This is a genomic window from Uniformispora flossi, from assembly GCF_049534875.1.
Lineage (GTDB): Bacteria > Actinomycetota > Actinomycetes > Streptomycetales > Streptomycetaceae > Yinghuangia > Yinghuangia aomiensis.
This window is the reverse complement of the sequence record NZ_JBMULZ010000004.1, coordinates 4,857-61,135: the sequence shown is the minus strand read 5'-3', so window position 1 is coordinate 61,135 and position 56,279 is coordinate 4,857. Positions and strand designations below refer to the sequence as shown.

The window sequence follows — 56,279 nt, the reverse complement described above, 5'->3', positions numbered from 1 at the left end:
TGAGCATCCCGCCCGCGGTGGTCGACCTCCCCTGGGTGCCCAAGCGCACCGGCTGACCCCGCGGGGCCACCTACCCGCCCCGCGCCGGTGGCGTTTCCCACATGGCGCGCCGACCGGTCAACGGGGGCGCCCGGGCGGAGTAGGGTGGCCGATGGAAGTATCTCGATCACGAGATATCGCTGACGCCGGGAACCCTCACCCGTCACAAAGCAGGAGATCGCCACGATGACCCGCACGCCCGTCAACGTCACCGTCACCGGTGCGGCCGGCCAGATCGGCTACGCACTCCTCTTCCGCATCGCGTCGGGGCACCTGCTCGGCCCGGACGTGCCGGTCAAGCTGCGTCTCCTGGAGATCCCGCAGGCGGTCAAGGCGGCCGAGGGCACCGCGATGGAGCTGGACGACTGCGCGTTCCCGCTGCTCAAGGGCATCGACATCTTCGACAACCCGACCGACGGCTTCGCGGGCACCAACGTCGCGCTGCTGGTCGGCGCCCGTCCGCGCACCGCGGGCATGGAGCGCGGCGACCTGCTGGCCGCCAACGGCGGCATCTTCAAGCCGCAGGGCGAGGCGATCAACGCCGGTGCCGCGGACGACATCAAGGTGCTCGTGGTCGGCAACCCGGCCAACACCAACGCGCTGATCGCCCAGCAGCACGCGCCGGACGTCCCGGCCGAGCGCTTCACCGCGATGACCCGCCTCGACCACAACCGCGCGGTCTCCCAGCTCGCGCAGAAGACCGGCGCGGCCGTCACCGACATCGCCAAGCTGACCATCTGGGGCAACCACTCGGCGACCCAGTACCCGGACATCTTCCACGCGGAGATCGCCGGCAAGAACGCCGCCGAGACGGTGAACGACGAGGCGTGGCTCGCCGACACGTTCATCCCGACCGTCGCCAAGCGCGGTGCGGCGATCATCGAGGCGCGCGGCGCGTCCTCGGCGGCGTCGGCGGCGAACGCGGCCCTCGACCACGTGCACACCTGGGTCAACGGCACCGCCGCGGGCGACTGGACCTCGATGGGCGTCGTCTCCGACGGCTCCTACGGCGTGCCCGAGGGCCTCATCTCGTCCTTCCCGGTCGTCTGCAAGGACGGCAAGTGGGAGATCGTCCAGGGCCTGGACATCAACGAGTTCTCCCGCAAGCGCATCGACGCGTCGGTCGCCGAACTGGCCGAAGAACGCGACGCGGTGAGCGAGCTGGGCCTGATCTGACCCGGTGCCGCCGGTGACCCGGTCCCGGGCCACCGCACACGCGCCGGTGGGCGCCGTCCCCGCGAAGGGGGCGGCGCCCACCGGCGTTTCCGCGGCCTCCCGACCGCAGGGTCAGCCGTTGCCGGGGCGTTCCAGCAGCCGGCTCAGCACGACCGTGCTGTGCGTCTCGCGCACCACCGACTCCAGCCGGATGCGCTCCAGCACCGTCTCCAGATGCCGCACGTCGGCTGCCAGCAGCCGCACCACCGCGTCGGCTTTGCCGGTCACCGTCTCCGCCCGGACCACTTCCGGATGCCGCTCCAGGCACTTGAGCAGCGCCGCGGGGGTGGTGCGCGGCTCGCAGTACACCTCGACGAGGGCCTCGGTGGTCCAGCCGAGCGCGTGCGGATCGATGCGCGCCGTAAAGCCCTTGATCACCCCGGTGCCGCGCAGCCGGTCCACCCGCCGCTTCACGGCAGGCGCGGACAGCCCGACGCCCGTGCCGATCTCGGCATAGCTGGCACGGGCATCCCGGATCAGGTGCGCGACGATCTGCTCGTCGAGGTCGTCCAGGGGCACGGGACCCATGGTGCGCCTCCGCGCCGCCGGGCGGGGCGGAATCACCGGTTTCCCACCCGGACGTGCGACACCGCGGAACCCGCCGCCCCGCCCGGCGGATCCGGCTTACCGACGGCCGCCGCGGCCGGGTCAGCGCACGAGCACCGACCGCAGCTGCTCCAGCGCCCAGTCCAGGTCGTCCTTCGCGATGACCAGCGGCGGCGCGATCCGGATCGTCTGCCCGTGCGTGTCCTTCACCAGCACGCCCTTGTCCATCAGCGCCTTCGACACCGCGCGCGCCGTGCCGAACTCGGGGTCGATGTCCACACCCGCCCACAGGCCGCGCCCGCGCACCGCCGTGACCGGACCACCGACCAGCGCGTTCAGCTCCCGGTGCAGGTGCTCGCCGAGGTCCGCGGACCGCTGCTGGAACTCGCCGGTGCGCAGCATCGCGAGGACTTCCAGGCCGACCGCGCACGCCAGCGGGTTCCCGCCGAACGTCGAGCCGTGCTCGCCCGGCTTGAACACGCCGAGCACCTCGCGCGAGGACACCACCGCGGACACCGGCAGCACGCCGCCGCCGAGTGCCTTGCCGAGGATGTACATGTCCGGCACCACGCCCTCGTGCTCGCACGCGAACATCCGCCCGGTGCGGCCGAGTCCGGACTGGATCTCGTCCGCGACGAACAGCACGTTCCGCTCGGTGCACAGACGCCGCACCTCGGGCAGATAGCCGGGCGGCGGGACCAGCACGCCGGCCTCGCCCTGGATCGGCTCCAGCATGACGGCGACGATCTCCGGATCGGCTTCCAGCACGTTCCGCAGCGTCTCGATGTCGCCGTAGGGCAGCACCTCGAACCCGGGGGTGTAGGGCCCGAAGTGGCGGCGCGCCTCCTCGTCGGTGGAGAAGCTGACGATGGTGGTCGTGCGGCCGTGGAAGTTGTCGGTGCCGACCACGATCTTGGCGCGCCCGTCCGGCACGCCCTTGACCTCGTAGCCCCACTTGCGGGCCGTCTTGACCGCGGTCTCGACGGCTTCGGCGCCGGTGTTCATGGTGAGCACCATGTCCATGCCGCACAGCTCGGCGAGCTGGTGGCAGAACGGCGCGAACCGGTCGTTGTGGAACGCCCGGCTGGTGAGCGTGACCCGGTCGAGCTGGCGCTTGGCGGCTTCGATCAGCCGCGGGTTCCGGTGGCCGAAATTGAGCGCCGAGTACCCGGCCAGCAGGTCGAGGTAGCGGCGGCCTTCGACGTCCGTCATCCACGCGCCTTCGGCATGCGCGATCACGACGGGAAGGGGGTGGTAGTTGTGCGCGCTGTAGGTGTCGGCGAGCGCGATCAGTTCCTCATCGTGCTTGATCATGACGTCCTTCGATTACCGAGAACAATTCAGGAAATTCTGGACTGTCAACGATTGTCGCGCAGTTCCAACACGCAGCTGCGGACGCCCGCGCCCGGGCAGACCAGCCCGGACACGTCGAGCCCGACGGTGCGGAAGCCGTGCCGGGCGAGCAACCCGGCGAGGCCCGGCGCGCGGTCGGTCAGCACCACGGTGCGGCCGTCGCACACCGCGTCCAGGCCGCCGGCCAGCGCGTCCGCCTCGCCGACCGCGAGGCGTTCCGGGAACAGCCGGGCCAAGCGCTCGCGCGCGGCCGCGGAGAACGCGCCGGGAAAGTAGGCCACGGTGCGGTCGGTCAGCACCGTCAGGGCGCCGCCCAAGCGGGTGAACCGCGGATCCGTCAGCTCCAGCGGCACCACCGGCAGCCCGAGGAACTGCCCGGCCTCGGAGTGCGCCCGCAGTTCGGTGTGCGGGCCCGCGGCGGCCAGCACGTGCCGCCCGGCGGGCAGCAGGTCGCTCGCGCCCTCGTGCGCGAACACCGGTTCCAGCCGGGTGCGGAACCCGCGCTCGGCGAACCAGCGCAGGTACGCGGGCGCTTCGGGCTGCCGCGCGGTGCGCCGGTAGCGCGCGCCCAGCACCCGGCCGTCGACGACCGTCGCGGCGTGCCCGGCCAGCACCATGCCCGGCATGCCGCTGCGCGGCGTCACCAGGCTCACCCGGTGGCCCAGCCCGAGCAGCGTTTCGCGGACCGCCTCCCACTGCTCCAGCGGCGCGGACGCCGGGTGGGCCGGCAGATGGGTCGGCGGGCACATGACGTAGTGCCGCGGCGTGGCCCAGCGGCCGGCCGCGTCGCGGCGGCGCGGCCGGGGCAGCCGGACCCGGCCGCGCGGCGCGCGCGACCGTTCGGGCAGGACCGGCCGCGCCGCCGCGGGTGCGCCCGCGGGCGGCGGGAAGCTCAGACGCACGCGATCTCCCCTTCTCGCGTTCTCCCGGGTGGCCGTGGTCGCGGCGAGTGCCCCCGGCGTGCTCCTCGGCACGCGGTGTCACCCTTGTCACTGTCGATGCCCGGCCCGCGACATTCCGTATCGGCCGAGGAAAGCCTAGGCGGCGGCGCGCGACCGGGTAAATGCGCGATCGTTGCGCGCCGCCGCGCCTTCGTTGCACCCCCGGGGAACGCGACGGCGCATCGTTGCGGCGCCGCCACACGCCCCCGTGCGCCCCGGGACCGGGCGGCTCGCGGAGCCTGCGAGAATGGCCGCATGGTCTCGACGCGTCCCCGTGTGCTGTCCGGCATCCAGCCCACCGCAGGCTCGTTCCATCTGGGCAACTACCTGGGCGCGGTGCGCCAGTACGTTGCGCTCCAGGATGCCAACGACGCGTTCTACATGGTCGTCGACCTGCACGCGATCACCGTGCCGCAGGACCCCGCCGAGCTGCGCGCCAACACCCGTATCTCCGCCGCCCAGCTGCTCGCCGCGGGCCTCGACCCGGACCGGTGCGCACTGTTCGTGCAGAGCCATGTGCCCGAGCACGCGCAGCTCGCCTGGGTGATGAACTGCCTCACCGGGTTCGGCGAGGCGTCGCGCATGACGCAGTTCAAGGACAAGTCCGCGAAGCAGGGTTCGGACTCGGCCAGCGTGGGGCTGTTCACGTACCCGATCCTCCAGGTCGCGGACATCCTCGTGTACCAGGCGAACGCGGTGCCGGTCGGCGAGGACCAGCGCCAGCACGTCGAGCTGACCCGCGACCTCGCGCAGCGCTTCAACTCGCGGTTCGGCGACACGTTCACGGTTCCCGAGGCGTACATCGTCAAGGAGACCGCGAAGATCTACGACCTGCAGGACCCGACGGTCAAGATGAGCAAGTCGGCGTCGTCGCCCAAGGGCATCGTCAACCTCCTCGACCCGCCGAACCAGACCGCGAAGAAGATCAAGAGCGCGGTCACCGACACCGGCACCGAGGTGCGGTTCGACGAGAAGGAGAAGCCGGGCGTCAGCAACCTGCTGGCGATCCACTCGGCGATCTCCGGCACGCCGATCGCCGAGCTGGAAGAGCGTTTCGCCGGCCGGATGTACGGCGACTTCAAGAAGGAGGTGGCCGAGGTCCTCGTCGACTTCGTCACCCCGTTCCAGCAGCGGTTCCACGAGTTCCACGACGACCCGGCGGAGCTGGACCGGACGCTCGCGAAGGGCGCCGCGAAGGCCCGCGAGGTGGCGTCGGTGACGCTGGCCACGGCGTACGACAAGGTCGGTTTCCTGCCGCCGCTCGCCGGGGCCTGAGAGCAGAGGCGGCGGAAGCACGGCACATGCGCACGATCGGCGTCTCCATCGCGATCCCGGAGCCCTGGGGCAGCGCGCTCCAGGACCTCCGGGCGGGTTTCGGCGACCCGCTGGCGCGGGCGATCCCGACGCACGTGACGCTGCTGCCGCCGACCGAGATCGCCGACGACGCGATGCCCGAGGTCGAGGCGCACCTGACCCGCGTCGCGGACGCGGAGCGGACGTTCCGGATGATGCTGCGCGGCACGGGCACCTTCCGGCCGACGTCGCCGGTGGTGTTCGTGCAGGTCGCGCTCGGCATCACGGACTGCGAGCGGTTGGAGCAGGAGGTGCGGTCGGGGCCGTTGCTGCGGGGGCTGAGTTTCCCGTACCACCCGCACGTGACCGTCGCGCACCACTTGCCGGACGACGTGCTGGACCGCGCCTTCGCCGAGCTGGCGGGCTACGAGGCGGCCTTCGACGTGCGCGGGTTCAGCCTGTACGAGCACGGCGCCGACGGGGTGTGGCGGCCGGTCCGGGCGTTCCCGTTCGGCGGCTGACCCGGCCCGTCTCCCGCCTGCATGCCCGGTGCTCCGGCCCCGGCGGTGCGCCGGGGCGCGTGTGGGTGTGCGGGTTTCAGGGCACACGAGGTGCGTGGCGATCAAGGAGAAGCTGAGTTCCCTGCCGGTCATCGGGCGGACCATGGAGTCCTATGCCCGCTATACCGACCGCGACGGCAACTTCGCGTCCGCCGCGGTCACCTTCTACGGCTTCCTGTCGCTGTTCCCGCTCATCGCCCTGGCCGCCGCGGTGGTCGCCGCGGCCCTGAGCCCGGGGCGGGTGACCGAGCTGCAGAACAAGATCTCCGACCAGATCCCCGGGATCGCCGACAAGATCGACCTCAACGCGCTGGTGAACAACGCCGGCGCGGTCGGCGCGATCGGTGCGGTACTGCTGCTGGTCTCGGGGCTGGGCTGGGTCGAGGCGCTGCGGCCGGCGATCCGCAAGATGTGGTTCGAGGACGAGCCGAAGCCCGAGGGCGTCAAGGCGACGGTGACCACCAAGCTCAAGGACATCGGAACGCTCGTCGGCCTCGGCCTGGCGATGGCGGTGTCGGTGGGCGCGTCCGCTTTCGCGACCAGCGTCATCGGCCGGATCTCCGACTCGATCGGCCTGAGCGACCAGCCGGTGGGGCGGGTGCTGCTGCAGATCGCGGCGTTCGCCGTCGCGGTCTTCGCGAGCCTGCTGCTGTTCCTCTACCTGCTGGTCGGGATGCCGCGGCTGTCGATGCCGCGCCGCACCGCGCTCCTGGGGGCGCTGATCGGCGCGATCGGCTTCGAAGTCCTCAAGGTGCTGGTCGCGGCCTATATCTCCGGGGTCGCGAGCAAGAGCATGTACGGCGCCTTCGGTGTGCCCGTCGCGCTCCTGCTGTGGATCTACTTCGTGACCCGCCTACTGCTGTTCTGTGCGGCGTGGACGGCGACCGCGAAGCACGGGCAGGACTCCGACGATCCGGCCGACGCCGACCGTCAGGCCGACCCCGCGGACGCGGACGACCCGAAGGAATGGCGCGCCGACTCGCAGGCGGCCCGCCGCGCGCCTCAGGCGGACGGGCCGGGCGACTGATCCGCCGGCCCGGGGCGGCCGGCCCGGCGGCCGCCGCCCCGGAGCGCGATCACGGCAGGATCTCGTCCTCGAACGTGATCTCGGTGCGTCCCCAGCCGCGCTTGCGGACGACGAACATCGTCACGCCGCCGACGAGCAGGACCGCGGGGATGCCGACGCCCGCCCACAGCGCCCAGTCCACGCTGCTGCCCGAGCCGTCCGCCGCCGCCGGGGCGGCCGCGGCCTGTGCGGTCTTCTTGCTCTCCGAGGCGCTGGGGGAACCGGACGAGCCGCCGACCGGGTCGACGAGGCTGCCGACCGGCTTGACCCCGGCGGCGTTGCCGAAGCCCCAGTCGAGCAGCTGCTTGGTCTGCTCGTACGTCTTCCCCTTGCCGGCCACGTGCATGATGCTGACCAGCAGCGTCCGGCCGTCGTGCGTCGCCGCGCCCACGAAGGTGTTCTGCGCGTTGGTGGTGTAGCCGTTCTTGACGCCGATCATCCCGGGATAGCTGCCGAGCATCGTGTTGGTGTTCTGTATCCCGAACGTGGTGTTGTCCTTGCCCGGGAACTGCGAGTCCTTGGTCGACGCGTAACTGCGGAAGTCCGCGTTCTTCATGCCTTCGCGGGCGAACAGCGCGAGGTCGTAGGCGGACGACACCTGTCCGGGCATGTCGTAGCCGTCCGGCGACATCACGTGGGTGTCGTTGGCCTGGAGCGACTTGGCCCGCTCGTTCATCTGCGCGACCGTGGTCTCGACGCCGCCGTTCATCGCGCACAGCACGTGCACGGCATCGTTGCCGGACTGCAGGAAGACCCCGTTCCACAGGTCGTGCACGGAGTAGGCGAGGTTCTCCTTCACGCCGACCTTGCTGCTGCCGTCGCCCATGGCCTCCAGCTCCTGGGGGGCGACGGTGTGCACCGTGTTCTTGTCGAGCTTGGGCAGCACGGTGTCCGCGAACAGCATCTTGAGCGTGCTCGCCGGGGCGAGCTGCCAGTGCACGTTCTTCGCGGCCAGGATCTGACCGCTCGTCATATCGGCGACCAGCCACGAATACGCCTCTATGGCCGGAGGCGGGGCGCCGCCCGGCGGCAGGTCGACCTGGACTCCGGGCTGCGCCAGACGGTTTCCGCCCAAACCGGACATATTGCCGGGAGGCTCGGGTTCGGCCGAGGTTGTCGGTGACGGAGGGTTCTTGTGCGGCGTGGGTGCCGCGGAGGCGACAGGTGTTCCCCCGAGGAAGCACGCGGCGGCCACCGCGCCTATGGCGGCCCGCTGCGCCACCGGTCCAGACCTGTATGACATGAAGATGAGCGTAATGGCGCGACCCGGCTGCGGAAGTGTCCGATACGCGCCGCATACTTGTTCAGGACGCGACTGTGACCGAACGGACCAACCCGCGTCCCGAAAGCCCCCGAACGAACAGGTGCACCTCATGCGGATCGGCCGCGCCACCTCCGCCTTCCTCCTCCTGTTCGGCATCTGGACCTGGATCCTCTGGCCGAACTTCCTGCGGAACATCTGGGCCGACGACCGCTCCTGGAACGACGGCCCCACCGCGTTCTTCCTCGTCCACCTCGCCCTGACCGTGGTGTCCTTCGCCGCGGGCAACGCCATCGGCTGGATCGGGATCAAGGGCGTGCGCGCCAACCGCGCCAACCGCGCCAACCGCGCCGACGGCACCGCCGCTCCGGCGCCGGCCGACGGGCCCGCGCCGTCCGACGCCGCCGCCGAGGCCCGTGCCGGGGCGCGTGGCTGAGGCCGCCGCGGACACCGCGGCCGCCGGCTGCCCCGTCGACGGGCCGGGGCTGTTCACCCGCGAGTTCGTCGCCGACCCCTACCCGGCCTACGCCCACCTCCGCGCGCACGCACCCGTCCACCGCACCACCCTGCCCAGCGGCGTCGAAGCCTGGCTGGTCACCCGCTACGCCGACGCCCGGCAGGCACTCGCCGACACCCGGCTCAGCAAGAACCCGCGTCACTCGGAACAGGCGTGGAAGCAGGGCAAGGTCGGCGTGCCCGGCGAGCAGCGGTCCGGCATCGGCGCGCACCTGCTCAACCTGGACCCGCCCGACCACACGCGGCTGCGGCGGCTGGTCTCCAAGGCCTTCACACCGCGCCGGGCCGAGGACTTCCGGCCCCGCGTCCAGGAACTCACCGACCGGCTCATCGACGGCTTCGCGGCCGACGGTGAAGCCGACCTCATCCACGACTTCGCGTTCCCGCTGCCCATCTACGCGGTCTGCGACCTCCTCGGCGTCCCGGCCGCCGACCAGGACGACTTCCGCACCTGGGCCGGGATGATGATCCGGCACGGCTCGGGTCCGCGCGGGGGAGTGGCGCGCGCCGTCCGGCACATGCGCGGCTACCTCAAGGACCTCATCCACCGCAAGCGCGGCGACCTCGGCGACGACCTCATCTCCGGGCTCATCCGGGCGAGCGACCACGGCGAGCACCTCACCGAGGACGAAGCCGCGGCAATGGCCTTCATCCTGCTGTTCGCCGGGTTCGAGACCACCGTCAACCTCATCGGCAACGGCCTCCGGACGCTGCTCACCCACCCCGACGCCCGCGCCCGCCTCACCGCCGACCCGGACACCCGCATCGGCCCGGCCGTCGAGGAACTGCTCCGCTACGACGGGCCCGTCGAACTCGCCACCTGGCGCTTCACCACCGTCGACACCCCCATCGGCGGAGTGGTCGTCCCCGCGGGCGAACCTGTCCTCGTGGTGCTGGCATCCGCCGACCGGGACGGCCGCCGCTTCCCGGACGCCGACACGCTCGACCTGGAACGCGCCGACAACCAGCACCTCGCGTTCGGCCACGGGATCCACTACTGCATCGGGGCGCCGCTCGCCCGGCTCGAAGGCCAGATCGCGATCACCACGCTGCTGCGCCGCCTGCCCGATCTGGAACTCGCCGAGCCCCCCGGCGAACTGCGCTGGCGCGGCGGCCTCATCATGCGCGGCCTGCAACGCCTCCCGGTCCGGTTCACCCCGGAACCGGGGTCCGAACGGTCCGCACCGGAACCGGCCGGAGTCCGGCCGGCGGCCCCGTGACGGGGCCGCCGGACCGTCGGCTGGGCCGCCGGCTCCCCGAGAACCGGCGTGCCCACCGCCCTCCCCGCATCCGCACTTCCCCGGTACGGATACCCCGGCGCCTCCCCCTGCGCCGTCGGGAACTTGTCTACCCCGCCGCATGCAAGGCACACAACACTTTGCCGGGATAATTGGTCAGCAGGGGTGATTTGCCTTGACGATGAAGGGAATTCGCTTGTACGACGAAATTTTGCGCCGCAACCCGGGTGAGCCGGAATTCCACCAGGCCGTGCACGAGGTCCTCGACTCCCTGGGGCCGATCCTCGCCGCACGCCCGGAGTTCGCCGACGCGCGCGTCGTCGAACGCCTCGTGGAACCGGAAAGGCAGATCATCTTCCGAGTCCCGTGGACGGACGACTCCGGCGCCATCCGGGTGAACCGCGGCTTCCGCATCGAATTCAACAGCGCGCTCGGCCCGTACAAGGGCGGGCTGCGCTTCCACCCGTCGGTGAATCTCGGCATCGTCAAGTTCCTGGGCTTCGAACAGATCTTCAAGAACGCCCTCACCGGTCTGGGCATCGGCGGCGGCAAGGGCGGCAGCGACTTCGACCCGCACGGCCGTTCGGACGCCGAAGTCATGCGCTTCTGCCAGTCGTTCATGACGGAGCTGTACCGGCACCTGGGCGAGCACACCGACGTCCCGGCCGGCGACATCGGCGTCGGCGGCCGCGAGATCGGCTACCTGTTCGGTCAGTACCGGCGGATCACCAACCGCTGGGAAGCCGGCGTCCTCACCGGCAAGGGCCCGGGCTGGGGCGGCTCCGCGGCCCGTCCGGAGGCCACCGGCTACGGCAACGTGCTGTTCACCCAGGCCATGCTGGAGCAGCGCGGCGAAGGGCTGGAAGGCCAGCAGGTCGTGGTCTCCGGTTCCGGCAACGTCGCGATCTACTCCATCGAGAAGGCCCAGGCGCTTGGCGCGCACGTGCTCACCGCGTCCGACTCGTCCGGCTACATCGTCGACGAGAAGGGGATCGACCTCGCGCTGCTCAAGCAGATCAAGGAGGTCGAGCGCGGCCGCATCGCCGAGTACGCGACCCGCCGCGGCGGGTCCGCGCGCTTCGTGTCCGGCGGCAGTGTGTGGGACGTTCCCGCGGATGTCGCGCTTCCGTCCGCGACGCAGAACGAACTCGACGAAGCCGCCGCACGCGTCCTGATCCGGAATGGTGTCAAGGCGGTCTCCGAGGGCGCCAACATGCCCACCACGCCCGAGGCCACCCACCTGCTGCACGAGGCCAAGGTGGCGTTCGGCCCCGGCAAGGCCGCCAACGCCGGCGGGGTGGCGACCAGCGCGCTGGAGATGCGGCAGAACGCCGGCCGCGAGACCTGGCCGTTCGCCACCGTGGAGGCCGAACTCGCGGGCATCATGCGGGACATCCACGACACGTGCTGGCAGACGGCGGAGCGTTACGGCCACCCGGGCGACTATGTCGTGGGGGCCAACATCGCCGGCTTCGAGCGCGTCGCGGACGCCATGCTGGAACAGGGCATCATCTGACGCCCGAGCAGTTCCACGGCAGTACGAAGAATCACCCCTTCGGACAAGCAGACGGGCTCCGCGGGCAATCGCCCGCGGAGCCCGTCCGTGTGTGGGCCCGGAACAGCCGCCCTACCGCTTCAAGACCGCGGCAAACGTATCCGCGAGCACCTGATATCCCGTCGGATTCGCATGGATATCGTGCTTGAGGCACATGAACGTCCATTGGCAAATGCGTGCCACGTTCAACGGCACCTCGCCGACGCCCGGCAACGGAACCGTCGGCGTGAACGACCGTGTGGAGAAAGCGGTCGCGACATCCGCCACCGCGAAGTCGTGCCAACGCAAGCCGAAGCTGATGATGCCGTTCAGCAACTCCTGGACGAATTCCGAAAGTTGCGCGAGCTGTTGGCCTTGCGAGCCGGTCAGCCATGCGGCGAGGAACGGGTCGTAGTACGTCATCCCCGCGTACTGCACCTTCGGCCCGCCCGCGGTGCGCAGGCGCGGCAGGATCTTCGCGAGGTTGTCCCCGACCGTGTGCAGGCCGGCCGACGCGCACGTCATGTCGATGCCCGTCGCCGACGCGCAGCGCGCCACGTCATTGGCGCCGATGTCCAGGGTGAGGTACCGGACTTGGCCACGGTGTGCGCGCAGGAACCGCTCCGCGGCGGCGAGTTGCGTCCCTTCCGGGTAGGCGCACGCGCCGCCGCCGTTCAGCAGCGTCGTGGTGGTCGCTCCGCTGCAGCCCAGTTTGACGTGCTGCAGGCTCGGGTCCTTGGCCTTCAGCGCGGTGAACAGGCGGTCGGTGTAGCCCTGGTCGGTGTCGCCCATCCCCGGCATGTAGCCCTTGGCGAGCGAGTCGCCCAACGACACGTAGTAGGTGGTCTTCGGCGTCGCCGCGGACGCCGAAGCGACGGCGCCGCCCGCGGCGAGCAGGACGGCGCTGAGGAGTGCGGCGAGGAGTGCTCCTGGTCGGATGCGTCTGGTGCGCAATGTGATCCCTCCCGCGAGGGACCGCCGTGCGGCGGTCGCGTGGCGCCCATCTTGGGCGCCGGGACCGGATCCGCAACAGAATGCCGGGGCAAAAGGTTGTCCGGACTTGACCGGGAGGGCTCTGAACGCGGCCGAACCGGCGCGGAGTTGCCTCCGGACGTGGCCTAGTGCTGGGCGGCGTGGTTGTCGAACGGCGCGACGACCGAGCGCAGCAGGTCGGCGAGCGCGGTGCGCTGCTGCCGGTCGAGGCCGGCGAGGATGTCCCGTTCGTGCTCCAGCAGCTCGGCCATCGCGGCGTCCACCCGGTCGCGGCCGTCGTCGGTCAGCCGGACGAGCACACCGCGCCGGTCGCCCGGGTCCGGCTGCCGCAACACCAGGCCCTTGGCGGCCAGGCGGTCGATACGGTTGGTCATGGTGCCGGAGGTGACCAGGGTCTGGGTGAGCAGCTGGCCCGGGGAGAGCTGGTACGGCGCGCCGGTGCGGCGCAGCGCCGACAGCACGTCGAACTCCCACGGCTCGAGGTCGCGTGCGGCGAAGGCGAGGCGGCGGGCGCGGTCGAGGTGGCGGGCCAGCCGGGTGACGCGGCTGAGCACCTCCAGCGGCTCGACATCGAGGTCGGGGCGCTCGCGCTGCCACGCTTCGATAAGTCGGTCGACCTCGTCCTTCATGGTCGCCATTCTAGCGAGTGTTTCGACGCCGAGCCTCTTGATGTCAAGACAAACATGCACGATCGCGATAGTATCTTGATGTCGAGATACATTGTGATCCACGGGAGGCCGCCATGTGGGACCCGCAGCAGTACCTCGCCTTCGCCGACGAACGAGCCCGCCCGTTCCACGACCTACTCGCCCGGATTCCGACCGCCGACCCGCGCCGGGTCGCCGACCTCGGCTGCGGTCCGGGCAACCTGACCGCCGAACTGGCCGCGCACTGGCCGGACGCGCACATCACCGGACTCGACAACTCGCCCGAGATGATCGCCGCCGCGGACCCGCTCGCCCTCCCCGGCCGCCTGGACTTCACCCTCGCCGACCTCACCGACTGGCTGCCCGGCGAACCGTTCGACATCATCGTCACGAACGCCGCCCTGCACTGGCTGCCCGACCACCTCTCCCGACTGCCCACCTGGACCGACGCGCTCACGCCCGGCGGCGCCTTCGCCGTCCAGGTGCCCGGCAACTTCACCGACACACCGCACGTCCTCCTCGGCGAACTCGCCGCCTCCGCACGCTGGAAGGACCGGCTCGACGGCGTGCCCCTGCTGCGCCCGCCCGTGCCCGACGCCGACACCTACCTCGACGCGCTCGCCCGGCCGGGCTTCCGCGTCGACGCGTGGGAAACGGTCTACCGGCACGTCCTGCCCGGCGACAACCCGGTCTTCGCATGGACCAAGGGCACCGCCCTCCGTCCGGTCCTGGCCGCGCTGGACGCCGCCGATCAGGCGGAATTCCTCACCGAGTACGCGGCCTTGGTCGCCGCCGCCTACCCCGCGCGGCCCTACGGCACGGTCCTCACGTTCCGCCGGATCTTCGCGGTCGCGGTCCGCGAGGGGGCCTGACCGGTGTTCGATGCCATCGACCACGTGCAGCTCGCCATCCCGCGCGGCGGCGAAGACACCGCCCGCGCCTTCTACGCCGGGGTCCTGGGCATGGCGGAAATCCCGAAGCCGGCCGCGCTCGCGGTCCGCGGCGGATGCTGGTTCGCCGCCGGGCCCGTCCAGATCCACGTCGGCGTCGAAGAGGACTTCCGGCCCGCGCGGAAAGCCCACCCGGCACTGCTCGTCGCGGACATCGACGCGCTGGCCGCCCGGCTCGCGGAGACCGGCGCCCCCGTGCGCTGGAGCGACGAAGTCCCCGGCGTCCGGCGCTTCCACACCGAGGACGGACACGGCAACCGCCTGGAAATGGTCGCCGGCCGGTAGACCCGCTTCCGCCGCCCCGCAGGCCCCTGCCCCGGGCCAATTCGCTGGCCCGAGGCAGGGACGCGCCGGGAGGATGAACGAATGGACCGCATCCACAACGCCGCCGCTTCGCTGCGCGGCCTCGCCCTCGGAGACTCCTTCGGACAACGCTGGTTCTTCCGCCGCGGCAGCGAACGCGACGAGCAACTCCACAACCGCGTCACACCCGACGAAAGCCCCTGGTACTGGACCGACGACACCGCCATGGCGCTCTCCGTCGTCCGCATCCTCCACCTGCACGGGCACGTCGACCAGGACGCCCTGGCCGACCGCTTCGCGGCGGCCTACACCGCCGACCCGAACCGCGGCTACGGCCCCTCCATGCACGGCGTCCTGCGGGCCATCCACGAAGGCGCCGACTGGCGCGAGGTGACCGCCGCGCAATTCGAGGGGATGGGATCGTGGGGCAACGGCTCCGCGATGCGCGTCGCGCCGCTGGGGGCGTGGTTCGCCGACGACCTCGACCTCGTCGCCGACCAGGCCGAACGCAGCGCCGAAGCGAGCCACGCGCACCCGGAAGCCGCCGCCGGAGCGATCGCCGTCGCCGTGGCGGCGGCCCTCGCCACCACCGGCCGCGACGCACCCGCGCCGGCCCCGGGGGAGTTCCTGACCGCGGTCGCCGACCGCACGCCGTACAGCGAAGTACGCGGCGGTCTGCGCAAAGCGGCCGACCTGCCCGAGGGCAGCTCCGTCCGGCTCGCGGTCACGGCGCTCGGCAGCGGGCAGCGGATCTCCTGCCCGGACACCGTGCCTTTCGCCCTGTGGACCGCGGCCTGGCACCAGGACGACCTGGTCGACGCGCTCTGGACCACCGCCTCCGGGCAGGGCGACATCGACACGACCTGCGCGATCACCGGCGGTGTCGTGGCGTGCCGCACCGGGCTCGGCGCGGTCCCGGACGCCTGGCTCGCGGCGACCGAAGCGCTGCCCGACTGGGTCGACACCGGCAGCCGCGGGCGCGGCACGCACGCCTTGTAGGAAAGCACCGGCAGCCAGGACAGCCAGGGCCGCAAGAACGGCTGAAGACGGCTGAAGACGGGGGAAGGCCCGGGCAGGCGGGTGCCTGCTCGGGCCTACTCGGGTCGGTCGTGCTTGCGCCGGGTCACCAGCCGCGGGTTCTGCTCGAGCCCCGACAGGCCGTTCCACGCCAGGTTCACCAGATGCGCCGCGACCTCCGACTTCGCCGGAGAACGCACGTCCAGCCACCACTGCCCGGTCAGCGCCACCATGCCCACCAGCATCTGCGCGTACATCGGCGCCAGATGCGGATCGTAGCCGCGCGACGCGAACTCCAGTCCCAGGATGTGCTCGACCTGCGACGCGATGTCGCTGATGAGCGACGCGAAAGTGCCCGTCGACTGGGCCACCGGCGAATCCCGCACCAGAATCTGGAATCCGTCGGTCGAATGCTCGATGTAGTCCAGCAGCCCGAAGGCCGCCTGTTCGAGCAACTCCCGGGGGTGCCCGCCGGTCAGCGCACTCGTCACCCCGTCGAGGAGGATCCGCATCTCCCGGTCGACCACGACCGCGTACAGACCCTCCTTGCCGCCGAAATGCTCGTACACCACCGGCTTGGACACACCCGCCTTGGCGGCGATCTCCTCCACACTCGTCGCGTCGAACCCGCGCTCGGCGAAAAGCGTCCGACCGATGTCGATCAGCTGCTCGCGCCGTTCCTTGCCGGTCATGCGGACCCGACCGCCGCCCCGCGGCGAACCGCCGCGTCTGCTGCTCTCGGTCATCGCTCCATCATGCCGCGCGCTTGGCATCGATCCGCGCACGGTCCGGCCAACGCACGTCCCGGACCCAGCCGAGCTTCTCCATCCAGCGGATGATCCGCGCGCTGGAGTCCAGTTGGCCGCGCAGCACGCCGTGCCGGGCTGCGGTCTGGTCCGCGTGGTGCAGGTTGTGCCAGGACTCGCCCATCGACGGGATCGCCAGCCACCAGACGTTCCCCGACTTGTCCCGGGAACGGAACGGCTGCTTGCCGACCGCGTGACAGATCGAGTTGATCGACCACGTCACGTGGTGCAGCAGGCCGACCCGCACCAGGCCCGCCCAGAAGAACGCGCTCAGCGCGCCCTGCCACGACCAGCTGATCAGCCCGCCCAGCGCGGCCGGGGCCAGCAGCGACACCGCGACCCAGAACGGGAACTGCCGCGAAATGCGCACCAGGTCGCGGTCCTTCAGCAGGTCGGGCGCGTACTTGTGCTGATCGGTCTGCTCGATGTCGAACAGCCAGCCCATGTGCGACCACCACAGGCCCTTGGCCAGCGAGCGCACGCCGGGGCCGTACTTCCACGGCGAATGCGGGTCGCCGTCCTGGTCGGAGAACTTGTGGTGCTTGCGGTGGTCGGCGACCCAGCGGACCAGCGGTCCCTGCACGGCCATGTTCCCGGCGATCCCGAGCGCGACCCGCACGCCGCGGTTGGCCTTGAACGAGCCGTGCGTGAAGTAGCGGTGGAAGCCGATGGTGATTCCGTGGCCGGTGATCGCGTACATCACCACGACCAGCGCGACGTCGAGCCACGAGAGGCCCCACCCCCACGCGAACGGGACCGCCGCGATGAGTGCGGCAAACGGAATACCGATGAACAGGGCCAGCGCGAACTGCTCGGCCCAGTTCTTGCGCTCTCCGCCCAGAGTTCCCCTTATGGGGGCCGGCGTCGGGGTCTCGGATTCGAGCACAGCGGTGCCGGACGGTGGTGTCATGGGACTCCCTCGCACGTCGGAGACGGGGGCATAGCAGGGTCTGGGGCAGGGCCTGCAAGGCAGGTCAGGGCATACGGACGCGTAACTTACGGGTCCGTAAGTTGTGGTCAGTATGGCACCCGAAGCGCGGTAACTGAGAAGACCTTCCGTCAAAGGGTTTATTGCGCGCCATTAATGCGCGCAGCTCAGAACGGCCGCCAAATGGGTGAATCAAACATGAGTTCGAGACGGCGGCGGGGTGCCCGGACGAGGCTCGTGCCCATGAAAGCCAAGACCGACGACCAGGCCCGGGCCCGTGCGCTGCGGCTCCAGGGCAAGACCTACGACGACATCGCGCGGGAGCTCGGGGTGTCCAAAAGCTCGGTGTCCCTGTGGGTCCGCGACCTGCCGCGACCCCGGAAGTCGCCCGCGGATCTGACCCGGCACATGGACATGATGCGCGGGGTGCGGAACGGGAACCTCGAACGGACGTACGCCAGGAACCGAAAGAGGTCTCGGGGCGAGATCGATCCGTTCACGGATCGGGATCTGCTGATCGCAGGAGTCGCCTTGTACTGGGCCGAGGGTTCCAAGAGCAAGCCGTGGCGAGCGAACAAGCGCGTCATCTTCACGAACAGCGATCCGAACATGGTCCGGGTCTACTTGGCGTGGCTGCGACTCGTGGGCGTGGCGCCAGAGGACTGCGGCTTCCGTGTCAGCATCCACATGTCCGCCGACGTCACGGAAGCCGAGCGGTTCTGGGCCCAACTTGTCGGGGTGCCCGTGGAGACGCTCTACCCGCCGACCTTGAAGCGGCACACGCCGAAGACCAATCGTCAGAACACCGGGGACGGCTATCGCGGCTGTCTGGTCGTGACGGTGAGGCGAAGCTCGGAACTATATGAGCGCATCGAAGGGTGGTGGGCTGGCATAGTAGACGGCGTCGGAGCGCAGCTCCCGGCGATCCCACCAGGATCGGTTGGGTGAAATGTCCGATATATTCCGCCGTAGTGTAATTGGCAGCACGCGAGGTTTTGGTCCTTTAGGTTCAGGTTCGAGTCCTGGCGGCGGAGCTCTCACGTTCGAATAGTCCCGCATGGGTCGGTTCATCCCCTCTGGGCATCCCGGGTGGCGGGGCCTCCGGGGCGCACCGGTATCCTCGTACGTGTCCGGTTCTTCGCGGCGTGTTCGGGCTGCCGTCGACACGTCGTCACCGGGCGGTCCCCCGCAAGCAGAGCCGAGGAGCCACCCGCGTGAGCCCCGTCCGCCCCGCTGCCGTCGTCGTCCTCGCCGCGGGTGAGGGCACCCGCATGAAGTCCGCGACCACGCCCAAAGTCCTGCACACCCTGGCCGGGCGTTCGCTCGTCGGGCACGTCGTGGAAGCCGCGAGACGCCTCGATCCGGAGCAACTGGTGGTGGTCGTCGGCCACGCCCGGGAGCAGGTCGCCGCACACCTCGCCGAGGTGGACGCCGAGGCGCGCACCGTCGTCCAGGAGCAGCAGAACGGCACGGGCCATGCGGTCCGGGTCGCGCTGGACGCCCTGGCCGCGGAGAACCGCGAGCCGTCCGGCACCGTCGTCGTGGTTTGCGGCGACACCCCGCTGCTCACCACCGAGACCCTCGCGTTGCTGATCGACACGCACCAGGCCGAAGGCAACGCGGTCACCGTGCTGTCGGCGCACGTCCCGGATCCGACCGGATATGGCCGGATCGTGCGGGAAGGCGAAGGCGTGGTCGCCGGGATCGTCGAGCACAAGGACGCGTCCGAGGCTCAGCGCGCGATCGCGGAGATCAACTCGGGCGTCTATGCCTTCGACGGAAAGCTGCTGCGTGCCGCGCTGTCCGGACTGACCACGGACAACAGCCAGGGCGAGGAGTACCTCACCGACACGCTGACCGTGCTGCGCGGCGGCGGGCACCGGGTCGGCGCGGTTGCCGCGGTCGACCACCGGGAAATCCTGGGGATCAACGACCGGGTGCAACTCGCCGAGGCGCGGCGGCTGTTCAACCAGCGGGTGCTGGAAGGCTGGATGCGCGCCGGGGTCACCGTGATGGATCCGGCGTCGACGTGGATCGATGTCGACGTGGTGCTGGAAGCCGACGCGCTGATCCTGCCGAATACCCAGCTTTACGGCCGCACGCGGATCGCGTCGGGTGCCGAGGTCGGCCCCAACTGCACGCTGCGTGACACCGAAGTACATGAAGGTGCGCAGGTGTCCAATGCGACGACGGACGGTGCGGTCGTCGGGCCGGAGGCGACGGTGGGTCCGTACACCTACCTGCGTCCGGGCACTGTGCTGGCCGCGAAGGCGAAGGCCGGCGGCTTCGTCGAGATGAAGAACGCGCAGGTCGGCGAGGGGTCGAAGGTCCCGCACCTGTCGTACGTCGGTGATGCGACGATCGGTGAGGGCGCCAACATCGGTGCCGCTACGATTTTCGTGAATTACGACGGAGTCGCCAAGCACCACACCGTGGTGGGCGACCATGTACGTGTGGGAAGCGATTCGATGCTGGTGGCGCCGGTCACGATCGGTGACGGCGCCTACACCGCGGCCGGATCGACCATCACCGAGGACGTCCCACCCGGAGCGATGGCGGTGGCGCGAGGCCGCCAGCGCAACGTCGAGGGCTGGGTGGCGCGCCGGCGCGCGGGTTCGCCCGCGGCCGAGGCTGCGGAGGCGGCACTTGCCGCCCGGGCAGGCACGGCGCAGCAGGATGCGGCCGGGGGCGTGCAGGAGACGGCAGGGCCGACCGCCGGCCAGGTCGAGGCGAGCAACAAGGAGACGGATCAGTGACCGGGATCAAGCTGGCCCCCGAGCGCAAGCTCATGCTGTTCAGCGGCAGGGCCCACCCCGAGCTGGCGAAGGAAGTGGCGGAGAAGCTCGGTGCGTCCCTGGTTCCGACCAAGGCTTTCGACTTCGCCAACGGCGAGATCTACGTTCGGTTCGAAGAGTCGGTCCGTGGTTCCGATGCGTTCGTGATCCAGAGCCACACGGCTCCGATCAACACGTGGATCATGGAGCAGCTGATCATGGTCGACGCGCTGAAGCGGGCTTCCGCCAAGCGCATCACGGTGATCATCCCGTTCTACGGTTACGCGCGGCAGGACAAGAAGCACCGCGGGCGTGAGCCGATCTCGGCGCGCCTGATGGCGGACCTGTTCAAGACCGCGGGTGCCGACCGCCTCATGTGCGTGGACCTGCACACGTCGCAGATCCAGGGCTTCTTCGACGGCCCGGTGGACCACCTGTTCGCGCTGCCGCTGCTGGCCGACCACGTGGGCAAGCGCGTGGACCGCGAGCGCCTGACCGTCGTGTCCCCGGACGCGGGCCGGGTGCGGGTGGCCGACCAGTGGACCGACCGCCTCGGTGCGCCGCTGGCGATCATCCACAAGCGCCGCGACCCGAACATCGCGAACGAGGTCTCGGTGCACGAGGTCGTCGGCGACGTCTCGGGCCGCACCTGTGTGCTGGTGGACGACATGATCGACACCGGCGGCACGATCTGTGCGGCGGCCGAGGCGCTGTTCGCGAACGGTGCTGCGGACGTCATCGTCGCGGCGACGCACGCGGTGCTTTCGGGCCCGGCGGTGGACCGTCTGAAGAACTCGCGTATCAGCGAGGTCATCGTGACGAACTCGCTGCCGATTCCGCAGGAGCGCCAGTTCGACAAGCTGACCACCTTGTCGATCGCGCCGATGGTCGCCCGCGCGATCACCGAGGTGTTCGAGGACGGTTCGGTGACGAGCCTGTTCGAGGGCCACAGCTGATCCCATCCGGGTGATGCCCGGTCCGAACCGCCCTGCGGGGCCGGGTGGTTCGGGCCTTGGAGCCAGGTGCAGAGGACGCCGTCCGGTCGGGGGACCGGGCGGCGTCCGGCTGTTCGGGGGTACCCGATTTCAGGCTTGCCGGAGGTTGCGGGTAGGCTTACGGGGTTGCCCGGCGAGGGATGCGAGATCTGCTCCGTGATCGACGCGGTAGCTGACGGCTTGCATGCTCCTCTTCGGTGCACAGGGGACCCGGTGCCACTCGGGCACCACGAGGTCCGATCCGGCTCGTCCGCTCCGTGCGTCGTTCCGGCCGGACTTCATCCGTGGGGATCCCGCCCCGCTCATTCGCCACCGCGTCGCTTTTCGAGGAGTACCCGTCGTGTCCGAGGTCCGTATCGCCGCCGAGTCGCGTTCCGAATTCGGCAAGGGCGCCGCGCGCCGCGCGCGTCGCGAGGGCAAGGTTCCGGCCGTCCTTTACGGTCACGGCACCGCTCCGCTGCACCTGTCGCTGCCGGGCCATGAGCTGATGCTCGCGCTGAAGACGCCGAACGTCCTGCTGTCGCTCGACATCGCGGGCACCAAGGAGCTGGCGCTTCCGAAGGATGTGCAGCGCCACCCGATCAAGCGCCACCTCGAGCACGTCGACCTGATCCTCGTGAAGCGCGGCGAGAAGGTCACCGTCGAGGTCCCGGTCGTCGCGACCGGCACCGTCGCGCCGGGCGGCCTGCTCGAGACCGTTCTGGTCGCCCTCCCGATCGAGGCCGAGGCGACCCACCTGCCGGAGTCCGTCGAGGTCTCCGTCGAGGGCCTCGAGGCCGGTTCGTCGATTCACGCCCAGGACATCGCGCTGCCCGCCGGTGCGACCCTCGCGGTCGACGGCGACACCGTCGTCCTGCACGTGATGGTCCCGGCCGCCGCCGAGGCCGAGGCCTCCGAGGAAGAGGCCGAGGCCGAGGTCGTCGAGGTCTCCGCCGAAGCCTGATCCGGCTCCGCGTCACTCATCGCATAACAACGGGGACGACACCATCATGTCGACGTCGCAGGCCCACGCCGCCGCGGACAACGGTCCGTGGCTGGTCGTGGGCCTCGGCAATCCCGGGCCCGAGTACGCCGGCAACCGGCACAACATCGGGTTCCTGGTCGCCGACCTGCTCGCCGAGCGGATCGGCGGCAAGTTCAAGACGCACAAGTCGCGGGCGCAGGTCGTGGAAGGCCGGCTCGCCGGGCACCGGGTGGTGCTGGCGAAGCCGATGTCGTTCATGAACCTGTCCGGCGGACCGGTGACGGCGCTGCGGGACTTCTACAAGGTGCCGCTGGAGCGGATCGTCGTGGTGCACGACGAACTCGACATCGACTTCGCGGTGCTGCGGCTCAAGCGGGGCGGCGGCGACAACGGGCACAACGGCCTGAAGTCGATCACCAAGTCGCTGGGGCCGGACTACTTCCGGGTGCGGTTCGGTATCGGCCGGCCGCCGGGGCGGATGGACGTCGCGGCGTTCGTGCTGAAGGACTTCTCGTCGACCGAGCGCAAGGGCCTGGACGTCGAGGTGGACCGGGCGGCGGACGCCGTCGAGTCGCTGGTCTCGGACGGGCTCGAGCGGGCGCAGTCGTTCTACAACTCGTGACGGCTGCCGGCGCGTGGCGCGCCGGTGTGCCGGCTTCCGGATCCCCGGGTTCCGCTTGCTGCGGACCGGGGATTCGTCGTTTCCGAGGCCTGTTCGGTGGGTGCCGTGGGGTATGCGGGGCAGCCGGGGCTACCAGGTGCCGTCTTCGCGGATCCGCGCGGGCGCGGTGCCGAGGATGAGCGTGGTGAGTGCGGCGTCCAGGCTGTCGCCGAGGAACCACTCGCCGGTGTGGTCGATGGCGAATACCCGGCCGGCCGGATCGATGGCCAAGTAGCCGCCGCCGTCGTCCTCTTCGCCGAGTGGGCACAGGTTGGTGCCGATGCTGCGGCCGACGTCGGCGAGGGTGCGGGTGAGGTGCAGGCAGGCCGTGGGGTCGATGCGGAAGGGGCGGCGGGCCACGTTGGCGCCGCGTCCTTCGACGGCGACGCGGATGCCGCCGAACTCCGACCACGCGTCGAGGGCGGCCGGGAAGACGGTGTGGCGGTAGCCGTCGGGCGACTCGTGGTCGGCGACCTGCTTGGCCCAGGCTTCCGCCTGGCTCAGCCGTTTGCGGCCGACGGTCCAGCCGGCCCGGCCCAGTTCGTAGACGACCTCGGTGGGGAAACGCGACACGTGCTCAGCCTTCCGTCGCGACGACGCCCAGATGTTCGAAGAGCGCGGCGCACGAACGGCACGGCGGTTGGTAGCCGCCGTGCGCGGGGTCTCCCTCTTCGCGGATGCGGCGCACGGTGACGCGGGCGCCCTTCAGCGCGCGGCGTGCGTCGGCGAGAGCGAAGGGCTTCTTGGCGGCGCGGCCCTTGCGCACCGCCTCGGTTTCGAAAAGGTGCTCGGACAACAGCGCGACTTCGGGGCAGCGGCCGGTCCAGCGTTCGCGCTGCTCGGAGGGCAATTCGGTGAGCAGGTCGCGGATGACCGGATGGGCGACGGGGACGAGGTCGCCTTTGTGCCCGGCTCGGGTGCGCACCTTCTTGCCGACGAACAGGGCGGCGGCGACGGCCGGGAGGATGCTGTCGCGCGGTACCCGCACGGGCAGGGGTTCGGGGTGCTTCGTGGTGTCCGGCACGGCCCGGCGCGTCGTCGGGTTGGGCGGGGGCACGATGCACTTCCCTCTCTGTCCGGCGGTGGTCGATGGCAGGGTGCCGTGCACCCTGATGACACAGGGTGCCAAATGGCGGCCCGAAAGCGGGCACCAGGGTAACCCTTCGTGATCACCGCCACATGCCGGGCCGGGAGTTGGGCGCGATCGCGGCCCGGTGTCCGGTCCGCTTTTTTGTGCGGTTGGGCAGTGGTGGCCGCATATCGGCGCTAGCGTCGTGCTGGCGGTCCGCGCCGCCGCGTTGCCGTCCGGGGTGGGGGGTCCATGCCGGGTACGGCCGCGGTGCGGGGGCGCCGTCGTGCCGCGGGTGCCGCGGGTGGGGATGCCGCAGGTCATGGGGGCATGCGGCTGGGGGAGCCGAGGAGTTGACGCTTCGTCATGTCGTCGTCGGTGGGGTTGGCTGTGGTGGGGGCCGGATACTGGGGGCCCAACCTGATACGCAACGCGCAGGCCACGCCCGGTCTGCGGGTGGAATTCCTGTGCGACCTGGACGAGGAGCGTGCCCGGGCGGTGCTGGGCGAGTACAGCACCGTGCGGGTGACGCCGTCCTTTGAAGAGGTGCTGAACGATCCCGCGGTGCAGGCGGTCGCGATTGCGACCCCGGCCGCGACGCACTTCGAACTCGTGCGCGCCGCTTTGGAATCCGGCAAGCACGTGCTCGTGGAGAAGCCGATCACGGCCGCACGGTCGGACGCGGTGAAGCTGGTCGAGCTGGCCGAGAGCAGCGGTCTGACGCTGATGTGCGACCACACCTTCTGCTACATGCCGGTGGTGCGGCGAATCCGCGACATGATCCACGAAGGCGAGCTGGGGGACATCCAGTTCATCGACTCGGTGCGGATCAACCTGGGGCTCGTGCAGCCCGATGTGGACGTGCTGTGGGACCTCGCGCCGCACGACCTCTCGATCCTGGACTTCATCCTGCCGCCCGGCGTGCACCCGATCTCGGTGTCGGCCCACGGCGCGGACCCGATCGGCACCGGACGGGCCTGCGTGGCCTACCTGACGCTGCGCCTGAACACCGGCGCGATCGCGCACGTGCACGTGAACTGGCTGTCACCGACGAAGGTGCGCACCGCGATCATCGGCGGCTCGCGGCGGACGCTGGTGTGGGACGACATGAACCCGGCGGCACGTCTGCACATCCACGACAAGGGCATCGACTTCGCGCAGGACGCTGCGTTGGGGCGGGAAGCCCGGCACGCGAAGCTCGTGTCGTACCGCACCGGCGACGTGGTGTCGCCCGCGCTGCCGCAGACCGAGGCGCTGCGCGGGGTGATGGGGGAGTTCGCGGCGGCGATCGCCGAGTCGCGGCCCGCGATGACCGACGGGCGGGCCGGGCTGCGGGTGCTGGAGATGTTGGAGGCGGCGTCGCGGAGTCTGGAGACCGGCGGCGTGGCCGTGCCGGTCGGTCCGGGCGTCCCGGCGGCGCGCACGGTTTCCGGGCGACCCGGGCGACCCGGGCGAGAGGACTGACACGGCATGGCGGACACGGCGGTATCGGCGGCAACCCGGGACGCGGCGATCGCGTTGGCCGGGACGAAGTGCGTGGTCACCGGCGGCGCGGGCACGATCGGGTCGACCATCGTCGACCAGCTCCTCGACGCCGGGGCCCGCGAGGTCGTGGTGCTGGACGACCTGACCCGTGGGCGCCGGGAGAACCTGGCCGGCGCGCTCGACCCGGCGCGCGAGGGCCGGTGCCGGCTCGTCGAGGGCGACATCCGCGACCGGGCGCTGCTGGCGGAGCTGATGCCGGGCACCGACGTGGTGTTCCACTTGGCGGCGATCCGCATCACGCAGTGCGTGGAGGACCCGCGGCTGGCGTTGGAGGTGCTGGTGGACGGCACGTTCGACGTGCTGGAAGCGGCGCAGCGGGCGGGGGTGCGGAAGGTCGTGGCGTCGTCGTCGGCGTCGGTGTACGGGCTGGCGGAGGAGTTCCCGACCGGGGAGACGCACCACCCGTACGACAACGACACGATCTACGGCGCGGCCAAGCTGTTCAACGAGGGCCTGCTGCGCAGCTTCAAGGCGATGTACGGGCTGGACTATGTCGCGCTGCGCTACTTCAACGTGTACGGCCCGCGGATGGACATCCACGGCCTCTACACCGAGGTGCTGATCCGGTGGATGGACCGGATCGCGTCCGGCGAAGCGCCGCTGATCTTCGGCGACGGGCTGCAGACGATGGACTTCGTGTTCACCGAGGACATCGCGCGCGCGAACCTGCTGGCCGCGGCGGCGCCGGTCTCCGGCGAGGTCTACAACGTCGCCTGCGGGGTGGAGACGTCGCTGAAGGAGCTGGCCGAGCGGCTGCTGCGGGCGATGGACTCGGATCTGGGCGTCGAGCACGGGCCGGAGCGCGCGGTGAACGGGGTGACGCGGCGGCTCGCGGACACCGGGAAGGCCGAGCGGGAGCTGGGGTTCCGCGCCGAGGTGGGGCTCGACGAGGGGCTGCGCCGCCTGGTGGCGTGGTGGGCCGGCAGCAAGTGAGGTGACGTCCGGGCGGCCGGGGGCGTGGTGCTCCCGGCGGCCCGGTGGTCCGGCCCGCGGGCCCGGCGTGCCGCGTGGGCGACATGGTGGGGGAACTGCACAAACACAGTGGGGGGTTTGGTGAGCGAGCGTATTCCGGTCATGCGGCCGTGGTTCGGTCCCGAGGAGGCGGAGGCCGCGGCCGAGGCGGTCCGGTCGGGGTGGGTGGCGCAGGGGCCGCGGGTGGCCGCGTTCGAGGCGGCGTTCGCGGAACGCCTCGGGGTGGCGGACGCGGTGGCGGTGTCGTCGTGCACAACGGCGCTGCACCTGGCGCTGATCGGAGCCGGGGTGGGCCCGGGCGACGACGTCGTGGTGCCGTCGCTGTCGTTCATCGCGACGGCGAACGCGGTGCGGTACGTGGGGGCGCGCCCGGTGTTCGCCGACGTGGCGGAGGAATCCGGGAACCTGACGCCGGACACGGTCGAGGCGGTGCGGACGCCCGCGACGCGTGCCGTGATCCTGGTCGACCAGGGCGGTATCCCGGCGGACTTGGCGGCGATGCGGGCGTTGTGCGATCCGCTGGGGATCGTGGTCGTCGAGGACGCGGCGTGTGCGGCGGGTTCGGTGCTGCGCGGTCGTCCGGTGGGCGCGGGCGCGGCGTTCGCGACGTTCTCGTTCCATCCGCGGAAGCTGCTGACCACCGGCGAGGGCGGCATGGTGACCGTCGACCGGCCGGAAGTCGGCGCGCGGCTGCGGAGGTTGCGCGAGCACGGGATGAGTGTGAGCGCGGCGGACCGGGATGCGGCGGACCGCGGGGGTGCGGCGCCGGTGCTGGAGACGTACGACGAACTCGGCTTCAACTATCGGATGACGGACGTGCAGGCGGCGATCGGCCTCGTGCAGCTCGGGCGCCTGGACGCGATGGTCTTGCGGCGGCGGGAGCTGGCCGCGCGGTACCGCAAGCTGCTGGCCGGGGTGCCGGGGCTGCGGCTGGTCGACGACCCGGAGTTCGGCGAGTCCAACTATCAGGCGTGCTGGGTGCTGCTCGACGCCGGATTCCCGCTGGGACGCGACGAGTTGCTGGCCCGGTTGGCCGGGGCGGGCATCTCCGCGCGGCGGGGGATCATGGCGGCGCATTTGGAGCCCGCGTATGCGGACACACCCCATGTGCCGCTTCCGGCGACCGAGCGGATCACCCGGGATTCGCTGATCCTGCCGCTGTTCCACGAGATGACGGAGGCCCAGCAGGACCGGGTGGCCGCCGAGCTGGCCGCGGCTGCCGCGGGTGCGGGTGCGGGTGTCGGAGCGGATGTCGTGGCGGCGGAGGTGCGGGCGTGATTCCCCTGGTGGATCTTCTGGCCGGGCATGCCGAGGTGGCGGCCGAGGTCGAGGCGGGTTTCGCCCGGGTGCTGGACACCGGGGCGTTCGTCAAGGGGCCGGATGTCGCAGCGTTCGAGCGGGAGTTCGCGGAGTTCAGCGGCACGGCGCACTGCGTCGGCGTGGCCAACGGCACCGATGCGCTCGAACTGGCGTTGCGCGCCGACGGGCTGCCCGCGGGCGCGGGCGTGGTGATGCCCGCGAACACCTTCGTGGCGTCCGCCGAAGCGGTCGTCCGGGCAGGCGGCGTACCGGTGTTCGCCGATGCCGACGACGAGTTCCTGCTGCTGGACCCGGCGGCGGTGACCGTGTCGGAGAACGTGTGGGCGCTGCTTCCCGTGCACTTGAACGGGCAACTGGCGCCGATGGAACACCTGCTGGACGTGGCGTCCGCCGCCGGGGTGCGGGTGTTCGAGGACGCCGCGCAGTGCCAGGGCGCGACGCGGCACGGCCGCGGCGCGGGTACGTGGGGCCGGGCGGCCGGGACGAGCTTCTACCCGGGCAAGAATCTCGGCGCCTACGGCGACGGCGGCGCGGTACTCACATCCGATGCGGAACTCGACCGGATCGTGCGCGAGTTGGGTGACCACGGATCATCCCGCAAGTACGTGCACGACCGGCTCGGCTTCAACTCGCGCCTGGACACCCTGCAGGCCGTCGTCCTGCGCGCCAAGCTGCGGCGGCTGGCCGACTGGAACGCCCGGAGGCGCGCCGCGGCGGCCCGCTACGACGCGCTGCTCGCCGACGTGGACGGCGTGCGGCTGCCGCGCACCATGCCGGGCAACGAGCATGTCTGGCACCTGTACGCGGTGCGCGTGGCCTGCCGCGACGAGGTGCTGGCGGAACTGAACGCGGCCGGCATCGGCGCGGGCGTGCACTACCCGGTTCCCGTGCACCTGCAGCCTGCCTTCCGGGAACTCGGCTACGCGCCGGGTGACTTCCCGGTGGCGGAGCGCGCCGCGGCGGAGATCCTCACGCTGCCGCTGTTCCCGCAGATCACCGAGGAGCAGCAGGCCCAGGTCGCGGACACGCTGGCGAAGGCGCTGCGGAACCAGGGTGCCGTATGACGGACGGTCGACATCGGGCGCTCGGGGGTCTTCCGCCGGGCGCCCGGATCCGGTCCCTGGGCCATGCCGGGTACGAGATCGAGCACGCGGGCGTGCGGCTGCTGATCGACCCGTGGTTCCATCCGGCTTTTCTGGCCTCGTGGTTCCCGTTTCCGGACAACCGGCCGCTGCTCGCCTCGGTGGCGTCCGGCTCGTACGACCTGCTGTATCTGTCGCACGAGCACGAGGACCATTTCGACGCGCGCACCCTCGGCATGCTCGATCGGGACGCCACCACGGTGGTGGTGCCGCGCTTCCGGTCGAAGTCGCTTGTGCGGCGGGTCACCGAGCTCGGCTTCCGCAACGTGGTCGCGTTGGGGCACCGCGAGAGCTACGAGGCCGCCGACGGGTTCGTGCTCACCATGCTGCTCGACACCAGCCACAAGGAGGACAGCGGGCTGGTCGTCGACCTCGGCGGCTTCCGCTTCCTCGACCTCAACGACTGCAACACGCCGATGTCCGAACTGCCCACCGACGTGGACGTGTTGTCGGCGCAGTACTCGGGCGCGATGTGGTACCCGAACTGCTACGCCTACCCGGACGAGGTGCAGCGGAAGAAGACCGCGGAGATCCGCGGCGACCTGTTCGACACGCTGGTGCGGAAGGTACGGCTGACGGGCGCGGCGGCGTATCTGCCGGCCGCCGGCCCGCCGTGCTTCCTCGACCCGGACCTGGAGCGGTTCAACGACCGCTCGGCGACGATTTTCCCGGTGTGGGACGACCTCGCCGACGACTTCGCGGCGGCGTGCCCGGACGTGGCGGCGGTCCTGCTGGAGCCGGGGGACGCCCTGACCGCGGACGGGGTCGCGGAGTCGGCCGACCCGGCGCGCGGGACGTGGCGGGAGTCCCCGCGGGCGTATCTCGCGGCGTATCGGGAGCGGCGGGCGGAGGAGTGGGGGGCGTACCACGGCGAGGCGTTCGAGGCGGTGTCCGCGGAGGAGCTGGACGCCTACTTCGGCAGGCTGACGTCGTGGAACAAGCGCTTCCTGGCCGACTACCAGCGCGACGTCCGGCTGGTCGCCGACGGCCAAACCTGGTCGGTACGCCTGGCCCAGGTCGGCGGCGCGCTCGAAGAGGACCCGGTGGACGCGGGCTACACGATCCACGTCCCGTCCCGGGTGCTCCGGGCGATCGTGGACGGACGCATCGGCTGGGAGGAGGCCCTGCTGTCGCTGCGCCTCGGCCTGCACCGCGACCCGGACGTCTTCGACCTGACGCTGATGAGCCTGCTCCGGTACGGCAACCACCCGGCCCAGACCATGCAGATGGTCCGCGAACGCGCCGAGGCGGCCTCCGGCGAGTCGATCGAGCGCTGCGGCTACAGCTTCCAGCGCTTCTGCCCGCACGCGGGCGAGGACCTGGCCTTGGCCGACATCGACGGCGAGGTCCTGGAGTGCCCGCGGCACCACTGGAAGTGGGACCTGCGGACGGGGGAGTGCGTGTCGGGAGGAACGGTGCCGCTGCGGGTGGACGCGGCCGAGCACCACTAGAGCCGGGCAAACCTAGAGCCGGGCTCTGGATGCTGCAGATTATGCTGCATTTGCCGTGCTGCACTCTATGCATCATGATGGCGATATGGAGACGAAGGTTCGCAAGAGTGTCCCGCTTACCTCGGCCGATCGCGATCACCTCGAGCGCCTTCGCGCACCTGACAGTGCGGAGCGGGAGGCTTTGAGCCAGGTGGCGGGGGTAGTGCTCGACAGTGATGCTTCGGAGGCGGAATTGCTGCATGCGCTGGTCCTCGCCGGGAGGGCGGCCGTGACCGAGCAAGTGATGCTCACCGGCTATGCGGCGCTGGCGGCAGCGGAAGATGGCGACGACCGTGCCGTGCGCCGTGCCATGCGCGCGCGTGCGGCGGCCCTGGGGGACTGATCGTTGGGAACGGCCATCGTCCCCGTGCGGGGGCGTGTGTACATGGCGGACATCGGTAGCGGCCGCAAGCCCTGGTTGATCGTTTCGAACAACATCCGCAACCGGGCGCTCGGAGATTGCCTCGCAGTGCGTGTGACGACGTCGGTCAAGCCGGAATTGCCTAGCATTGTCCAGCTTGACCGGCAGGATCCGTTGGTCGGGCGCGTTCTCTGTGACGACATCGCGCTGCTCTACCGCGAGGATCTGGAGGCAGACCGTGGGGCGCTGACGCTTGGGACGATGGTGAAGGTGGCCGCCGGACTGCGGGCTGCGTTGGCCATCTGACCCTCGCTGTCACGTCCGCTCCTTCAGCAGCGCCAGAACGTCCGCCAGCCGCAGCCCCAGCGTGGTCTTCACCGACCGGATGACCGTGGCCGCTGGGACCGGGTCCGCGCCTTCCAGGGCTACCTCGTGGACCCGCAGGATCCCGTCTCCGGTGAGGACCTCCACCCAGCCCGCGCCCGTGCGGTCCACGGCGACCACGCGGCCCGGGATGCGGCCGGTGTAGTGCACGGCGTCGGGGGCGGGTTCGGCGCGGTGGACGACCACGGTGTCGAGGCCGAGGTGGGTGAAGGCGCCGGGGTAGGGCGGGGTGAGGGCGCGGATCAGGCGGTCGGTGGCGGCCGTCGGGGCGGCCCAGTCGATCTCGCCGTCTTCCGGGAGGCGGGTGCAGCCGTAGGTGGCCGCGTCGTGGTCCTGCGGGTCGCCTTCGTCGCCGGAGAGGCGGCGGGACACCGCGTCGGCCAGGACGGCGCGTTGGCGGGCGTTGAGGCGGTCGTAGAGGTCCGTGACGGTGTCACGGGGGCCGATCGGGACGGGCTCCTGGTAGAGGATTCCGCCCGCGTCCAGGCCCGGGGCCATGCTGTGCACGGTGATCGCGGTTTCCGGATCGCCGTTGACGATGGCCCAGTTGACGTTGGCCCGGCCGCGGCCGCGGGGCAGCGGGGCGTAGTGCACGTTGACGAACGGGCAGCGGGCGAGGAGGCGGTCCGGGAGGATCCGGTCGTAGGACGAGACCACGACGGCGTCGGGTGCGAGGCGGTCGACCAGGGACTCGATGTCGGCGATGCGGATGCCGGGCTCGACGGGGATGCCGAGCTTGGCGGCGAGCCGGGTGGTGTCGTCCTCGCCCGGGCGGACCAGTGCGGCGACGGTGAAGCGGGTGCGGAGGGACTCCAGCGCGTCCGCGGTGGTCGGGCCGATGCCGACGAGGACGATGCGGGCCTCAGCATTCATCGACGTACTCCCTGTCCTCGTCGGTCAGCGTCGCCGGGTCGGCCAGCAGGATCTGGGCGACCTTCAGCCCGCCGGCCTGCAGCCGCACGATCGGTTCGGGGCCGACCGCGGACGGCAGGATCGCCATATGCCCGGCGGCAGGCGCGTCTAGGGGCCAGAACGGCACGCGGGACGCGCCGAGCGCTTCGCGGTCGATGTCGCCCCACACCTGCACGACGGTCGCACCCGGCCAGCGCGCCGCGATCCGCCGGGCTTCCGGTGCGCCGAGGACCGGGCGGTCGCCGGGCCGCAGCGCGACCAGCACGACGTCGACGTCCTGGGGCGTGTTGACCAGCTCCAGCGACGCGGCGACGTGCACGGACGCACCCGCGCGGACCAGCCCGTCGACGATCTCCGGTTCGAACGGGTTGTCGCACAGGACCACGCAGTTCGCGCCGTAGGCGGCGATCCCGCAGTCCGACAGCAGCCGCAGCACCATCCCCCGGTGGTGCTCGAACACGCCGATCATCGGGTGGTGTTCGTTGGTGCCGGCGTAGGCGATGCCGTGCTCGCGCAGCGCCGCGAGGTCGACGTCGTCGCGGCCCAGGCCGATCTCCCAGGCCTCGAACATCAGCGGCACGACCGCGCCCGGTTTGAGGAGCTTGGCGAAACCGGCGTCGATCGGCCGCAGGTGGCCGCTGTTGGTGACGACGTCGGCGGCGGCGATGTGCCGTACCGGGTCCAGCACGGAGACGACCTCGATCGGGCCCCGGGCATCCGCGAACCCGGCCACGGCACCGGTGAGTTCGGCGACGTCGGTGACGGATCCGTAGCGGGTGCTCTTCGTGTACGCGATGACGCGCGCGCCCGCCAGCGACGCCAGCACCGGAGTGACGGCGTAGGCGCCGGTCGCCGCTTCGGTGAGGACGGTTTTGCCGGTGAGGTCGAGGCCGAGGTCGGCGGCCGCCCGCACCGCCAGCCGGGCGAGGCGTTCGGGGGCGAACCCCGGGCGGGTCACAGGACTTCCACGTTGGCGGCGGGCGCCAGCGCGCGCCGGCAGTCCAGCACGTAGGCGGCATGCTCGCGCACCAGGTCGAGATCCAGGTCGTCGTGGTCCACCAGCACCACCACCGCGTCCGCCGCCTGCACGGCCTCGGCGGTGAGGTCGACCCGGGTCAGCCGGGTGTCGACCCGCTGGCCGACGTCGACGTGCGGGTCGACGGCGCTGACCTCCGCGCCCAGGTCGAGCAGCAGTTGCGCGATGCGGGTGGACGGCGACTCGCGGGCGTCGCCGGTGTTCTTCTTGTACGCCAGCCCGAGCAGCAGCACGCGCGAGCCGTTGACCGACCGGCGCCGCGCGTTGAACGACGCGGTCAGGCGGCGTATCACGTAGTCCGGCATGTGGTTGTTGACGTCGTTGGCCAACTCGACGAACCGGAAGCTCTGCCCGAGCGTGCGCTGCACCCGCCAGGACAGGTACGACGGGTCGATCGGCAGGCAGTGCCCGCCGACGCCCGGCCCCGGGGTGAAGCGCATGAAGCCGAACGGCTTGGTCGAGCACGCGTCGATGGCCTGCCATACGTCGATGCCCAAGTCGTGGGCGAACATGGCGACTTCGTTGACCAGCGCGATGTTGACGTGCCGGAAGGTGTTCTCGATGAGCTTGACCAGCTCGGCTTCCTTGGGCGACCCGACCCGGACGGTGCGGTCGACGAGCGAGCCGTAGAAGGTGTCGACGACCTCCAGCGAGCGGGCGTCGATGCCGGAGACCACCTTGGGCGTGTTGACGAGGTTCCACGTCGGGTTGCCGGGGTCGATGCGCTCGGGGCTGTAGCCGAGGTGGAAGTCGCGTCCCGCGACCAGCCCGGAGCCTTCCTCCAGGAGCGGGGCGACGAGTTCCTCGGTGGTGCCCGGATAGGTCGTGGACTCCAGCACGACGGCCGCGCCGGGGCGCAGGAACCGGGCCAGGGTGCGCGCGCAGTCCTCGATGTACGACAGGTCCGGCACGCCCTCGCGCAGCGGCGTCGGGACGGTGATGACCGCGATGTCGAAGCCGCTGAGTTCGCGCGGTTCGGCGGTGGCTTTGTAGCGGCCCGCGTCGATGATCGCGCGGACGTCGGCGGACGGAATGTCCTCGACGTACGACTCACCCGCGGACAGCTGTTTGATCCGGCCCGTGTCGACGTCGTAGCCGACCACGTCGTGGCCGACTTGGGCGGCGCGCACCGCCAACGGCAGCCCGACATAGCCCTGACCCGCGATGGCCACGCGCATGACCCGTTCCCTCCCCAAGAACCAGCCGTGCGGCGGGGAACCGGCGCGCCCACCCGCGCGAACTCCGTTCCCCCACCCGGCGGCCACCCCCGGCCGCGCTTGCCAGGCTATGCGACGGCCGGGGGCCCCGCCGGGGTTTCGGGGAGTTGCGGGGGCGGGTCAGACGTTCGAGGGGGCGTCCGTCCCGGCGCCCCGGCGGCGCAGGGCGACAAGGTCGTGGCGGGCCTCGGGCAGGGTCCGTTCCTCGGCGCCTTCGACGACGAAGCCGGCGTCCGCGATCATCGCCAAGTCGGCGGCGCCGGGCTGGCCTTCGCTGGTCAGGTAGTCGCCCAGGAAGATCGAGTTCGCCAGGTGCAGGGCGAGGGGCTGGAGCGCCCGCAGGTGGATCTCGCGGCCGCCCGCGAGGCGGACCTCGACGTCGGGGAACACGAAGCGGAACAGCGCGAGGATGCGCAGGCAGCGGTGCGGGGTGAGTTCCCAGCGGCCTTGCATCGGAGTGCCTTCGAAGGGGATCAGGAAGTTGACCGGCACCGAGTCGGGGTCGACCTCGCGCAGCGCGAACGCGATGTCGACGACGTCGTCGTCGCTTTCGCCCATGCCGAAGATCGCGCCGGAACACGGCGACAGGCCCGCGGACTTCGCGTCGCCGACGGTGCGCACGCGGTCGTCGAAGGTGTGCGTCGAGCAGATGTCGCGGTAGTTCTCGGCGCTCGTGTTCAGGTTGTGGTTGTACGCGTCCGCACCGGCCTCGCGCAGCCGCTCGGCCTGCCCGGGCTTGAGCAGCCCGAGGCACACGCACACCTCGACGTCCGGCGCGGCGTCCTTGATCGCCCCGACGGTGCCGGCGACCCGCTCGATGTCCCGGTCGCCGGGCCCGCGCCCGCTGGCGACCAGGCACACCCGCTTGGCCCCGGCCTGGATCGCCCGCCCGGCGGCCTGCGCGGCCTCGTCCTCGGAGATCCACGAGTACTTGAGGATCTCCGACGCGGACCCGAGCCGCTGCGAACAGTACGAGCAGTCCTCCGGGCACATCCCGCTCTTCATGTTCACCAGGTGGTTGAGCTTCACCCGCCGCCCGAAGAACTCCCGCCGCACCCGCCCCGCGGCCGCCACCACGTCGAGCACGTCGTCGTCCCCGGTCGCGAGCAGCGCAAGAGCCTCCTCCCGCCCCGGCGCCTCACGCCGCAGCGCCTTGGCGGTCAGCGTCTCCAACAGCTTGTCCACGGCAAGTTCGGTCATGAGGACCATCCTTGGCAGCCCGGGGGAGGGCCCTCAAGCACCGGGGGGACAGTGTCGGGGCGGGATTCTTGTGGGCGTTGGAGGTGGGGACGCCTGAACGAGTGATTTGGCGTCGATCCGTCCGAAGGCGGTGACGGACACGGAACGATGACCGCGGGAGGTGGGCACGTTGGCAATTGCGCCGCGGGAACCATATGCCGATGTCGATCCGGAGCGGGCATTGAAGTACGCCGTTCAGCGGGTCGTCTGCGATCGGGCCGAGGTGATCGAAGGAGTACTCCACACGGCGTCCCGGTCGTGGGGGCACGAGTCGGTCACGGCGAGGCCCGGAGGCAGCTCGGGCGCCGCGTGGATGAACTCGGGTGCCGAATGGGGTCGGGCAACGTGGATCTGCCCGGGACGTGCAACTGGTATGTCCCCGACCTCGTGGTGGCTCCGGCCCGCTTCTTCGACGAAGACGCCGTCTGCCTTGTGCCTGCTCAGACCCTGCTCGTCGTCGAGGTGACTTCGCCCATGACCGCCGACACCGATCGCGCGGCCAAACGGGCCCGCTACGGCGAATACGGAGCGCCGCTGTTCCTGCTCGTCGACCGGGAAGACCGAGTCTGCACGTTGCTGTGGGGCCCGACGAACCAGGGCTATTCGTCGGTGGAGGGCGCGTCGGTGGAGGGCGCGTATCCGTTCGGTACCCCCGTCCCTCTTCCGGACCCGTTCGCCCTCGACTTGGACACGAGCCGCTTCTGAACGCGCGACGGCCGCCCCGGGGAAGGATCCCGGGGCGGCCGTCGCGGATGGTGCGGGGTGGGTCAGCCCTGCCAGACGAGGGACTGGATCTCGCTGTAGGCGTGGAGGCCGTAGGAGCCGCCGTCGCGGCCGACGCCGGACTTCTTGAAGCCGCCGAAGGGGGCTTCCATGTTGCGGCCGACGGTGTTGATGCTGACGCCGCCGGAGCGGATGCGGCGGGCGACCCGGAAGGCGCGCTCGACGTCGCCGGAGAAGACGTAGCTGATCAGGCCGTAGTCCGAGTCGTTGGCGATCTTGATGCCCTCTTCCTCGTCGTCGAACGGGATGACCGTGACGACGGGGCCGAAGAACTCCTCGCGGGCGATCGACATCTGGTTCGTCGCCTCGCTGAACAGCGTCGGGGCGACGAAGAAGCCCTTCTCCAGGTCCGGGCGGTCGCCGCCGGTGACGACGTGCGCCCCCTCGGCCTTGCCGGATGCGATGAGCTTCTCGACGTGCGCGCGCTGGTGAGCGGAGATGACCGGGCCGACCACGACGCCCTCGTCGGCCGGGTTGCCGACCTTGAGCGCCTTGGCGTACTGCTCCAGGGCCGCGACCAGCTGCTGGTAGACGCCGCGCTGCACGATGACGCGGGTCGGGGCGGTGCAGATCTGGCCGGAGTAGAAGCTCCACACGGTGCCGATGCCGGCCACCGCGGCGGCGATGTCCGCGTCGTCGAAGACCACGCAGGCGCCCTTGCCGCCCAGTTCCATGAGCTGCCGCTTCATGCCGCGGCCCGCGACCTCGGCGATCTTCTGGCCGACCGCGGTCGAGCCGGTGAAGCTGACCATGTCGACGAACGGCGAGTCGACGGTCGCCTCGCCGACGTCCACGCCCGAGCCGGTCACGACGTTGACGACGCCCTTGGGCAGGCCGGCCTCTTCGAGGGCCTCGACCATGCGGTAGATCGCCAGCGGGTCCTGGGTGGCGGGCTTGACCACGCAGGTGTTGCCCATCGCCAGCGCCGGGGCGATCTTGCCCGCGGAGTTCGCCAGCGGGTTGTTGTACGACGTGATGCAGGTGACGACGCCGACCGGCTGGCGGACCACCAGCGAGCCGAAGACGCCCGCCTTGCTGAGCGCGGTGGCCGGGGTGACCTGCGGGACCAGCGCGTTCTCGACGGGCTCCAGGGCGCCCTTCGCGTAGCGCTTGAAGCGCGCGTACGCGGTGCCGACCTGCATCATCGTCGCGGTCTGCAGGGTCGCGCCGGACTCGGCGGCGGCCAGCGCGGGCAGGTCGCCGCCCTTGAACAGCAGGTCGGCGGCGCGGTCGAGGATCGCGGCGCGCTGCTCGGGGGTGGTGCGGGACCACGAGTCGAACGCCTCGGAGGCGGCCTGGGCCGCGGCGTACGCCTGCTCGACGGACGCGTCCGGAGCCAGGCCGACGACCTCTTCGGTGGCCGGGTTGATCACTTCGTAGTGGCCGCGGTCGGGCTCGACCCATTCGCCGCCGATGAAGAGCTTCTGCGCCTCGCCGCTCATATGCTGCGTCGTCTCCCTCGCCCTGTAACGCCTGGTGGACCGGTGGGTACGGCCCGTGCGACCCGTTGTCACGCACGGTAATCCGACGGCTCGTCAGATTTCCTCGGCTCTCATTTGATCCCCTACGCCTTCCGTTGCCAAGAGGCAAGGCCCCAACCGGGGAGCGGCAATCGTCACACCGACCGCGAGGGGGAGCCGCGCTGGGGCGGCGACGCCGGACGGGGCGGGCCGCGGCGGGGAGGCCGGGATGCGGCCAGGCGAGGGCCGCGGCGGGGGGCGGGTGAGGCGAGGCGAGGGCCAGGGCGCACTCACGGGTTGGTCGGCTGCCGTGCCGGCCGGGCCGCGGCGGACGCGTGCCGAGCCGCGGCGAGGCCGGGGCGGAGCGAGGCCGGGGCCAGGGCCGCGGGCGAGGTCAGGGCTGGACCGGTCACGTGCGCCCTTCGGCCCCGCCGCTCCGGCCTCCCTCCGCAGTCGGCCACCCCAGCCCCGCCGTCGGTTCGTTGTCCGGGCGCCCGCTCCCCGCCCCGCCGTCGGTTCCTTGCCCGGCCGCGCGTTCTCCGCCCTGCCGTCGGTCCCCCGTCCGCCACCCGCCGCTGTCCCGGCCGCCGCCCCGCGTCCGCGGTCGCGCCCGCGTAGTCTGGAAGTCACCCCGGCCCCACTTCAGGTCCGGGGCGTTCCGCGTTGCCCGCGCGCCGCCCGTCCGGAGGATCCGCGCAACTCATGAGCCTCACCGGTCTCCTTGATGCCCTCGTCACCGATCCCGCCCTCGCGGAGGCCGTCGCGGCCGCGCGGAGCGGCGGGCGCCCCCACCTCGACCTGGTCGGACCCCCCGCGCTGCGTCCGTTCGTGATCGCCGCGCTGGCCGCCCGCGCCGAGCGTCCCGTGCTGGCCGTCACCGCGACCGGCCGGGAGAGCGAAGACCTGGTCAGCGCGCTCGGCTCGCTGCTGCCGCCCGACTCGGTCGTGGAATTCCCCGCGTGGGAGACACTCCCGCACGAGCGCCTCAGCCCCCGCTCCGACACCGTCGGCCGCCGCCTCGCCGTGCTGCGCCGCCTTGCCCACCCGGGCGCCCCGGACACCGTCGGGGGGCCGCTCAAGGTCGTCGTCGCGCCGGTCCGCAGCGTCCTGCAGCCGCAGGTGCGCGGCCTGGGCGACCTGGTCCCGGTCAGCCTCGCGGCCGGCGACTCCGCCGATCTGGACGACATCGTCGAACGTCTCGCGGCGGCCGCCTACGCGCGCGTCGACCTGGTCGAAAAGCGCGGCGAATTCGCGGTGCGCGGCGGCATCCTCGACGTCTTCCCGCCGACCGAGGAGCACCCGCTCCGCGTCGAGTTCTGGGGCGACCAGGTCGAGGAGATCCGCTACTTCAAGGTCGCCGACCAGCGCTCCCTGGAGATCGCCTCGGACGGCCTGTGGGCGCCCCCGTGCCGCGAGCTGCTGCTCACCCCCGAGGTCCGCGGCCGCGCCGCCGCGCTGCTGGAAGACCACCCCAGCCTGGGCGACATGCTCGGCAGGATCAGCGAGGGCATCGCCGTCGAGGGCATGGAGTCCCTCGCCCCGGCGCTCGTCGACGACATGGAGCTGCTGCTCGACGTGCTGCCCGCCGGCAGCCACGTCGTGGTGTGCGACCCGGAGCGCGTGCGCACCCGGGCGGCCGACCTGGTGGCGACCAGCCAGGAATTCCTGGACGCGTCGTGGGCGGCCGCGGCCGGCGGCGGCGAGAGCCCGATCGACCTGGGCGCCGCGTCCCTGCGCAGCCTCGCGGACGTGCGCGAGCACGCCGCGGAGATCGGCGTGCCGTGGTGGACGGCCAGCCCGTTCGGCGCGGACACCGACCTGGACATCCGCCTGGAGGCCGACACCGCCGCCCTCGGCGCGCACGCCGTCGAGTCGTACCGCGGCGACTCGGCGCGGGTGCTCGCCGACGTGAAGGGCCGCCTGGCCGACGACTGGCGTGTCGTCTTCGTCACCGAGGGTCACGGCCCCGCCCAGCGCTACGTCGAACTGCTCTCCGGAGAAGGCGTCACCGCGCGGCTGGAGCCCGACCTGGCCGGCGCCCCCGGCCCCGGCCTGGTGCACGTCACCACCGGCCGCATCGAGAACGGCTTCGTCTCGGAGAGCCTCAAGCTCCTCGTGCTCACCGAGACCGACGTGTCCGGGCAGCGCAGCTCGACGAAGGACATGCGCAAGCTGCCGTCCCGGCGCCGCAACGTCGTGGACCCGCTGCAGCTCAAGGCGGGCGACTTCGTGGTGCACGAGCAGCACGGCGTCGGCCGGTACGTCGAAATGGTGCAGCGCACCGTCGGCGGCGCGCAGCGCGAGTACCTGGTGCTGGAGTACGCGCCCGCCAAGCGCGGCCAGCCCGGCGACCGCCTGTTCGTCCCCACCGACCAGCTCGAACAGGTCACCAAGTACGTCGGCGGCGAAGCGCCTTCGCTGCACCGCCTGGGCGGCGCGGACTGGCAGAAGACCAAGTCGCGCGCGAAGAAGGCGGTCAAGCAGATCGCCGGCGAGCTGATCCAGCTGTACTCGGCGCGGATGGCCGCGCCCGGCCACGCGTTCGGCCCGGACACGCCGTGGCAGCGCGAGCTGGAGGACGCGTTCCCGTACGCGGAGACGCCCGACCAGCTGTCCTCCATCGAGGAGGTCAAGGCCGACATGGAGAAGACGGTCCCGATGGACCGCCTGATCTGCGGCGACGTCGGCTACGGCAAGACCGAGATCGCGGTGCGCGCCGCGTTCAAGGCGGTGCAGGACGGCAAGCAGGTCGCCGTGCTCGTGCCGACCACGCTCCTCGTCCAGCAGCACTTCTCGACGTTCGCCGAGCGGTACGCGCAATTCCCGGTCAACATCCGGGCGTTGTCGCGCTTCCAGACCGACGGCGAAGCGAAGGCGACCCTCGAAGGGCTCGCCGAGGGCAGTGTCGACCTGGTCATCGGCACGCACCGGCTGTTCTCCAACGAGACCCGGTTCAAGGACCTCGGCCTGGTCATCGTCGACGAGGAGCAGCGGTTCGGCGTCGAGCACAAGGAGCAGCTGAAGAAGCTGCGGGCCAACGTCGACGTGCTGACCATGTCCGCGACGCCGATCCCGCGCACGCTGGAGATGGCGGTCACCGGCATCCGCGAGATGTCGACGATCACCACGCCGCCGGAGGAGCGGCATCCGGTGCTGACGTTCGTCGGCCCGTACGACGACAAGCAGATCGCCGCCGCGGTCCGCCGCGAACTCCTGCGCGAAGGCCAGGTGTTCTACATCCACAACCGGGTCGAGTCGATCGACAAGGCGGCCGCGAAGATCCGCGAGATGGTGCCCGAGGCGCGGGTGGCGACGGCGCACGGGCAGATGAACGAGAACGCCCTCGAACAGGTCGTCGTGGACTTCTGGGAGAAGGAGTTCGACGTCCTGGTGTGCACGACGATCGTCGAGTCGGGCATCGATATTTCGAATGCCAACACGCTGATCGTGGAGCGGGCGGACAACTTCGGCCTGTCGCAGCTGCACCAGCTGCGCGGGCGGGTGGGGCGCGGGCGCGAGCGGGCGTACGCCTACTTCCTGTATCCGCCGGAGAAGCCGCTCACCGAGACCGCGCACGAGCGGCTGGCGACCATCGCCCAGCACACCGAGATGGGCGCGGGCATGTTCGTGGCGATGAAGGACCTGGAGATCCGCGGCGCGGGCAACTTGCTCGGCGGCGAGCAGTCGGGGCACATCGCGGGCGTCGGGTTCGACCTGTACGTGCGGCTCGTCGGCGAGGCGGTCGCCGAGTACAAGGGCGACCAGGCCGAGGAAGTGCCCGAGGTCAAGGTCGAACTGCCGGTCGACGCGCACATTCCGCACGACTACGTGCCGGGGGAGCGGCTGCGGCTGGAGGCGTACAAGCGGATCGCCGCGATCACGTGCGAGGACGACGTGGCCGCGGTGCGCGAGGAGCTGACCGACCGCTACGGGCCGCTGCCGGTGCCGGTGGAGAACCTGCTGGAGGTCGCGAAGTTCCGGGCGCACGTGCGGAAGGCCGGGCTGTCCGACGTGACGCTGCAGGGCAACTTCGTGCGCTTCGGCCCGGTCGACCTGCGCGAGTCGCAGCAACTGCGGCTGCAGCGGCTGTTCCCCAAGACGCTGGTCAAGTCGGCGGTGCACCAGATCCTGGTGCCGAAGCCGATGACCGCGCGGATCGGCGGGCAGCCGCTGCGCGACACCGCGCTGCTCGACTGGGCGCGGGACTTGGTGGACGCGGTGATCCTGGAGCCGATCGGGGCGAAGTAGACCGCCGGATCGGCAGGGTACGGCGACGGGTGGGACACCGGCTCCGGTGTCGCACCCGTCGCCGTCCTGGCCCACCCGTGCCAAAAACTTGACGAAGTTGCGGATCTTCTTGCGTGCCCGGTCGTATCTTTGATCGTTGGTCATGGGTCATACGCAAAGCACGAAGCCGCCGTACCAGCGCCATCGAACCCCAGGAGTTCGTGTGAGTCGCACGTCGCGTTCCGTTCCCGCCGTCGCCCTCCTCGCCGTCCTCGCCGGACTCGCGCTGACCGGCTGCTCGGACACCAAGTCCGGTGCCGCCGCGGTGGTCAACGGCGACCGGATCGAGATCTCCACGCTGAACAACCGTGTCAAGGAAGCCGTCGACGCCCGCGAGAGCGTCGGCGCGCGACCCGAGCCCGGCGTGCAGGAGACCCACGACCAGCTGTCCCAACTCGTCGAGCAGCAGGTCACCGACGAGGCGGCCAAGCGCGCGAAGATCACCGTGACGGCGACCGAGATCGACGATGCGAAGCGCCAATGGGAGCAGGGCAACGGCATCTCGCTGGCGACCGCGAAGGCCCAAGACGGCGTCCCCGCGGACCGCGTCGACGCGTGGGTGCGCACCCAGCTGCAGCAGATCAAGCTGCTCCAGGCCGCGGGCGTGCCGCTGAACTCGCAGGCGGTGCCGGCCGCGCTCGCCCGGATCCTCAACGACACCGCGAAGTCGATGACGATCACGATCAACCCGCGCTACGGCAGCGCGTGGACGTTCGGCGACATCGCTCCGACGGTGTACCCGTGGCTGAAGCCGGACCAGTTGACGACGGCGTAGCGGCACCACGGCGGACTGCCCACACTCCGGAACCCGCGCGCGCATTTCCGGCCTGACCTGGCAGGATGAGCGCGCCGCACGGACATCCGACCGGTTGCCCGGCGGCTGCGCGCCGCGTGCGGGGGGTCGCACGCGGACCGGGGGCTGGGGAGGACTGCGCTCGTGTCCGGGATACCGGGTTTCCGTTCTGCTGCCGTGCTGTCGGCCGTGCTCCTGCTTGCCGGGTGCGGGGCCGGGATAGGCGACGTCGTGGACGGCGCCGCCGCGGCGAAGCCGACGCCGTCGGGCTCCGCCGCACCGACGCCGACGCCGTCCGACGACGGCGGTCCGGCCCGGCGGTATCTGACGTCCGATCAGCTCGACGAGGCCCTCGTCGGTGAGGACGCCTTCCCGGCAGGCTGGCAGACCCTGCCCGCGACCGACACGGCGACGATGCCCGGCAAAGGGCCCATCGTGATCGACAAGCCCGAGTGCGCGAAGGCGAGCGAGCTGCTCAACCTTGGCAACGCCGGCATTCCTCCGATGGGGACCGCCGCCATCGTGGCGATGTCCCCGCGCGACCGGGCCCTGTCGGGGGTGACCGTCGCGGCGTTCGGCGCGGCGGACGCGGGGCGGCTGATCGACCGGGTGCGCGAGGTGCTGCCGCGTTGCGCGACGTTCTCGTCCACGCAGGACGGCAAGAAGTTCACGCAGGAGACGACGTCCGTGCCCCCGGTGCGGCTGGGCGACGAGGCGTACGCGATGGCGGTCGTCACCCGGCCGCCCGCGGGGTCGGCGACGTCCGGGTGGGCGCACACCGCCGCCGTCGTGCGGGTCGGCGACGTGCTGATCGAGGCCACGTACGTCAACCTCGACGGCCCGAGCCCCGAAATGCCCGACGAGGACCTCCTCCGCCGCCAGGTCGACCGGGTCAAGGCGGCGCTGGCGGGCAGGCCGCTGCCGCCGGGCTGACGGCTCGGGGCCGGTGCCCCGCGGGCCGGCCGCCGGACCGGGGCGACGCCGGGACGGTAGGCCCGGCCGCCCGATCCGGGCGACGCCGGGACGATATGCCCGGCGGCGTGCCCGCCGATCCGCGTACGGTGATGCCGTGAGTGATCTCAGCCCCACTGCCGCTTTGCCCCGTCTGATCCTGCTGACCGGCACGCACCGGGTGGCCCCCGGGCTGCTGTCCTGGCCCGCGTGGCAGGTGCTGCGCGAGGCGGACCAGGTGTTGACCGGGGAGGCGGGGCATCCACAGCTTCCCTACCTGCGCGAGGCCGGGGTCGACGTGACCGTCGTCGGGGAGGTGCCGGTCGGGGGCCTCGTCCGGCGCCTGCTCGCCGACGCGCGGTCCGGGCGGGTGCTGTGGCTGTCCGCGTCGGACGGCGACCCGGAGCTGGGTGCGGCCCTCGCGCAGGCGTCGGCGGCCGATCCGGAGGCGTTCCCGGTGATCGAGGTGGTGCCCGGTTCGTGGGACCTGCCGGGCGCGCGGGTGCTGGACCTGGTCGCGGTGATGGACCGGCTGCGGTCGCCGGGCGGCTGCCCGTGGGACGCGAAGCAGACCCACGAGTCGCTGGTGCGCTACCTCGTCGAGGAGGCGTACGAGCTGGTCGACGCGATCGACTCGGGCGACCGCGCGCACCTGCGCGAGGAACTCGGCGACGTGCTGCTGCAAGTGGTGTTCCACGCCCGGGTCGCCGAGGAGGACGCGGACGACCCGTTCGGCATCGACGACGTCGCGGCGGGCATCGTCGAGAAGCTGATGCACCGCCACCCGCACGTGTTCGGCGACGTCGTCGCGGAGAGCGCGGAGCACGTCGAACGCAACTGGGAAGAGATCAAGTCGGCGGAGAAGAGCGAGCGCGAGTCGGTCGTCGACGGTATCCCGCTCGGCCAGCCCGCGCTGTCCCTCGCCGCCAAGCTGATCTCCCGCACCCGCCGCGGCAATCTCGACGTCCCGGTCCCCGGCACGATCGCCGCCCCGGACACCGTCGACGCCTCCGCCGTCGGCGACCTGCTCCTCACCGTCACCGACCTGGCCGCCGCCCACGGCATCGACCCGGAGACGGCCCTCCGAGCCGCCGCCCTCCGCCACCGCGACCGGATCCGCGCAGCGGAAAGCACGCCGCGGGAGGGCTGACGGGCGCTAGATGTCCTGGTCGATCAGGTAGGCCGTTTCGTCGAACAGCTGCATGACGATCACGACCAGGATCTGGGCGACGACGGTGTACTCCAGCACGAGGCCGGGTGCGACGTAGGCCTTGCGGTAACTGTCGTCGGGGCCGATGGGGCCGGTCGCGGCCTTGTTGAACGGATCGCGCGCGAGCACCCGCACCCCGCGATCCAGCATGGCCCGGCGCTCGGCGGGCAGGCTGTCACGGACCTCGGCTGCGGTCTCGGTGAACTCGACACGGTAGAGCTGGTCGGACACGTGCCCTCCCCACTGGCGGCTGTACTCGCACCAGCCTAGCCCGGGGCGTCGGCAACGCCCCGGGCCTTGGCCCGTCACCCCACGTGCACGCCCTCGTGCACGTTCTCCACCCGTTTCGGCAGTGCCAGGATCAGGACGAACACCAGGCCCAGGCCGCCCGCGACGCCGTACAGGTTGCGTTGGAAGGACCGCGCGAAGTCGGTGGCGCCCGCGGTGATGCCGGCGTTGTTGACCGCGGTGCGGACCTGGTCCTGCATCGGCTGCGGCAGGGACTTCAGCTTGCTGTCGTCGCAGGACGCCGGCACGACGGCCGGGTCCTGCTCGCTGGAGCGGTCGTGGACGCAGGCGCGGAAAGCTTTTACCAGGACGTCCTGGTCGCGGCCGACGATGCCGACCGCGGCGAGGTCGCGGCGCAGGTCAGGGACCGCCTTGGCCGCCGCCGGGCCGGACTGCGCCGTCATCAGGCCGAAGAACACCACACCGACCACCGCGATGCCGATCGCGTTGCCGAGCTGGTTCACCGCGTTGAGCACACCGGATGCCGAACCCGCGTCCTTCGGCGCCACACCCGACAGCACCGTGTCGGCCAGCGGCGGCAGCAGCAGGCCCATGCCGAGCCCCATCACCACCAGCGGAATCAGCATCTCCCACGCCGAGATCCCGATCCCGAAGTGGTCGACGGCCCACGCGTAGGCAACCAGCCCGCCGGCCAGTACGAGCGCGCCCAGACTCAGCACGTTGCGCCCGAGCCGCGGCACCAGGAACTGGATCGACAGGCCCGCCGCGACCGACACCCCGAGCGAGAACGGCACCCCCGCGAGGCCCGCGTGCAGCGGCGACCATCCCAAGCCCAGCTGCTGGTACAGCGACCAGGTGAGGAAGAACGCCGCCATGCAGCCCTGGAACAGCAGCAGCACGACCATGCCCACCGAGAACGACCGGGCCCGGAACAGGCCCAGCTCGACCAGCGGCGACCCGTCCCGGCGGGTCTTGCGGTGCTCGTACCCGACGAAGACCGCGAAGACCGGCAGCGAGCCGATCATCAAGGCGAACGTCCACCACGGCCAGCCGAGTTCACGCCCCTGCACGAGCGGATAGACGAGCATCAGCAGCCCGGACGTGACGAGCCCGACCCCCACGAGGTCGAGCTTCAACGCGTGCGGCGCCTTCGACTCGCGGACGAACATCAGCGTGGCGACGATCCCCAGGATGCCGACGGGGATGTTGACCAGGAAGATCGGTCGCCAGCCCCAGCCGAACACGTCGCCCTGGATGAGGAGTCCGCCGACGATCGGGCCGCTGATCGCGGCCATCCCGGCGACCGCCCCGTACATCCCGAAGACCTTGCCGCGCTCCGACGGCGGGAAGGACACATGTGCGATGGCCAGGATCTGCGGCACCATGATCGCCGCCATCAGCCCCTGGAACGCGCGTGCCCCGATGAGCATCCCGGGCCCCGTCGCCACCCCGCACAGCAGCGAGGCGAAGGTGAAGCCCGCCATGCCGATGACGAACAATCTGCGGCGGCCGAAGATGTCGCCGAGCCGGCCGCCGGTGATGAGCACGACGGCGAAGGACAGCGCGTAGGCCGCCGCGATCCACTGCACCGACGCGTAGCTCGCGCCGAGTTCGTCCTGGATGGCGGGGATCGCCACGTTCACGATCGTGACGTCGAGCAGATCCATGAACCCCGCGGTCAGCACGACCGCCAGGGCAATCCACCGTTTGCGGTCGGGCTCCGGCGAGGCGTCGTCACCGGTGCCGGGTATTGCCACGTCCATGGTATTGGCCATGTATTGCCCCCAGTTGGTCGCACACGTGTCCGCACGAACCGCCGCATGTGCGATTGTGACAAGTGCGTTCAGGGGGTCCGGCACCGGGGTCGGCACGGCGACAAAGCGCCGTCTCCGGACGCCTCCGGAAGGCCTCCGGAGGCGTCCGGGAGCCGTCGGTCAGTACTTGCGGATGCCGCCCAGCCACGTCCCGAGGACCGCCGTCGCGGAGAGCGCCATCGGGTCGGCGGTCCGCGGATCCCGGTCGAGCCACACCAGGTCCGCGGGCGCGCCCGGCACCAGCCCGGCGCTCCGGTCGTCCGCGAAAGCCTGGTGCGCGACGCCGGTCGTGTACGCGTCCAACGCCTCGTCGACGGACAGCCGTTGATGCGGTGTCCAACCCTCCGGCGCCGGCGCGCCGTCCGCGGTGCGGCGGGTGACCGCGATCTGCACGCCCTCCATCGGCACGTGCGAGCTGACCGGCCAGTCGCTGCCGAACGACAACGCGACCCCGCGGCGCGCCAAGTCGCCCATCGGGTACTGCAGCTCGGCACGCTTGCCGCCCAGCCGGGGGACCGTCAGAACCGTTTGCAGCGGGTCGAGTTGCGCCCACAGCGGCTCGAAGTTGGCGATCACGCCCAAGGCCGCGAAGCGCATCAGGTCCGCGGGATCGACGAGCTGCACATGGGCGATCACCGGACGCCGGTCCCACTCCGGATTGGCGATCTTCGCCGCGGCAACGGCGTCGAGGGCCGCACGGACTCCGGCATCCCCGATCGCGTGAATGTGCACTTGGAAGCCCACCGCGTCGAACGCCACCACGGCATCCGCGAGTTGCTCGGGATTCCAGACCGGCATGCCGCACGAATGCGGGGCATCGCAGTACGGCTCCAGCATGGCGGCGGTGCCCGACTCGACGACACCGTCCGCGAAGAACTTCACGGTGTTCGCGGTCAACAGCCCGCGGCCTTCCGCGGCGACCCGGCGGCGGGCCGCGGTGAAGACGTCCCGCTGCGCGTCGAGGTGCCGGTCGGGGTCGGCGCGGAAGGCCAGGTTGGTGCGCACATGCAAGGCGTCCGCACGCACCGCGGCAAGGTACGGATCGACCATCTCCGGCTCCACCCAGGCGTCCTGCACCCAGGTGACGCCTGCCGCGGCGAACGTGCGCCCGGCGATCCGCAGCGCGTCCACGAGTTCCTCGGTCGGCCGGCCCGGGATCCGGTCCAACACCAGGTCGCAGGCGTGCCATTCGCGCAGCGTGCCGAGCGCGGAGCCGTCCGGGCGGCGGACGATCCAGCCGAGCCGCGGATCCGGCAGGTCCGCCGTGACCCCGGCGCGCCGCAGCGCCTCGGAGTTGCACCACACCGTGTGGTAGTCGTACGCGCGCAGCACGACGGGCCGGTCCGGGACCACGGCGTCGAGCCACCGTGCGTCGAACGCGCCGTCCGGCACGAGCGCCGGGTCGTAGCTGGCGCCGACGATCCAGTCCTCGTCCGGATGCGCGGCGGCCCAGCGCCCGACCTCGGCGACGATCGCGTCGACCGAGGCCAGGCCTTTGATCCGCGGGCCGAAGTGCTCCAGCCCGCCGAACATCGGGTGCGCGTGCCCGTCCCCGAACGCCGGCATCAGGATGCCGGCGCCGAGGTCCACGACGTGGTCGGCGGCGAAGTCCGCCGCGGCGTCGCCCACCGCCACCACTCTTCCGCCGCGTACGGCCAGTGCGTCGGTGTCGCCGTGGTGCGGGTCTCCGGTGCGGATCGTGCCGCGGAACAGCCAGGAGTCGGACACTGCGTCGATTTCCTTGTCGTGCCGGGGTTTTGCTGCGTTCGGGGTGAGGCGTCAGTCGCGTTCGACGTCGACCGTGGTGAGCTTTGCATAACGTTCCGGCTGCCGTGCCCGGATGCTCAGCGCGACCACGACGCCGATGACGAACACCACCGGGATCGGCACGATGAGCGCGGCGTTCGTCGAGTCGCCGGACGCGGTCAGCATGTCGAAACCGTCGACGACCTTGTAGATCATGTAGCCGAGACCGACGGCCGCGACGATCGGTGCGACGACGACGCGCCACACCGGGAATCCGCGGCGGTCCTTGCGGAAGTAGCCGATGACCGCGAGTGCGGCGAGCAGTTGCATGGCCATGACGCCGAGGATGCCGGTCGCATTGGTCCACAGGAACGTGATCATGTACGGGTCCGCGTCGACCGCGATCGTGACCAGGACGCCGATCAGCGCCAGTGCCGACTGCGCGACCACGGCGACCACCGGCGACTCCATGCGGCGGTCGATGGTGGCGAGCTTGCGCGGCATGAGGCCCTCGCGGCCCATCGCGTAGAAGTAGCGCGCGGCGCCGTTGTGGAAGGCGAGTGTGGCCGCGAAGGCGCTGGTGATGATGAGGACGTGCATCGTGTCGGACGCCCACTGCCCGACGAAGTGGCCGGCCGCGGTGTACACCATGTCCGGGCCGCCCTCGCCCTGCGCGACGGCCTGCGCGTTGTCCGAGCCGTAGGCGTTGAGGACCATCCACACGGAGAACGCGTAGAAGATGCCGAGGAAGCCCACCGCGATGTAGGTCGCGCGCGGCACCGAGCGGGCCGGGTCCTTGGCCTCCTCGGCGTAGATCGCGGTCGCCTCGAACCCGACGAACGCGCCTATCGCCAGGACGAACATGCCGCCGACGCCGCTGTCGCCGAGGTGGCTCGGGTTGAAGACGGTGAAGTCGAGGCCCTGCGGACCGCCGCCGTCGGCGAAGATGCCGCCGTCCAGCACGAGCAGGATCAGGCACTCCAGGACCAGCGCCACGCCGAGCACCTTGGCGCTCAAGGTGACCTTGAGATAGCCGAGCGCGCCGATCGCGACGAGGCCGATCAGCGACCAGGCCCACCAGACCATGTGGAAGCCGAACACGCTGTCGATGCCCGTCTCGGCGAAGAACCCGAAGCCGGCCAGCAGGCCGACCTCGACCATGTTGTAGGCGAGGATCGCGACGTAGGCGGCGCCGACGCCCGCGGGGCGGCCGATGCCCTGGCCGATGTAGGCGTAGAAGGCGCCGGCGTTGCGCACGTACCGGCTCATCGCGGTGAACCCGGCCGCGAAGCACATCAGCAGCAGGCCGGACACGAAGTAGCCGAACGGGGTGGCCTTTCCACCCATGCCGATGGCGAGCGGAGCGCCGCCGGCGATGACCGTGAGCGGCGCGGCCGCGGCGACGACGAAGAACACCAGGTCGCCGGTGCCGATCGCGCCGCGGGTCAGATGCCCTTCGTCGGTGGGGGCGGAGGAGGTCGGCACGGCAGCGTCGGCGCCGGGCGGGGGAGGGGTGCCGTGCATGGTCATGGGCGTCTCCGTGGAAAACTACAGGCTGCAGTTTTAGTGCGCCGACCGTACTGCCAGACCGGCCGGGCGCATAGACCCCGCGTCTCGGAAAAGGTGCAAAACTTGTCCCGCAATGCCCCGCCGCGGGCGTGCCCGATCGCCACCGAGGAGTAAGCCGCCATGGGCAGGCCGCGCCGCGCGCTCCTGAGCGCCGACCTGATCGTGCGCGAGGCGCTCGCGCTGATAGATGCCGACGGCGTCGAGGCCTTCAGCATGCCGAAGCTCGCCGCCCGGCTCGGGGTGAAGTCGGCGTCGCTGTACAACCATGTGGACGGCCGCCCGGCGATCGTCGAGGGCATCCGCGTGCTCATCGTCGACGAAATGGACATGAGCGGCTTCGCCGACCGGCCGTGGTCGGAAGCGCTCATCGCGTGGGGCCGCTCCTACCGCACGGCGTTCGCCCGGCACCCCAACGTCATCGGGCTGATCACCACGACCACGGTCACCTCGCCCGCGACCCTGGACATGTTCGAAACGGTCGTCGACGCCCTCGCCCGCGGCGGATGGCCGCCCGAGACGATCGTGCCGGTGCTGACGTCGGTGGAGAACTTCCTGGTCGGCGCGTCCTTCGACCAGGCCGCCCCGGACGTGATGATCGACGTCGCCGAGCGCGAGCACGAAGTCCCCCAGCTCGCCGCCGCCTTGCGCGCCGCGGGTACTGCCAAGGCGGGCCGCGCCGAGGTCGCTTTCGAACTGGGGCTGGCGGCGCTGATCGGCGGTCTGACCGCCCAACTGGCGGCGCTGACGGACGGGCCGGCATAAACCCCCGCGCCCACGGCATGCCCCGGTTGTCTGTTGACCTCACCCTCAGCCTCTTCTAGGTTGTCAGACAACTTGCCGTGACATTGCCTGATGCACCTGATCGAGAGGGGCGGCTCACCCATGCGCAATCGGTGGACGGATGCGGAGGCCGGCGGGAGCCCGCTGGAGGAGTGCGCGTACGGGTCCCGGCTCATCGGCGCCGAGCCGACCCTGGTGCTGCACGGCGGCGGCAACACCTCCGTCAAAGCCACGGTCGCCGACGTGACCGGCGCCGACGTCGAGGTCCTGCACGTCAAGGGCAGCGGCCACGACCTCGCCACGATCGGCACGAACGGCTTCGCCCCGCTCCGCCTCGCCCGGCTGCGCGAACTGCTCGGGGTACCCGCGCTGTCCGACCCGCAAATGGTCAACGAACTGCGCTGCGCGCTCCTCGACGCGGCCGCGCCCGACCCCTCCGTCGAGGCCCTGCTGCACGCGATGCTGCCGCACCGCGCGGTGCAGCACAGCCACGCCGACGCGATCCTCTCGCTCACCAACCTGGCGAACGGCGAAGACGTCATCCGCGAGGTCTTCGGCGACGAGGTCGTCATGGTGCCCTACGTGATGCCCGGCTTCGACCTGGCCGTCGCGTGCGCCCGGCTCTGGCCGAAGCGGTCCCACGGCGGCACCGTCGGCATGGTCCTGCTCAACCACGGTCTGTTCACCTTCGGCGACCGCACGGAGGAGGCGTACACCCGGCACATCGACCTCATCACTCGCGCCGAGGAGTACCTCGCCGCGCACACCGGCCGCACCGCGCCCCGCCCCGCACCCGCGCTGCCGGACGTGCCGCGTACCGAACTCGCCGCGCTGCGCAGGGCGGTCAGCGGCGCGGCCGGTCACCCGATGGTGGTCGGCAGGCACACCGACGAGGCCACCGCCGCGTTCGTCGCCCGCGACGACCTGGCCGCGGTCGCCACCCGCGGCCCCGCGACGCCCGACCACGTCATCCGCACCAAGCGCACCGCGCTCGTCGGGACCGACGTGGAGGCCTACGCGGCCGACTACGACGCGTACTTCGGCCGCAACCACACCCGCCGCGGCACCGAGCTGAACCGGCTCGACCCGGCGCCGCGCGTGGTCCTGGACCCGCGGCTCGGCATGCTCACCGCGGGCCGCCGCGCGAAGGACTCCGACATCGCCCGCGACATCTACCTGCACACGATGGACGTGATCGCCAAGGCCGAGGAGCTCGGCGGCTACCAACCCGCGTCCGAGGCCCACATCTTCGATCTGGAGTACTGGGACCTCGAACAGGCCAAGCTCCGCCGCGCCGGTGCCCCTCCCGCGTTCGCCGGCGAGGTCGCGCTGGTCACCGGCGCCGCGTCGGGCATCGGGCGGGCGTGCGCCCGGGCGCTGCTGGCGGCAGGCGCGAGCGTCGTCGGATGGGACCTCCACGACGCCGTCGAGACGCTCTCCGACAGCCCCGAGTACCTCGGGCAGCGCGTCGACGTCACCGACGCGGCCGCGGTCGGCGCGGCGTTGGACGCCGCGGTGACGCGGTTCGGCGGCCTGGACATCGCGGTGCCCAGCGCGGGCGTGTTCGCGTCCGGCATGCCGATCGCCGCCTTGGACACGGACACTTGGCGGCGGTCGATGGCCGTCAACACCGAGGCCGTCGCGGTGCTGTTCCGCGAGATCCACCCGCTGCTGGCGCTGGCCCCGCGCGGCGGCCGGGTCGCGCTCATCGCGTCCAAGAACGTCCCGGCGCCCGGCCCCGGTGCGGTCGCGTACTCGGCGTCCAAGGCCGCCGTCACGCAGCTCGCCCGGGTCGCCGCGCTGGAGTGGGCGGCGGACGGCATCCGGGTCAATGTCGTGCACCCGGACGCGGTCTTCGACACCGGGCTGTGGACGCCCGAGGTGATCGCGGAACGGGCGGCGAGCTACGGCCTGACGCCCGACGAGTACAAGCGCCGCAACCTGCTGCACATCGAGGTGGCGAGCGCCGACGTCGCCAACGCCGTCGTGCGGCTGTGCTCGGACGACTTCCGCGCCACCACGGGCGCCCAGCTCCCGGTCGACGGCGGCAGCGACCGCGTGGTCTGAGCAGTGCCGGAGTCCCCAAGGCCAAGGAGCCAGGGAGACGCGGAAAGGCCCGGAGGCAGCCGCCTCCGGGCCTTTCCGCGGGTGTCCGGGGTCAGTCGCTGGTGCGCACGATCTGGAACTCGTACGCGCCTTCCACGAAGTACGTCTTCGAGTACGCCAGCAGCGTGTGCGCCGCGTCGTAGTGCAGTTGGTCGAGCAGCACGAACAGCCGGTGCTTGGCCGCGTCCGGCCCCCAGGCGATGTGCGCCGACATGACCGCGTGCACCTTGGCCAGGCCGAGCGTGGGGTGCCGCCCGAGCAGGTTCTCGAACGCCGCGAACATCGACCCGGACAGAGTGTCGGGGTCGAAATCGGCGGGGAACAGGTCGCGCGGGATCAGGTCGTACGAGTACGCCACCACATCGTGGTCCGCGGTGATCCGCCGCCGCAGCTCCAGGACTTCGGTGTCCGCGGGCACGCCCATCCGCTCCGCCTCGTCGGGCAGCACCTGGCGCAGGGTGCGCCGGCCGTACTCGTGCCCGGGCACCTTGCCGCTCGCTCTGATCCGCTCGGTGATCGACCCCATGCGCTCCAGGCCGTCCTGCACCGAAGGCTGGTCGAGCACGAACGTGCCCGCGCCCTGCTGTGTGCGGATCAGGCCGAGGACGTGCAGTTCCTTGAGCGCGGTCCGCACGGTGGCACGCGACACCCCGAAGCGCTTGCACAGCTCGGCTTCGGTGGGCAGTCGCGTACCCGGGGGGTAATTCCCGTCGCGGATCTGGGCTTTGAGGGACCGGACGATGTCGTCGGCCAGCGGCCTCCGGATGTGGGTCGCCATACGTAACATCTTGACAGTTCCCAAGTCGTCTGACAACTTCGCCTCACTTGGTCGACGAGACCGGGTTTATCAGGAACGGAGGCGGGGCGGATGCGCACGATCGACTGGGTACCGGCGCAGGGGAGCACCCCCGAGCACATCAGGCTGATCGACCAGACCAAGCTGCCGGAGAACCTCGTCGACCTCCGCATCGACAGTGTCGACGCTCTCATCGACGCGATTCGGCGCCTCGCGGTGCGCGGTGCCCCCGCACTCGGCGTGGCCGGCGCCATGGGCGTCGCCCTGGCGGTGCGGGGGCTGCCGGACGATCCCGCCGCGGACCCGGCCGCGGACCGCGCCGCGCGCGCCGAGATCGACGCGCTGCGCGCCGCCCGGCCGACCGCGGTCAACCTCGCGTGGGGCGTCGACACCGCGCTCGCCGCGTACGACGCGGGCGGGCCCTGGGCGGCGCTGGAAGCCGCGCTCAAGGTCCGCGACGACGACATCGCCGCCTGCGCGGCCATGGCGGACCGCGGCGCCGAGCTGCTGGCCCGGCTGGTGCCGGGGAAGCCCGAGCTGACGGTGATGACCATCTGCAACACCGGCGCGCTCGCCGCCGTCGAACACGGCACCGCGCTCGGCGTCATCGAGAAGCTGCACACCGACGGGCGCCTCGCGCGCGCCGTCGCCTGCGAGACCCGGCCGCTGCTGCAGGGCGCCCGGCTCACCGCATGGGAACTGGACCGCATGGGCGCCCGGTACGACCTCATCGTCGACTCCGCGGCGGCCATCACGCTGGCGCGCGGCGGCATCGACGCCGTGCTGGTCGGCGCGGACCGCATCGCGGCCAACGGCGACACGGCCAACAAGATCGGCACGTTCGCCGTCGCCTTGGCCGCCCAGCGCGCCGGCGTGCCGTTCCTGGTGGTCGCACCGGAGACCACCGTCGACGTCGCCACCCCGGACGGTGACGCCATCCACATCGAGGACCGCGGCACCGCCGAGGTCGTCGACTTCCACGGTGTGCGCACCGCCCCCGCGGGTGCCACCGCGGTCAACCCGGCCTTCGACGTCACGCCCGTCGACCTGATCACGGCGATCGTCACCGACACGCGCGTCGTCGACACCGCCGCCAAGGAGACCCCCGCGGACAAGCCGGCCCCGGCCGGCCCCGCGGACTGAGCACCGCCCCTCACGACCGTCCCCCCGACGAGGAGACCAGGATGAAGTCACCGGCGATACGCGTGCTGGCCGCCGCAGCCCTCGGCGTTTCCGTACTGGCCGGCTGCTCGCAGAACACCGACGACAAGAACGACGCCGCTTCAAGCGGCGCCTCGGGTGCGGGCGGCGGCTCGTCCTCCTGCACGACGAACAGAACCGTCGACAACGCCTTCAAACTGCCCGCCGACAAGCCGGCCGGGCTCAAGGCGAGCTTCAAGGTCGCCCTGGTCCGCCAGTCCGGCGTCGGCGACTACTTCGAGCAGTGGGGCAACGGCGCGACCAAGCAGATCCGCGCCGCGGGCGGCGAGGTCACCGTCTACGACGCGCGCGGCAACAACGCCACCCAGGTCAGCCAGTTCGACGAGGCGATCAACACCAAGCCGGACGTCATCATCGTCGATCACGGCCTCGCCGACTCGGTCAACCCGAAGATCGACCTGGCCATCAGCAAGGGCATCCCGGTCGTCGTCTACGACGTCGCGATCTCCAACTGCAAGGCCGTCTACATCTCGCAGGACGACGCGTCCATCGCGAACAAGATCCTCGGCTTCATGAAGCAGGAGAACGCGAGCGGCGGCAAGGTCGCCTACGTCAACGTCTCGGGCATCGCGCCGCTGGACTCGCGCGACGCGGTCTACAAGCAGTTCCTCAAGGACAACCCCTCCTTCACGCAGTCCGCGAAGTTCGGGAAGTACACCGAGTCGGTCGCCGCGGACACCGCCAGCGAAGGCGCGTCGGCGCTTACCGGCGCCAAGGACACCACCCTCGCGTTCGCCGCGTACGACGAACTGGCCAAGGGCACGCTCATCGCCCTGCGCCAGAACGGCATGTCCAAGGTCAAGGTGTACGGCGTGGACATCTCCACCGCCGACATCCAGCTCATGACCCAGGCCGACAGCCCGTGGCGCGCCACCGCGGCCACCGACCCGTCCAACGTCGGCCAGATCGTGGCTCGCGCCGCGGTGGCCCAGGCGGGCGGCGTGCAGATGCCGCAGAAGATGACGATCCCCGCCGCGCTGATCACCCAGGACCAGCTGCGCGAGAAGAACATCACCAACATGGAGGACCTGCGCAAGGGCCTTCCCGAACTGACCACGCCCGACTACCTCGGCGCCGGTTGGATCCCGCAGGTCCAGCCCACCGGCTGATCCCGCAGACCGCGCCGCCGGCCGACCGCCGGCGGCGCGCCCCGGTCGGTACCGCGTGGCGCGGGCCGCGTCCCCTGGCGGCGCGGGGCGCGGTTGCGACCGCCGCGACCACCCCGCG

The 56,279-nt window shown here is 71.2% G+C and carries 52 protein-coding genes and 1 tRNA gene (1 of these 53 only partly in view); 33 read left to right on the top strand and 20 right to left on the bottom strand.

Features of this window, described 5'->3' with window-relative positions; all coding sequences use genetic code 11:
- Both ACPA54_RS10150 and ACPA54_RS10145 read left to right on the top strand, forming a co-directional pair.
- On the top strand, positions 1-56 hold the 3' portion of the coding sequence (locus ACPA54_RS10150) for a DUF3017 domain-containing protein (protein WP_423528359.1). 352 nt of this gene lie to the left of the window's left edge; only the last 56 of its 408 coding nucleotides appear in the window; the start codon falls outside the window, past its left edge; the stop codon is at positions 54-56.
- 169 nt (positions 57-225) lie between these two features.
- A complete protein-coding gene (locus ACPA54_RS10145) occupies positions 226-1,215 on the top strand; it encodes a malate dehydrogenase (RefSeq protein ID WP_423528358.1) in 990 nt (329 codons plus the stop codon).
- A 111-nt stretch (positions 1,216-1,326) separates the two neighbouring features.
- Here the strand turns inward: ACPA54_RS10145 and ACPA54_RS10140 are convergent, their stop codons facing one another.
- The 3 genes from ACPA54_RS10140 to ACPA54_RS10130 all read right to left on the bottom strand — a co-directional run bounded on the left by ACPA54_RS10140 (position 1,327) and on the right by ACPA54_RS10130 (position 4,055).
- The gene (locus ACPA54_RS10140) at positions 1,327-1,782 is read right to left on the bottom strand and encodes an Lrp/AsnC family transcriptional regulator (RefSeq protein ID WP_345673699.1); all 456 of its coding nucleotides are present in this window, start codon (positions 1,780-1,782) and stop codon (positions 1,327-1,329) included.
- A 120-nt stretch (positions 1,783-1,902) separates the two neighbouring features.
- Positions 1,903-3,114 carry an ornithine--oxo-acid transaminase gene (rocD, locus tag ACPA54_RS10135; RefSeq protein ID WP_345673700.1) on the bottom strand — a complete coding sequence of 404 codons (1,212 nt, stop codon included), beginning with the start codon at positions 3,112-3,114 and terminating at the stop codon, positions 1,903-1,905.
- Positions 3,115-3,158: 44 nt separating this feature from the next.
- On the bottom strand, positions 3,159-4,055 hold the full coding sequence (locus tag ACPA54_RS10130; RefSeq protein WP_423528357.1) for a dimethylarginine dimethylaminohydrolase family protein: 897 nt from the start codon (positions 4,053-4,055) through the stop codon (positions 3,159-3,161).
- Positions 4,056-4,349: 294 nt separating this feature from the next.
- Between ACPA54_RS10130 and trpS the strand changes: the two genes are divergently transcribed.
- The 3 genes from trpS (at position 4,350) to ACPA54_RS10115 (ending at position 6,974) form a co-directional block, all read left to right on the top strand.
- Complete coding sequence (trpS, locus tag ACPA54_RS10125; protein ID WP_423528356.1) at positions 4,350-5,369, top strand: tryptophan--tRNA ligase; 1,020 nt, start codon at positions 4,350-4,352, stop codon at positions 5,367-5,369.
- A 26-nt stretch (positions 5,370-5,395) separates the two neighbouring features.
- Complete coding sequence (locus ACPA54_RS10120; RefSeq protein ID WP_423528355.1) at positions 5,396-5,908, top strand: 2'-5' RNA ligase family protein; 513 nt, start codon at positions 5,396-5,398, stop codon at positions 5,906-5,908.
- 94 nt (positions 5,909-6,002) lie between these two features.
- The gene (locus ACPA54_RS10115; RefSeq protein WP_423528354.1) at positions 6,003-6,974 is read left to right on the top strand and encodes a YihY/virulence factor BrkB family protein; all 972 of its coding nucleotides are present in this window, start codon (positions 6,003-6,005) and stop codon (positions 6,972-6,974) included.
- A 49-nt stretch (positions 6,975-7,023) separates the two neighbouring features.
- Here the strand turns inward: ACPA54_RS10115 and ACPA54_RS10110 are convergent, their stop codons facing one another.
- Positions 7,024-8,256: a D-alanyl-D-alanine carboxypeptidase family protein gene (locus ACPA54_RS10110; protein WP_423528353.1), complete on the bottom strand. Its 1,233-nt coding sequence runs from the start codon at positions 8,254-8,256 to the stop codon at positions 7,024-7,026.
- A gap of 130 nt (positions 8,257-8,386) precedes the next feature.
- On the opposite strand from ACPA54_RS10110, the gene ACPA54_RS10105 reads away from it, so the two are divergent.
- From ACPA54_RS10105 to gdhA, 3 genes are all read left to right on the top strand, one after another.
- On the top strand, positions 8,387-8,710 hold the full coding sequence (locus tag ACPA54_RS10105) for an SCO4848 family membrane protein (protein ID WP_423528352.1): 324 nt from the start codon (positions 8,387-8,389) through the stop codon (positions 8,708-8,710).
- Positions 8,703-10,010, top strand: coding sequence for a cytochrome P450 family protein (locus ACPA54_RS10100; protein WP_423528351.1), 1,308 nt, complete (start codon positions 8,703-8,705; stop codon positions 10,008-10,010). Before ACPA54_RS10105 ends, ACPA54_RS10100 begins: the two co-directional genes overlap by 8 nt.
- 199 nt (positions 10,011-10,209) lie before the next feature.
- Positions 10,210-11,544: an NADP-specific glutamate dehydrogenase gene (gene gdhA, locus ACPA54_RS10095; RefSeq protein ID WP_423528964.1), complete on the top strand. Its 1,335-nt coding sequence runs from the start codon at positions 10,210-10,212 to the stop codon at positions 11,542-11,544.
- 111 nt (positions 11,545-11,655) lie between these two features.
- Here gdhA and ACPA54_RS10090 read toward each other — a convergent pair whose 3' ends face one another.
- Together ACPA54_RS10090 and ACPA54_RS10085 are read right to left on the bottom strand one after the other, a co-directional pair.
- Positions 11,656-12,516, bottom strand: coding sequence for an SGNH/GDSL hydrolase family protein (locus ACPA54_RS10090; RefSeq protein ID WP_423528350.1), 861 nt, complete (start codon positions 12,514-12,516; stop codon positions 11,656-11,658).
- A gap of 164 nt (positions 12,517-12,680) precedes the next feature.
- Entirely contained in the window at positions 12,681-13,184 is a 504-nt protein-coding gene (locus ACPA54_RS10085) for a MarR family winged helix-turn-helix transcriptional regulator (protein ID WP_345673709.1), read from the bottom strand.
- 113 nt (positions 13,185-13,297) lie between these two features.
- Here ACPA54_RS10085 and ACPA54_RS10080 point away from each other — a divergent pair, with 113 nt between their 5' ends.
- From ACPA54_RS10080 to ACPA54_RS10070, 3 genes are all read left to right on the top strand, one after another.
- Positions 13,298-14,074, top strand: coding sequence for a trans-aconitate 2-methyltransferase (locus tag ACPA54_RS10080; RefSeq protein ID WP_423528349.1), 777 nt, complete (start codon positions 13,298-13,300; stop codon positions 14,072-14,074).
- 3 nt (positions 14,075-14,077) lie between these two features.
- A complete protein-coding gene (locus ACPA54_RS10075) occupies positions 14,078-14,437 on the top strand; it encodes a VOC family protein (protein WP_423528348.1) in 360 nt (119 codons plus the stop codon).
- A gap of 81 nt (positions 14,438-14,518) precedes the next feature.
- Entirely contained in the window at positions 14,519-15,454 is a 936-nt protein-coding gene (locus ACPA54_RS10070) for an ADP-ribosylglycohydrolase family protein (protein ID WP_423528347.1), read from the top strand.
- A gap of 95 nt (positions 15,455-15,549) precedes the next feature.
- Here ACPA54_RS10070 and ACPA54_RS10065 read toward each other — a convergent pair whose 3' ends face one another.
- Positions 15,550-16,218: a TetR family transcriptional regulator gene (locus ACPA54_RS10065; RefSeq protein WP_345673713.1), complete on the bottom strand. Its 669-nt coding sequence runs from the start codon at positions 16,216-16,218 to the stop codon at positions 15,550-15,552.
- Positions 16,219-16,225: 7 nt separating this feature from the next.
- A complete protein-coding gene (locus ACPA54_RS10060) occupies positions 16,226-17,188 on the bottom strand; it encodes an acyl-CoA desaturase (RefSeq protein ID WP_423528346.1) in 963 nt (320 codons plus the stop codon).
- A gap of 261 nt (positions 17,189-17,449) precedes the next feature.
- On the opposite strand from ACPA54_RS10060, the gene ACPA54_RS10055 reads away from it, so the two are divergent.
- The 6 genes from ACPA54_RS10055 (at position 17,450) to pth (ending at position 22,561) form a co-directional block, all read left to right on the top strand.
- Positions 17,450-18,154, top strand: a complete 705-nt coding sequence (locus ACPA54_RS10055) for a helix-turn-helix domain-containing protein (protein ID WP_423528345.1) — start codon at positions 17,450-17,452, stop codon at positions 18,152-18,154.
- 14 nt (positions 18,155-18,168) lie between these two features.
- Positions 18,169-18,240, top strand: a tRNA-Gln gene (locus ACPA54_RS10050).
- A gap of 180 nt (positions 18,241-18,420) precedes the next feature.
- Positions 18,421-19,962, top strand: coding sequence for a bifunctional UDP-N-acetylglucosamine diphosphorylase/glucosamine-1-phosphate N-acetyltransferase GlmU (gene glmU, locus ACPA54_RS10045; RefSeq protein ID WP_423528344.1), 1,542 nt, complete (start codon positions 18,421-18,423; stop codon positions 19,960-19,962).
- Complete coding sequence (locus ACPA54_RS10040; RefSeq protein WP_423528343.1) at positions 19,959-20,936, top strand: ribose-phosphate diphosphokinase; 978 nt, start codon at positions 19,959-19,961, stop codon at positions 20,934-20,936. Before glmU ends, ACPA54_RS10040 begins: the two co-directional genes overlap by 4 nt.
- A 379-nt stretch (positions 20,937-21,315) precedes the next feature.
- The gene (locus ACPA54_RS10035) at positions 21,316-21,918 is read left to right on the top strand and encodes a 50S ribosomal protein L25/general stress protein Ctc (protein WP_345673718.1); all 603 of its coding nucleotides are present in this window, start codon (positions 21,316-21,318) and stop codon (positions 21,916-21,918) included.
- Between the two features lie 46 nt (positions 21,919-21,964).
- Positions 21,965-22,561, top strand: coding sequence for an aminoacyl-tRNA hydrolase (pth, locus tag ACPA54_RS10030; RefSeq protein WP_423528342.1), 597 nt, complete (start codon positions 21,965-21,967; stop codon positions 22,559-22,561).
- Positions 22,562-22,690: 129 nt separating this feature from the next.
- Here pth and ACPA54_RS10025 read toward each other — a convergent pair whose 3' ends face one another.
- The gene (locus ACPA54_RS10025; protein ID WP_423528341.1) at positions 22,691-23,173 is read right to left on the bottom strand and encodes an SUKH-3 domain-containing protein; all 483 of its coding nucleotides are present in this window, start codon (positions 23,171-23,173) and stop codon (positions 22,691-22,693) included.
- Positions 23,174-23,177: 4 nt separating this feature from the next.
- Complete coding sequence (locus ACPA54_RS10020) at positions 23,178-23,657, bottom strand: YwqJ-related putative deaminase (RefSeq protein WP_423528340.1); 480 nt, start codon at positions 23,655-23,657, stop codon at positions 23,178-23,180.
- Between the two features lie 378 nt (positions 23,658-24,035).
- Here ACPA54_RS10020 and ACPA54_RS10015 point away from each other — a divergent pair, with 378 nt between their 5' ends.
- The 7 genes from ACPA54_RS10015 (at position 24,036) to ACPA54_RS09985 (ending at position 30,805) form a co-directional block, all read left to right on the top strand.
- Positions 24,036-25,133, top strand: a complete 1,098-nt coding sequence (locus ACPA54_RS10015; protein ID WP_423528339.1) for a Gfo/Idh/MocA family protein — start codon at positions 24,036-24,038, stop codon at positions 25,131-25,133.
- Between the two features lie 6 nt (positions 25,134-25,139).
- Complete coding sequence (locus ACPA54_RS10010; protein ID WP_423528338.1) at positions 25,140-26,147, top strand: NAD-dependent epimerase/dehydratase family protein; 1,008 nt, start codon at positions 25,140-25,142, stop codon at positions 26,145-26,147.
- Between the two features lie 120 nt (positions 26,148-26,267).
- Complete coding sequence (locus tag ACPA54_RS10005; RefSeq protein ID WP_423528337.1) at positions 26,268-27,464, top strand: DegT/DnrJ/EryC1/StrS family aminotransferase; 1,197 nt, start codon at positions 26,268-26,270, stop codon at positions 27,462-27,464.
- A complete protein-coding gene (locus ACPA54_RS10000; protein WP_423528336.1) occupies positions 27,461-28,570 on the top strand; it encodes a DegT/DnrJ/EryC1/StrS family aminotransferase in 1,110 nt (369 codons plus the stop codon). Before ACPA54_RS10005 ends, ACPA54_RS10000 begins: the two co-directional genes overlap by 4 nt.
- The gene (locus ACPA54_RS09995) at positions 28,567-30,099 is read left to right on the top strand and encodes an MBL fold metallo-hydrolase (protein WP_423528335.1); all 1,533 of its coding nucleotides are present in this window, start codon (positions 28,567-28,569) and stop codon (positions 30,097-30,099) included. Before ACPA54_RS10000 ends, ACPA54_RS09995 begins: the two co-directional genes overlap by 4 nt.
- A gap of 85 nt (positions 30,100-30,184) precedes the next feature.
- Entirely contained in the window at positions 30,185-30,481 is a 297-nt protein-coding gene (locus ACPA54_RS09990) for a hypothetical protein (protein ID WP_423528334.1), read from the top strand.
- A 24-nt stretch (positions 30,482-30,505) separates the two neighbouring features.
- Entirely contained in the window at positions 30,506-30,805 is a 300-nt protein-coding gene (locus tag ACPA54_RS09985) for a type II toxin-antitoxin system PemK/MazF family toxin (protein WP_423528962.1), read from the top strand.
- Positions 30,806-30,814: 9 nt separating this feature from the next.
- Here ACPA54_RS09985 and ACPA54_RS09980 read toward each other — a convergent pair whose 3' ends face one another.
- The 4 genes from ACPA54_RS09980 to bioB form a co-directional block, all read right to left on the bottom strand.
- Positions 30,815-31,756, bottom strand: a complete 942-nt coding sequence (locus tag ACPA54_RS09980) for a methionyl-tRNA formyltransferase (protein ID WP_423528333.1) — start codon at positions 31,754-31,756, stop codon at positions 30,815-30,817.
- On the bottom strand, positions 31,746-32,753 hold the full coding sequence (locus tag ACPA54_RS09975) for a Rossmann-fold NAD(P)-binding domain-containing protein (RefSeq protein WP_423528332.1): 1,008 nt from the start codon (positions 32,751-32,753) through the stop codon (positions 31,746-31,748). Before ACPA54_RS09975 ends, ACPA54_RS09980 begins: the two co-directional genes overlap by 11 nt.
- On the bottom strand, positions 32,750-34,009 hold the full coding sequence (locus tag ACPA54_RS09970; RefSeq protein ID WP_423528331.1) for a nucleotide sugar dehydrogenase: 1,260 nt from the start codon (positions 34,007-34,009) through the stop codon (positions 32,750-32,752). Before ACPA54_RS09970 ends, ACPA54_RS09975 begins: the two co-directional genes overlap by 4 nt.
- A gap of 159 nt (positions 34,010-34,168) precedes the next feature.
- Positions 34,169-35,248 carry a biotin synthase BioB gene (gene bioB, locus ACPA54_RS09965; protein ID WP_423528330.1) on the bottom strand — a complete coding sequence of 360 codons (1,080 nt, stop codon included), beginning with the start codon at positions 35,246-35,248 and terminating at the stop codon, positions 34,169-34,171.
- Positions 35,249-35,617: 369 nt separating this feature from the next.
- On the opposite strand from bioB, the gene ACPA54_RS09960 reads away from it, so the two are divergent.
- Positions 35,618-35,992, top strand: coding sequence for a Uma2 family endonuclease (locus ACPA54_RS09960; protein ID WP_423528329.1), 375 nt, complete (start codon positions 35,618-35,620; stop codon positions 35,990-35,992).
- Between the two features lie 62 nt (positions 35,993-36,054).
- On the opposite strand, the gene ACPA54_RS09955 is transcribed toward ACPA54_RS09960, so the two are convergent.
- Positions 36,055-37,512 (bottom strand): aldehyde dehydrogenase family protein, encoded by a 1,458-nt coding sequence (locus ACPA54_RS09955; protein ID WP_345673733.1) that lies wholly within the window; start codon positions 37,510-37,512, stop codon positions 36,055-36,057.
- Positions 37,513-38,232: 720 nt separating this feature from the next.
- Between ACPA54_RS09955 and mfd the strand changes: the two genes are divergently transcribed.
- The 4 genes from mfd to ACPA54_RS09935 all read left to right on the top strand — a co-directional run bounded on the left by mfd (position 38,233) and on the right by ACPA54_RS09935 (position 44,711).
- Positions 38,233-41,778: a transcription-repair coupling factor gene (gene mfd / locus ACPA54_RS09950; protein ID WP_423528328.1), complete on the top strand. Its 3,546-nt coding sequence runs from the start codon at positions 38,233-38,235 to the stop codon at positions 41,776-41,778.
- Positions 41,779-41,980: 202 nt separating this feature from the next.
- Entirely contained in the window at positions 41,981-42,592 is a 612-nt protein-coding gene (locus ACPA54_RS09945; protein ID WP_423528327.1) for a SurA N-terminal domain-containing protein, read from the top strand.
- Between the two features lie 162 nt (positions 42,593-42,754).
- Entirely contained in the window at positions 42,755-43,543 is a 789-nt protein-coding gene (locus ACPA54_RS09940; RefSeq protein ID WP_423528326.1) for a hypothetical protein, read from the top strand.
- Positions 43,544-43,679: 136 nt separating this feature from the next.
- Entirely contained in the window at positions 43,680-44,711 is a 1,032-nt protein-coding gene (locus tag ACPA54_RS09935) for a nucleoside triphosphate pyrophosphohydrolase (protein WP_423528325.1), read from the top strand.
- Positions 44,712-44,717: 6 nt separating this feature from the next.
- On the opposite strand, the gene ACPA54_RS09930 is transcribed toward ACPA54_RS09935, so the two are convergent.
- The 4 genes from ACPA54_RS09930 to ACPA54_RS09915 all read right to left on the bottom strand — a co-directional run bounded on the left by ACPA54_RS09930 (position 44,718) and on the right by ACPA54_RS09915 (position 50,110).
- Complete coding sequence (locus ACPA54_RS09930) at positions 44,718-45,002, bottom strand: hypothetical protein (RefSeq protein WP_423528324.1); 285 nt, start codon at positions 45,000-45,002, stop codon at positions 44,718-44,720.
- 74 nt (positions 45,003-45,076) lie between these two features.
- Positions 45,077-46,795 carry an MFS transporter gene (locus tag ACPA54_RS09925; RefSeq protein WP_423528323.1) on the bottom strand — a complete coding sequence of 573 codons (1,719 nt, stop codon included), beginning with the start codon at positions 46,793-46,795 and terminating at the stop codon, positions 45,077-45,079.
- Positions 46,796-46,954: 159 nt separating this feature from the next.
- Positions 46,955-48,562, bottom strand: coding sequence for an amidohydrolase (locus ACPA54_RS09920; RefSeq protein ID WP_423528322.1), 1,608 nt, complete (start codon positions 48,560-48,562; stop codon positions 46,955-46,957).
- A 51-nt stretch (positions 48,563-48,613) separates the two neighbouring features.
- Positions 48,614-50,110 carry an APC family permease gene (locus ACPA54_RS09915; RefSeq protein ID WP_423528321.1) on the bottom strand — a complete coding sequence of 499 codons (1,497 nt, stop codon included), beginning with the start codon at positions 50,108-50,110 and terminating at the stop codon, positions 48,614-48,616.
- 159 nt (positions 50,111-50,269) lie between these two features.
- Here ACPA54_RS09915 and ACPA54_RS09910 point away from each other — a divergent pair, with 159 nt between their 5' ends.
- Entirely contained in the window at positions 50,270-50,911 is a 642-nt protein-coding gene (locus ACPA54_RS09910; RefSeq protein ID WP_423528320.1) for a TetR/AcrR family transcriptional regulator, read from the top strand.
- Positions 50,912-51,031: 120 nt separating this feature from the next.
- Positions 51,032-52,996: a bifunctional aldolase/short-chain dehydrogenase gene (locus tag ACPA54_RS09905; protein WP_423528319.1), complete on the top strand. Its 1,965-nt coding sequence runs from the start codon at positions 51,032-51,034 to the stop codon at positions 52,994-52,996.
- 91 nt (positions 52,997-53,087) lie between these two features.
- Here ACPA54_RS09905 and ACPA54_RS09900 read toward each other — a convergent pair whose 3' ends face one another.
- Entirely contained in the window at positions 53,088-53,813 is a 726-nt protein-coding gene (locus ACPA54_RS09900) for a GntR family transcriptional regulator (RefSeq protein WP_423528318.1), read from the bottom strand.
- Positions 53,814-53,903: 90 nt separating this feature from the next.
- Here ACPA54_RS09900 and mtnA point away from each other — a divergent pair, with 90 nt between their 5' ends.
- Positions 53,904-54,974: an S-methyl-5-thioribose-1-phosphate isomerase gene (gene mtnA / locus ACPA54_RS09895; protein ID WP_423528317.1), complete on the top strand. Its 1,071-nt coding sequence runs from the start codon at positions 53,904-53,906 to the stop codon at positions 54,972-54,974.
- Positions 54,975-55,015: 41 nt separating this feature from the next.
- Complete coding sequence (locus tag ACPA54_RS09890; RefSeq protein ID WP_423528316.1) at positions 55,016-56,161, top strand: sugar ABC transporter substrate-binding protein; 1,146 nt, start codon at positions 55,016-55,018, stop codon at positions 56,159-56,161.
- Positions 56,162-56,279: the final 118 nt, after the last annotated feature.

Excerpts from the sequence above, each read along its gene's own strand:
- ACPA54_RS10145 (WP_423528358.1), top strand. The coding sequence starts at position 226 with ATGACCCGCACGCCCGTCAACGTCACCGTCACCGGTGCGGCCGGCCAG.
- ACPA54_RS10140 (WP_345673699.1), bottom strand. The coding sequence starts at position 1,782 with ATGGGTCCCGTGCCCCTGGACGACCTCGACGAGCAGATCGTCGCGCAC.
- rocD (WP_345673700.1), bottom strand. The coding sequence starts at position 3,114 with ATGATCAAGCACGATGAGGAACTGATCGCGCTCGCCGACACCTACAGC.
- trpS (WP_423528356.1), top strand. The coding sequence starts at position 4,350 with ATGGTCTCGACGCGTCCCCGTGTGCTGTCCGGCATCCAGCCCACCGCA.
- ACPA54_RS10120 (WP_423528355.1), top strand. The coding sequence starts at position 5,396 with ATGCGCACGATCGGCGTCTCCATCGCGATCCCGGAGCCCTGGGGCAGC.
- ACPA54_RS10110 (WP_423528353.1), bottom strand. The coding sequence starts at position 8,256 with ATGTCATACAGGTCTGGACCGGTGGCGCAGCGGGCCGCCATAGGCGCG.
- ACPA54_RS10105 (WP_423528352.1), top strand. The coding sequence starts at position 8,387 with ATGCGGATCGGCCGCGCCACCTCCGCCTTCCTCCTCCTGTTCGGCATC.
- gdhA (WP_423528964.1), top strand. The coding sequence starts at position 10,210 with ATGAAGGGAATTCGCTTGTACGACGAAATTTTGCGCCGCAACCCGGGT.
- ACPA54_RS10085 (WP_345673709.1), bottom strand. The coding sequence starts at position 13,184 with ATGAAGGACGAGGTCGACCGACTTATCGAAGCGTGGCAGCGCGAGCGC.
- ACPA54_RS10080 (WP_423528349.1), top strand. The coding sequence starts at position 13,298 with ATGTGGGACCCGCAGCAGTACCTCGCCTTCGCCGACGAACGAGCCCGC.
- ACPA54_RS10070 (WP_423528347.1), top strand. The coding sequence starts at position 14,519 with ATGGACCGCATCCACAACGCCGCCGCTTCGCTGCGCGGCCTCGCCCTC.
- ACPA54_RS10065 (WP_345673713.1), bottom strand. The coding sequence starts at position 16,218 with ATGACCGAGAGCAGCAGACGCGGCGGTTCGCCGCGGGGCGGCGGTCGG.
- ACPA54_RS10060 (WP_423528346.1), bottom strand. The coding sequence starts at position 17,188 with ATGACACCACCGTCCGGCACCGCTGTGCTCGAATCCGAGACCCCGACG.
- ACPA54_RS10055 (WP_423528345.1), top strand. The coding sequence starts at position 17,450 with ATGAAAGCCAAGACCGACGACCAGGCCCGGGCCCGTGCGCTGCGGCTC.
- pth (WP_423528342.1), top strand. The coding sequence starts at position 21,965 with ATGTCGACGTCGCAGGCCCACGCCGCCGCGGACAACGGTCCGTGGCTG.
- ACPA54_RS10015 (WP_423528339.1), top strand. The coding sequence starts at position 24,036 with ATGTCGTCGTCGGTGGGGTTGGCTGTGGTGGGGGCCGGATACTGGGGG.
- ACPA54_RS10010 (WP_423528338.1), top strand. The coding sequence starts at position 25,140 with ATGGCGGACACGGCGGTATCGGCGGCAACCCGGGACGCGGCGATCGCG.
- ACPA54_RS09995 (WP_423528335.1), top strand. The coding sequence starts at position 28,567 with ATGACGGACGGTCGACATCGGGCGCTCGGGGGTCTTCCGCCGGGCGCC.
- ACPA54_RS09990 (WP_423528334.1), top strand. The coding sequence starts at position 30,185 with ATGGAGACGAAGGTTCGCAAGAGTGTCCCGCTTACCTCGGCCGATCGC.
- ACPA54_RS09980 (WP_423528333.1), bottom strand. The coding sequence starts at position 31,756 with ATGAATGCTGAGGCCCGCATCGTCCTCGTCGGCATCGGCCCGACCACC.
- ACPA54_RS09970 (WP_423528331.1), bottom strand. The coding sequence starts at position 34,009 with ATGCGCGTGGCCATCGCGGGTCAGGGCTATGTCGGGCTGCCGTTGGCG.
- bioB (WP_423528330.1), bottom strand. The coding sequence starts at position 35,248 with ATGACCGAACTTGCCGTGGACAAGCTGTTGGAGACGCTGACCGCCAAG.
- ACPA54_RS09960 (WP_423528329.1), top strand. The coding sequence starts at position 35,618 with ATGGGGTCGGGCAACGTGGATCTGCCCGGGACGTGCAACTGGTATGTC.
- ACPA54_RS09955 (WP_345673733.1), bottom strand. The coding sequence starts at position 37,512 with ATGAGCGGCGAGGCGCAGAAGCTCTTCATCGGCGGCGAATGGGTCGAG.
- mfd (WP_423528328.1), top strand. The coding sequence starts at position 38,233 with ATGAGCCTCACCGGTCTCCTTGATGCCCTCGTCACCGATCCCGCCCTC.
- ACPA54_RS09925 (WP_423528323.1), bottom strand. The coding sequence starts at position 46,795 with ATGGCCAATACCATGGACGTGGCAATACCCGGCACCGGTGACGACGCC.
- ACPA54_RS09915 (WP_423528321.1), bottom strand. The coding sequence starts at position 50,110 with ATGACCATGCACGGCACCCCTCCCCCGCCCGGCGCCGACGCTGCCGTG.
- ACPA54_RS09910 (WP_423528320.1), top strand. The coding sequence starts at position 50,270 with ATGGGCAGGCCGCGCCGCGCGCTCCTGAGCGCCGACCTGATCGTGCGC.
- ACPA54_RS09905 (WP_423528319.1), top strand. The coding sequence starts at position 51,032 with ATGCGCAATCGGTGGACGGATGCGGAGGCCGGCGGGAGCCCGCTGGAG.
- ACPA54_RS09900 (WP_423528318.1), bottom strand. The coding sequence starts at position 53,813 with ATGGCGACCCACATCCGGAGGCCGCTGGCCGACGACATCGTCCGGTCC.
- mtnA (WP_423528317.1), top strand. The coding sequence starts at position 53,904 with ATGCGCACGATCGACTGGGTACCGGCGCAGGGGAGCACCCCCGAGCAC.
- ACPA54_RS09890 (WP_423528316.1), top strand. The coding sequence starts at position 55,016 with ATGAAGTCACCGGCGATACGCGTGCTGGCCGCCGCAGCCCTCGGCGTT.